At 46.4% G+C, this 57,671-nt stretch carries 52 protein-coding genes (2 of these 52 only partly in view); 28 read left to right on the top strand and 24 right to left on the bottom strand.

Annotation, left to right across the window (positions count from 1 at the left end; all coding sequences use genetic code 11):
- The 10 genes from thiC to ACFFJH_RS09780 all read left to right on the top strand — a co-directional run.
- A protein-coding gene (gene thiC / locus ACFFJH_RS09735) for a phosphomethylpyrimidine synthase ThiC (RefSeq protein WP_390211987.1) crosses the window boundary here: on the top strand, positions 1-1,833 show its 3' portion. Its footprint begins 81 nt before the window's first position; the window shows 1,833 of its 1,914 coding nt (coding positions 82-1,914); its start codon lies beyond the left edge, outside the window; the stop codon is at positions 1,831-1,833.
- A gap of 8 nt (positions 1,834-1,841) precedes the next feature.
- Positions 1,842-2,054 carry a sulfur carrier protein ThiS gene (thiS, locus tag ACFFJH_RS09740; protein WP_390211988.1) on the top strand — a complete coding sequence of 71 codons (213 nt, stop codon included), beginning with the start codon at positions 1,842-1,844 and terminating at the stop codon, positions 2,052-2,054.
- A 5-nt stretch (positions 2,055-2,059) separates the two neighbouring features.
- Positions 2,060-2,431, top strand: coding sequence for an endonuclease domain-containing protein (locus tag ACFFJH_RS09745; protein ID WP_390211989.1), 372 nt, complete (start codon positions 2,060-2,062; stop codon positions 2,429-2,431).
- 163 nt (positions 2,432-2,594) lie between these two features.
- Positions 2,595-3,389 carry a thiazole synthase gene (locus ACFFJH_RS09750; RefSeq protein WP_390211991.1) on the top strand — a complete coding sequence of 265 codons (795 nt, stop codon included), beginning with the start codon at positions 2,595-2,597 and terminating at the stop codon, positions 3,387-3,389.
- 11 nt (positions 3,390-3,400) lie between these two features.
- On the top strand, positions 3,401-4,186 hold the full coding sequence (gene thiD / locus ACFFJH_RS09755) for a bifunctional hydroxymethylpyrimidine kinase/phosphomethylpyrimidine kinase (RefSeq protein WP_390211993.1): 786 nt from the start codon (positions 3,401-3,403) through the stop codon (positions 4,184-4,186).
- A 56-nt stretch (positions 4,187-4,242) separates the two neighbouring features.
- Entirely contained in the window at positions 4,243-4,887 is a 645-nt protein-coding gene (thiE, locus tag ACFFJH_RS09760; RefSeq protein WP_390211996.1) for a thiamine phosphate synthase, read from the top strand.
- Between the two features lie 153 nt (positions 4,888-5,040).
- A complete protein-coding gene (locus tag ACFFJH_RS09765; RefSeq protein ID WP_390211998.1) occupies positions 5,041-5,916 on the top strand; it encodes a response regulator in 876 nt (291 codons plus the stop codon).
- Between the two features lie 407 nt (positions 5,917-6,323).
- Positions 6,324-7,310: a LacI family DNA-binding transcriptional regulator gene (locus tag ACFFJH_RS09770; RefSeq protein ID WP_390211999.1), complete on the top strand. Its 987-nt coding sequence runs from the start codon at positions 6,324-6,326 to the stop codon at positions 7,308-7,310.
- A 29-nt stretch (positions 7,311-7,339) separates the two neighbouring features.
- Positions 7,340-9,730, top strand: coding sequence for a GH92 family glycosyl hydrolase (locus tag ACFFJH_RS09775; RefSeq protein ID WP_390212001.1), 2,391 nt, complete (start codon positions 7,340-7,342; stop codon positions 9,728-9,730).
- A gap of 167 nt (positions 9,731-9,897) precedes the next feature.
- Positions 9,898-11,247 carry an amidohydrolase gene (locus tag ACFFJH_RS09780; RefSeq protein ID WP_390212003.1) on the top strand — a complete coding sequence of 450 codons (1,350 nt, stop codon included), beginning with the start codon at positions 9,898-9,900 and terminating at the stop codon, positions 11,245-11,247.
- Positions 11,248-11,488: 241 nt separating this feature from the next.
- Here ACFFJH_RS09780 and ACFFJH_RS09785 read toward each other — a convergent pair whose 3' ends face one another.
- From ACFFJH_RS09785 to tyrS, 3 genes are read right to left on the bottom strand one after another with little or no spacing between them, the layout of a single operon-like run.
- Positions 11,489-12,142: a histidine phosphatase family protein gene (locus ACFFJH_RS09785; RefSeq protein WP_390212005.1), complete on the bottom strand. Its 654-nt coding sequence runs from the start codon at positions 12,140-12,142 to the stop codon at positions 11,489-11,491.
- Positions 12,143-12,145: 3 nt separating this feature from the next.
- Positions 12,146-12,601, bottom strand: coding sequence for a D-aminoacyl-tRNA deacylase (gene dtd, locus ACFFJH_RS09790; protein WP_390212007.1), 456 nt, complete (start codon positions 12,599-12,601; stop codon positions 12,146-12,148).
- Positions 12,598-13,857 (bottom strand): tyrosine--tRNA ligase, encoded by a 1,260-nt coding sequence (gene tyrS / locus ACFFJH_RS09795; RefSeq protein ID WP_390212009.1) that lies wholly within the window; start codon positions 13,855-13,857, stop codon positions 12,598-12,600. Before tyrS ends, dtd begins: the two co-directional genes overlap by 4 nt.
- A 296-nt stretch (positions 13,858-14,153) precedes the next feature.
- Here tyrS and ACFFJH_RS09800 point away from each other — a divergent pair, with 296 nt between their 5' ends.
- The 10 genes from ACFFJH_RS09800 (at position 14,154) to ruvC (ending at position 25,664) form a co-directional block, all read left to right on the top strand.
- A complete protein-coding gene (locus ACFFJH_RS09800) occupies positions 14,154-15,557 on the top strand; it encodes a M23 family metallopeptidase (RefSeq protein WP_390212010.1) in 1,404 nt (467 codons plus the stop codon).
- Positions 15,558-15,623: 66 nt separating this feature from the next.
- Positions 15,624-16,739 (top strand): anhydro-N-acetylmuramic acid kinase, encoded by a 1,116-nt coding sequence (locus tag ACFFJH_RS09805; protein WP_390212012.1) that lies wholly within the window; start codon positions 15,624-15,626, stop codon positions 16,737-16,739.
- A 61-nt stretch (positions 16,740-16,800) separates the two neighbouring features.
- A complete protein-coding gene (locus ACFFJH_RS09810; protein ID WP_390212014.1) occupies positions 16,801-17,448 on the top strand; it encodes a DsbA family protein in 648 nt (215 codons plus the stop codon).
- An 18-nt stretch (positions 17,449-17,466) separates the two neighbouring features.
- Complete coding sequence (locus tag ACFFJH_RS09815) at positions 17,467-18,369, top strand: aldo/keto reductase (protein WP_390212015.1); 903 nt, start codon at positions 17,467-17,469, stop codon at positions 18,367-18,369.
- A 226-nt stretch (positions 18,370-18,595) separates the two neighbouring features.
- Entirely contained in the window at positions 18,596-20,917 is a 2,322-nt protein-coding gene (locus ACFFJH_RS09820; protein WP_390212017.1) for a putative bifunctional diguanylate cyclase/phosphodiesterase, read from the top strand.
- Positions 20,918-21,029: 112 nt separating this feature from the next.
- On the top strand, positions 21,030-21,548 hold the full coding sequence (locus tag ACFFJH_RS09825) for a peroxiredoxin family protein (RefSeq protein ID WP_390212019.1): 519 nt from the start codon (positions 21,030-21,032) through the stop codon (positions 21,546-21,548).
- Between the two features lie 345 nt (positions 21,549-21,893).
- On the top strand, positions 21,894-22,928 hold the full coding sequence (gene dusB, locus ACFFJH_RS09830; RefSeq protein ID WP_390212021.1) for a tRNA dihydrouridine synthase DusB: 1,035 nt from the start codon (positions 21,894-21,896) through the stop codon (positions 22,926-22,928).
- 128 nt (positions 22,929-23,056) lie between these two features.
- Positions 23,057-23,290, top strand: coding sequence for a helix-turn-helix domain-containing protein (locus tag ACFFJH_RS09835; RefSeq protein ID WP_186892113.1), 234 nt, complete (start codon positions 23,057-23,059; stop codon positions 23,288-23,290).
- 21 nt (positions 23,291-23,311) lie between these two features.
- The gene (gene purH, locus ACFFJH_RS09840; protein ID WP_390212025.1) at positions 23,312-24,877 is read left to right on the top strand and encodes a bifunctional phosphoribosylaminoimidazolecarboxamide formyltransferase/IMP cyclohydrolase; all 1,566 of its coding nucleotides are present in this window, start codon (positions 23,312-23,314) and stop codon (positions 24,875-24,877) included.
- 244 nt (positions 24,878-25,121) lie between these two features.
- On the top strand, positions 25,122-25,664 hold the full coding sequence (gene ruvC, locus ACFFJH_RS09845; RefSeq protein WP_390212027.1) for a crossover junction endodeoxyribonuclease RuvC: 543 nt from the start codon (positions 25,122-25,124) through the stop codon (positions 25,662-25,664).
- An 835-nt stretch (positions 25,665-26,499) separates the two neighbouring features.
- Here ruvC and ACFFJH_RS09850 read toward each other — a convergent pair.
- The 3 genes from ACFFJH_RS09850 to ACFFJH_RS09860 form a co-directional block, all read right to left on the bottom strand.
- Positions 26,500-26,823, bottom strand: a complete 324-nt coding sequence (locus ACFFJH_RS09850; protein ID WP_390212029.1) for a low molecular weight protein tyrosine phosphatase family protein — start codon at positions 26,821-26,823, stop codon at positions 26,500-26,502.
- 63 nt (positions 26,824-26,886) lie between these two features.
- A complete protein-coding gene (locus ACFFJH_RS09855; protein WP_390212031.1) occupies positions 26,887-27,258 on the bottom strand; it encodes a YfeK family protein in 372 nt (123 codons plus the stop codon).
- Between the two features lie 11 nt (positions 27,259-27,269).
- Positions 27,270-27,671 (bottom strand): VOC family protein, encoded by a 402-nt coding sequence (locus tag ACFFJH_RS09860; RefSeq protein ID WP_390212033.1) that lies wholly within the window; start codon positions 27,669-27,671, stop codon positions 27,270-27,272.
- Between the two features lie 273 nt (positions 27,672-27,944).
- Here ACFFJH_RS09860 and ACFFJH_RS09865 point away from each other — a divergent pair, with 273 nt between their 5' ends.
- Positions 27,945-28,478, top strand: a complete 534-nt coding sequence (locus ACFFJH_RS09865; protein ID WP_390212035.1) for a YceI family protein — start codon at positions 27,945-27,947, stop codon at positions 28,476-28,478.
- A 50-nt stretch (positions 28,479-28,528) separates the two neighbouring features.
- Here the strand turns inward: ACFFJH_RS09865 and ACFFJH_RS09870 are convergent, their stop codons facing one another.
- The 4 genes from ACFFJH_RS09870 to ACFFJH_RS09885 form a co-directional block, all read right to left on the bottom strand.
- A complete protein-coding gene (locus tag ACFFJH_RS09870) occupies positions 28,529-28,945 on the bottom strand; it encodes a DUF3052 family protein (protein WP_390212038.1) in 417 nt (138 codons plus the stop codon).
- 178 nt (positions 28,946-29,123) lie between these two features.
- Complete coding sequence (gene rnk, locus ACFFJH_RS09875; protein ID WP_390212416.1) at positions 29,124-29,525, bottom strand: nucleoside diphosphate kinase regulator; 402 nt, start codon at positions 29,523-29,525, stop codon at positions 29,124-29,126.
- Positions 29,526-29,862: 337 nt separating this feature from the next.
- The gene (locus tag ACFFJH_RS09880) at positions 29,863-30,414 is read right to left on the bottom strand and encodes a CNP1-like family protein (protein ID WP_390212041.1); all 552 of its coding nucleotides are present in this window, start codon (positions 30,412-30,414) and stop codon (positions 29,863-29,865) included.
- 2 nt (positions 30,415-30,416) lie between these two features.
- Positions 30,417-31,049, bottom strand: coding sequence for an RNA pyrophosphohydrolase (locus tag ACFFJH_RS09885; RefSeq protein ID WP_390212044.1), 633 nt, complete (start codon positions 31,047-31,049; stop codon positions 30,417-30,419).
- Between the two features lie 494 nt (positions 31,050-31,543).
- Here ACFFJH_RS09885 and ACFFJH_RS09890 point away from each other — a divergent pair, with 494 nt between their 5' ends.
- From ACFFJH_RS09890 to ACFFJH_RS09905, 4 genes are all read left to right on the top strand, one after another.
- Positions 31,544-33,280 (top strand): proline--tRNA ligase, encoded by a 1,737-nt coding sequence (locus tag ACFFJH_RS09890; RefSeq protein ID WP_390212046.1) that lies wholly within the window; start codon positions 31,544-31,546, stop codon positions 33,278-33,280.
- Between the two features lie 8 nt (positions 33,281-33,288).
- Positions 33,289-33,933: a lytic transglycosylase domain-containing protein gene (locus tag ACFFJH_RS09895; RefSeq protein ID WP_390212048.1), complete on the top strand. Its 645-nt coding sequence runs from the start codon at positions 33,289-33,291 to the stop codon at positions 33,931-33,933.
- A 46-nt stretch (positions 33,934-33,979) separates the two neighbouring features.
- Complete coding sequence (locus ACFFJH_RS09900; RefSeq protein ID WP_390212050.1) at positions 33,980-34,321, top strand: cupin domain-containing protein; 342 nt, start codon at positions 33,980-33,982, stop codon at positions 34,319-34,321.
- Between the two features lie 279 nt (positions 34,322-34,600).
- Complete coding sequence (locus tag ACFFJH_RS09905) at positions 34,601-36,946, top strand: TonB-dependent hemoglobin/transferrin/lactoferrin family receptor (RefSeq protein ID WP_390212052.1); 2,346 nt, start codon at positions 34,601-34,603, stop codon at positions 36,944-36,946.
- A 297-nt stretch (positions 36,947-37,243) separates the two neighbouring features.
- On the opposite strand, the gene ACFFJH_RS09910 is transcribed toward ACFFJH_RS09905, so the two are convergent.
- From ACFFJH_RS09910 to ACFFJH_RS09975, 14 genes are all read right to left on the bottom strand, one after another.
- The gene (locus ACFFJH_RS09910) at positions 37,244-37,954 is read right to left on the bottom strand and encodes a hypothetical protein (protein ID WP_390212054.1); all 711 of its coding nucleotides are present in this window, start codon (positions 37,952-37,954) and stop codon (positions 37,244-37,246) included.
- Between the two features lie 4 nt (positions 37,955-37,958).
- Positions 37,959-40,679: a PEP/pyruvate-binding domain-containing protein gene (locus ACFFJH_RS09915; RefSeq protein WP_390212056.1), complete on the bottom strand. Its 2,721-nt coding sequence runs from the start codon at positions 40,677-40,679 to the stop codon at positions 37,959-37,961.
- 256 nt (positions 40,680-40,935) lie between these two features.
- Entirely contained in the window at positions 40,936-41,262 is a 327-nt protein-coding gene (locus ACFFJH_RS09920) for a c-type cytochrome (protein WP_390212058.1), read from the bottom strand.
- Positions 41,263-41,272: 10 nt separating this feature from the next.
- Positions 41,273-43,024 (bottom strand): cytochrome D1 domain-containing protein, encoded by a 1,752-nt coding sequence (locus tag ACFFJH_RS09925; protein ID WP_390212060.1) that lies wholly within the window; start codon positions 43,022-43,024, stop codon positions 41,273-41,275.
- Positions 43,025-43,288: 264 nt separating this feature from the next.
- Entirely contained in the window at positions 43,289-45,148 is a 1,860-nt protein-coding gene (locus tag ACFFJH_RS09930) for a nitric oxide reductase activation protein NorD (protein WP_390212062.1), read from the bottom strand.
- Positions 45,149-45,380: 232 nt separating this feature from the next.
- Positions 45,381-46,397 carry a 4Fe-4S binding protein gene (locus tag ACFFJH_RS09935; RefSeq protein WP_390212064.1) on the bottom strand — a complete coding sequence of 339 codons (1,017 nt, stop codon included), beginning with the start codon at positions 46,395-46,397 and terminating at the stop codon, positions 45,381-45,383.
- 21 nt (positions 46,398-46,418) lie between these two features.
- The gene (locus ACFFJH_RS09940; protein WP_390212066.1) at positions 46,419-46,817 is read right to left on the bottom strand and encodes a magnetosome magnetite crystal formation protein family; all 399 of its coding nucleotides are present in this window, start codon (positions 46,815-46,817) and stop codon (positions 46,419-46,421) included.
- A 6-nt stretch (positions 46,818-46,823) separates the two neighbouring features.
- Positions 46,824-47,657 carry a CbbQ/NirQ/NorQ/GpvN family protein gene (locus ACFFJH_RS09945; protein ID WP_390212068.1) on the bottom strand — a complete coding sequence of 278 codons (834 nt, stop codon included), beginning with the start codon at positions 47,655-47,657 and terminating at the stop codon, positions 46,824-46,826.
- Positions 47,658-47,753: 96 nt separating this feature from the next.
- Positions 47,754-49,139 (bottom strand): cbb3-type cytochrome c oxidase subunit I, encoded by a 1,386-nt coding sequence (locus ACFFJH_RS09950; RefSeq protein WP_390212070.1) that lies wholly within the window; start codon positions 49,137-49,139, stop codon positions 47,754-47,756.
- A 36-nt stretch (positions 49,140-49,175) separates the two neighbouring features.
- Positions 49,176-49,601, bottom strand: coding sequence for a c-type cytochrome (locus ACFFJH_RS09955; RefSeq protein WP_390212073.1), 426 nt, complete (start codon positions 49,599-49,601; stop codon positions 49,176-49,178).
- Between the two features lie 420 nt (positions 49,602-50,021).
- Complete coding sequence (gene rlmF, locus ACFFJH_RS09960; protein WP_390212075.1) at positions 50,022-51,011, bottom strand: 23S rRNA (adenine(1618)-N(6))-methyltransferase RlmF; 990 nt, start codon at positions 51,009-51,011, stop codon at positions 50,022-50,024.
- A gap of 176 nt (positions 51,012-51,187) precedes the next feature.
- Positions 51,188-51,598, bottom strand: coding sequence for an SWIB/MDM2 domain-containing protein (locus ACFFJH_RS09965; protein ID WP_390212077.1), 411 nt, complete (start codon positions 51,596-51,598; stop codon positions 51,188-51,190).
- Positions 51,599-52,362: 764 nt separating this feature from the next.
- The gene (gene ffh, locus ACFFJH_RS09970) at positions 52,363-53,721 is read right to left on the bottom strand and encodes a signal recognition particle protein (protein ID WP_390212080.1); all 1,359 of its coding nucleotides are present in this window, start codon (positions 53,719-53,721) and stop codon (positions 52,363-52,365) included.
- Between the two features lie 257 nt (positions 53,722-53,978).
- Positions 53,979-56,141 carry a S46 family peptidase gene (locus ACFFJH_RS09975; protein WP_390212083.1) on the bottom strand — a complete coding sequence of 721 codons (2,163 nt, stop codon included), beginning with the start codon at positions 56,139-56,141 and terminating at the stop codon, positions 53,979-53,981.
- Positions 56,142-56,527: 386 nt separating this feature from the next.
- Between ACFFJH_RS09975 and ACFFJH_RS09980 the strand changes: the two genes are divergently transcribed.
- The 3 genes in view from ACFFJH_RS09980 to ACFFJH_RS09990 are tightly spaced (at most 6 nt apart) and all read left to right on the top strand, a layout consistent with a single transcriptional unit that may run on beyond the window.
- The gene (locus tag ACFFJH_RS09980) at positions 56,528-57,337 is read left to right on the top strand and encodes a cytochrome C assembly family protein (RefSeq protein WP_390212086.1); all 810 of its coding nucleotides are present in this window, start codon (positions 56,528-56,530) and stop codon (positions 57,335-57,337) included.
- Positions 57,334-57,633, top strand: a complete 300-nt coding sequence (locus tag ACFFJH_RS09985; RefSeq protein ID WP_390212088.1) for a PP0621 family protein — start codon at positions 57,334-57,336, stop codon at positions 57,631-57,633. Before ACFFJH_RS09980 ends, ACFFJH_RS09985 begins: the two co-directional genes overlap by 4 nt.
- Before the next feature lie 6 nt (positions 57,634-57,639).
- Positions 57,640-57,671: the 5' end (the start) of a sensor histidine kinase gene (locus ACFFJH_RS09990; protein WP_390212090.1), read on the top strand. Its footprint extends 1,708 nt past the window's final position; only the first 32 of its 1,740 coding nucleotides appear in the window; the start codon lies at positions 57,640-57,642; its stop codon lies beyond the right edge, outside the window.

The following is a 57,671-nucleotide window of genomic DNA, read 5'->3' on the forward strand; positions in this document are numbered from 1 at the left end:
ATTTATGTGACAGGCAGTCGTCCTGATATCCGCGTTCCTATGCGCGAAATTTCGCAAGCGGATACGCCAGCAATGTTTGGCGCTGAAAAAAATCCACCGATTTACGTTTACGATACCTCAGGTCCTTACACTGATCCTGAGGTGAAAATTGATATTCGTTCGGGCTTAGCTTCGGTGCGCGGTGCGTGGATTGCCGAAAGAAATGATACGGAAGAATTAGCTGGTCCAAGTTCCGCATACGGCATAGAGCGTTTGCATGAAACTAAGTTGCATGAATTGCGTTTCAACCTACAACGCAAACCTCGTCGCGCACTGCAAGGAAAAAATGTCACACAAATGCACTACGCGCGACAAGGTATCGTTACACCAGAGATGGAGTTTGTTGCGATACGCGAAAACATGCGCCGCCAAGAGTATCTGGAGAATTTGAAAAACTCTGGTCCTATGGGTGAGAAGCTGGCGGCAATGATGGGACGTCAGCATCCTGGTCAATCTTTTGGCGCAGCGATTCCAGCGCAGATTACGCCTGAATTTGTACGTGATGAAATCGCGCGCGGTCGCGCAATTATTCCCGCGAATATTAATCATCCCGAAGTCGAACCGATGATTATTGGTCGTAATTTCCTAGTCAAAATCAATGCGAATATCGGCAACTCTGCCGTAACTTCTTCCATCGGTGAAGAAGTTGAAAAAATGACCTGGGCAATCCGTTGGGGTGGCGACAATGTGATGGATCTCTCAACTGGCAAACACATACACGAAACACGTGAATGGATTATCCGTAATTCCCCAGTGCCGATTGGTACCGTGCCTATCTATCAGGCGCTGGAAAAAGTGAACGGTAAAGCCGAAGACCTGACCTGGGAAATTTTCCGCGACACTTTGATCGAACAAGCCGAGCAAGGGGTAGATTATTTTACGATTCATGCGGGTGTTCGCTTGCAGTACGTGCCGATGACAGCGAAGCGTATGACGGGCATCGTTTCTCGTGGCGGCTCAATTATGGCGAAGTGGTGTCTCGCGCATCATAAAGAGAGTTTCTTGTACGAGCATTTCGAAGAGATTTGCGAGATTATGAAAGCGTACGATGTGTCTTTCTCACTCGGTGATGGCTTGCGCCCAGGTTCGATTTACGATGCTAATGATGAAGCACAACTCGGTGAATTAAAAACGTTGGGCGAACTCACACAAATCGCGTGGAAGCACGACGTACAGGTAATGATAGAAGGCCCAGGTCATGTGCCCATGCATTTGATCAAAGAAAATATGGATCTGCAATTAGAGCAATGCCATGAAGCGCCGTTCTATACCTTAGGTCCACTAACCACGGATATCGCGCCCGGTTACGATCACATCACATCAGGTATTGGTGCCGCGCAAATCGGCTGGTATGGCACCGCGATGCTGTGCTACGTCACACCGAAAGAACATTTGGGTTTGCCCAATAAAGTCGATGTCAAAGACGGCATCATTACTTACAAAATTGCCGCCCATGCAGCGGATCTGGCGAAAGGACATCCAGGCGCACAAATTCGTGATAACGCTTTGTCGAAAGCACGTTTTGAATTCCGTTGGGAAGATCAATTCAACATCGGTTTAGACCCTGACAAAGCACGCGAATTTCATGATGAAACCTTGCCGAAAGACTCCGCTAAGGTTGCGCACTTTTGCTCTATGTGCGGGCCACATTTTTGCTCTATGAAGATTACACAAGAAGTGCGTGATTATGCCGCAACCCAAGGCATCAGTGAGATCGAAGCCTTGAAGCAAGGCATGGAAGTCAAAGCGATCGAATTCGTCAAGTCCGGCGCTGAAATCTATAAAAAATCTTAGGTGTGACCATGAAAATTGCGATGGAAATTCAGCTCAATGGCGAACCACGTGTGTTGTCGTCAGCAACGGATTTGCATAGTTTGATTATTGAGCTGCAATTAGGCAATCAAGCCATCGCTGTCGCTGTGAATCGTCAAGTTATACGTCGTGCGCAGTGGCAGCAACATACTCTACAAGCTGGTGATCAGGTGGATGTGGTGCGGGCGATTGGTGGAGGTTAGCTGTTATGCGGAATTTTTCCAATCCGCAAATTGCTGAGAATGCTCGTGGGCTACGCAAGACAATGACTGATGTTGAACGCCTGTTGTGGTTACGTTTGCGCGGCGAACAATTAGGCGTGAAATTGCGATGGCAGCATCCGTTCTTGAATTACATTTTGGATTTTGTGTGTTTGGAGTTGAAGTTGGTTGTTGAGTTAGATGGCTCGCAGCACATGAATGCGCAGACTTATGATGAATATAGGACGAAGTGTTTAAATGATGCGGATTATGTTGTTCTTCGATTTTGGAATAATCAGGTGATTGAAGAGTTAGGTAGCGTGGTGGAAGAGATTTATCGGCAGCTGCAGTTGAGGAAAAAAGAATTTGAGAGACCTTAAGGGAAACCCATCCCCACCCTAGCCCTCCCCTTGAAGGGGAGGGGATGTTAATCGCGCTAAATATTTATTTAGAACCGGAATACTCCTTCCCCTTCAAGGGGAAGGCTGGGATGGGGATGGGTTTCAGTCAGAGGAATGAGAAAAAATTAATCAGGAAAAAACCATGACAACAGAAACAAAATCAGACAGCCTGACTATTGCAGGCAAAAGTTACAGCTCACGCCTCTTAGTCGGCAGTGGAAAATACAAAGACCTAGAACAAACCAAATTCGCCACAGAAGCGAGCGGCGCAGAAATTATTACGGTCGCAATCCGTCGTGTGAACATCGGTCAAGATCCGAACGCACCGAGTCTGCTCGACGTGGTACCGATGTCGAAGTACACCATTTTGCCAAACACAGCAGGTTGCTATAACGCGAAAGACGCAATCTATACTTTGCAGCTTGGTCGAGAATTATTGGGCGGGCACAAGTTGTGTAAGCTGGAAGTCTTGGGTGACGAAAAAACCTTATTCCCGAATATGCCAGAAACTTTAGAAGCTGCCAAAGTGCTGGTGAAAGACGGCTTTGATGTGATGGTGTATTGCAGTGACGATCCTATCCAAGCGCGTATGTTGGAAGACATCGGTTGTGTCGCGGTGATGCCACTTGCTTCCTTGATCGGTTCCGGTATGGGCATCTTAAATCCATGGAATCTGTCTTTGATCATCGAGCAGGCCAAGGTACCTATCATCGTCGATGCGGGCGTTGGTACTGCTTCCGATGCTGCGATTGCGATGGAGCTTGGTTGTGATGGTGTGTTGATGAATACGGCGATTGCTGGCGCTCGTGATCCTATACGCATGGCACGTGCGATGGGATTGGCAGTCGAAGCGGGGCGCGAAGCATTTTTGGCGGGGCGCATTGCGAAAAAATTTGCAGCATCACCGTCTTCTCCGATGGCAGGTCGGATCGCGTGAGAGAGTCTGCGTTGACTGCACAACGTCCTTGCGTGTTGGTGTTTGCGGGTCATGATCCCAGCGGTGGTGCGGGTATTCAAGCGGATATTGAAGCGATCGCTGCGCAGGGTGCGCATGCGTTGACCGTCATTACGAGTTTGACGGTGCAAGATAATAATCAGGTGTATGCCGTGTACCCGGTGGATTCAGAGATTGTGGTGGCGCAAGCACGGAGTTTGATCAAAAATTTTACTGTGAAAGTGCTGAAGTTAGGTATTGCAGGTAGCGCGCAGAACGCACGCGCAATTGCCTCCTTGATTGCTGAATTGCAGGCAAGTAATCCCGATTTAGCCGTGGTGTTAGATCCAGTTTTGAGTAGTGGCCATGGACAGGCTCTGGGTTTGGATGATGCTGTGCTTGCATTGAAACCGTTAGTGGAAGTCGCGACTTTGATTACGCCTAATTTGCCCGAAGTAAAACGATTGGCTCCGCACGGATTAACTGCGACACAGCAAGCAGTTTCTTTGTTGGGGGGGCATTGCCAAAATGTTTTATTGAAAGGTGGGCATGCTAGCGATGAGCACGTTTGCAATCGCTGGTTTCGACAAAGCAAGCAGCTATCAGAAATAAGCTGGAATTGGCCGCGCTTAGAGGGAGAATTTCACGGTAGTGGTTGTACCTTGGCGGCAGCAATCGCTGGGCAATTGGCATGTGGGCATACCATGGAAAAAAGTTTATATGCCGCGCAGCTGTACACCCAGCTGTGCTTGCAAAAGGCTTATTCAATTGCAGCAGGTCAGTTAATTCCGCAGCGTTAAGCCTTAGTTGGAGGGGAGTTGGGGTGATCTGGATAAATTACAGATGAGGAATGTGAATGGAAAATGTCGTGCAAAACGAAATACGTGGATTATATTTGGTCACGCCCAATTGGGACGATACAGATCGTCTGTTAGCGGTGACAGAAAGTGCCTTGCAAGCAGGCGTTAGTCTTCTCCAATATCGACATAAAACCGCATCGAAAGAATTGCGCTTGACGCAAGCCAAAGCACTGCATGAATTATGTCGGCGCTTTCAAGTGCCTTTGATTATTAACGATCATGTGTATTTGTGTCTGGACATTGGTGCCGAGGGTGTGCATGTGGGAGGTACGGATATTTCGGTGGCGCAAGCACGCGCATTAGTCGGTGATCGAAAAATCGTTGGGGCCTCGTGTTATGGCGACTTACGGCTAGCGCATGCGGCTCAAGAACAAGGCGCGAGTTATGTGGCATTTGGTGGATTTTATCCTTCACAAGTTAAGCAATATCCGGTAACTACATCACCTGATATTATTGCTGCCGCAAAGCATGATATTCGCTTGCCTATTGTGGTGATTGGTGGAATGACGGTGGATTTAGCGCGACCTTTAGTACAGGGTGGTGCTGATATGGTGGCGGCAATTAGCAGCGTGTATAACGCCGCTGATCCAGAATATATCTGCAAGGAATTCATTGCCCTATTTCAACAGTCAACTGCCTAGCAAGTGTCTCCTGTTGTGTAAAGAACGCAAAAGCCGAGACTCTAACTAATTCGCTTAGTTTACACAGCTGTTTTGCTTGGTTTTTTCTTATTTTTTGTCTGCTTTATTGTATGATTTGGGCACTGATTGTCAAAATCAAACTCAGGTTACCAGATGACTCAAGCGACTCCCATGGCGCCTGCTGCGAATAGCAGTCGTCGTTTTGTTTTAGAAATGCGCGGTTTTTCAGATGCAGAAAAAAATATGCTGGCATCGACTTTTCGTCTTACAGGTCGGCGTGAAATGTCCTACGTCGAACCTATCGAAGGCGAATCTAGAACTGATATTTATTTAATTAATGCTGACAACCCAGATGCTTTAAACGAATTGCAGAAGGCTGACGTCGGTGGCCCAAATGCGCTGTCACCCGCGGTGGTGATAGGGCGGATACCGGTAGAGACAGCTTGGCCTTTTGTCAGCAAGCCTATCCATTGGATGCGTCTATTTGAAAATCTTGATGCAGAGATGCAGCGCGCTTTGCGTGAAAGAAGTCTGCGTAATTCAAATAATGACGGCTGGGATGGTGCGACCTTACGACGTTCGTCTGATCAAAAGCTAGTCGTACAACAGGAGGTGGTGGAAGCGCCTGCTCGTGAAACCGTATTGGTGGTTGACGATAGTGCCACCGTACGTGCTTTTATGCGGATTAAATTATCGCCGTTTCAGTTCGACGTGGACTTTGCTGAGACGGGCGAGCAGGCCGTGGAAAAAGCTATCGCTAAGGCCGCTGATAAACCCTATAACTGTATTTTTCTCGACATCATGATGCCGGGAATTGATGGTTACGAGGTCTGTAAAAAGATTAAGTCCAACCCTAATACCAAGCAGTCCGCGGTGGTGATGTTGACCAGTAAATCTTCCATTATCGATAAATTGCGTGCTAATTGGTCTGGTTGTGATGCATTTTTAAGTAAGCCAGTGGGTGAAGATGATTTGCTCGCGACGATCGCGAAATTTTTACCTAGTGCGCGGGATAGTGGCAAAATATGAAGATTTTGTTCGTTGTGAGAGTGAACAATTAAGCAGGTAAGCAAGTAAGTAAGCAAATAAGTAGGTAAGTAAAAGTAGCAAGCAAATCAAGCAGTCAACTTAAATCAAGTAAGGAGCACCAGAACTTCGGTTCGTGCTCCTTATTTTTTTGTCCGCAGTCTATTTTGTTTACTAAACCAGATAAACATTGTCATCAATAGCTACATCAATTGACCTTAATTTTAGTCTCAGTTTAATATCAGTTCGTGCTGTATTTTGCTGGCCTGTTGGCTGATTTATTCGATCATTGCTGCGTACTGCCTTGAGTGAGATCGAGTTGCTCAGCCTTTATCTGTGCATGATCTTGTTTATTAAACTCTCTAGAAATTTAAAATTCCCTAGAACGTTCTTGATTTTAGAAACCGCCTATGAGTGTCACTATCCGTGATTTAGCAAAAGCGACTGGCTTGTCCTTGGGCACAATTTCGCGCGCCTTGAAGAATCAAGGTGGTTTGACCGAAGTCACTCGCACTCGCGTATTTGATACGGCGCGTGAAATGGGCTATGACTTGTCCAAATTAAAATCAGGTCGCATACGACGCATCGCTTTTTTGCTGCATCGACAGCACAATACTTTGTCTAGTAGTCCTTTTTTCTCTCCCGTACTTCACGGTGCAGAAGCGGCCTGCAGAGAAGAAGGGATTGCCCTATCTTTTGTCGCAGTTGGCCCGGCTGAGCCGGTCATGGAGCAAATTCGTGTGCATCAGCCTGATGCGATTTTGTGCGCAGGATTTTTCGAACCTGAATTACTGCACGCGATCCGTGCCTCGGGCAAGCCTATGGTGCTAGTTGACATGCAATTGCCTGGCTACACGTCGATCAATCCAGATAATCGATTAGGCGGCTACTTAGCGACGCGCCATTTGATCAAGGTAGGGCGCAAGCGGATTGCGATGTTGAGCGGGCCTAGTGCGCACTACAGCATACAAGAGCGCGTACACGGTTTTCGTAAAGCCTTGTATGACGCCAAGATACTGGCCAATCCGGCTTTGGAAATTGCGATTCCCCATCATGCCAATGAAGAGGCCAGTGTCAAACGAGCCATGCTGAGTTTGCTGGCCATGACGCAGCCACCCGATGCAGTGTTTTGTTACAACGACAGTACCGCACTGACCGCCATGCAAACTTGTTTAGAAGCGGGTCTAAAAGTGCCACATGATATCGCCATTATTGGCTTCGATGATATCAGTGCCGCGCCACGTGCCAATCCTCCTCTGAGTAGCATCCATGTTGATAAAGAAGCTCTAGGTGCAGAAGGCGTAGAAATACTATTACGAAAAACGCAAGATGAAGTGGTGGAAAAAATACTCGCTGTGCAATTGATGGTGCGTGAAAGTAGCACTGATGAGTTGTGATCTTGATTCATAAATAGGAAAAGAAGCTTATGACAATATATTTGCCCGAAGTTAATTTGAACCCTAATTCAACGAGGAAAATTTCCAGTTGGGGATTGGCTGCTAGCTTGTTTGCCGTGCTTATGCTGTCTGGAATTGCCATCAGTGAGACGCATGCTGCTGACAAAAATAGTCCAGCCGCAGCGGTCAATGTGTTCATAGGAACGGGCGGCGATGGCCATACCTTTCCTGGTGCAACAAGGCCGTTTGGCATGGTGCAATTAAGTCCCGATACGCAAGTGCGCCACTTCAAACAGAGCTACCCTTGGGCGGCGGGTTATCGTTATGAAGATGACTCCATACTTGGTTTTTCCCATACGCATTTTTCTGGTACTGGACATTCAGATTTAGGCGATGTCTTGTTGATGCCATACAGTGGTGAGACCAAATTAGAACCTGGCTATCCTGAGCGTACGTATAGCGGATATCGCTCACGTTTTAGCCACAAACAGGAACAAGCGGAACCTGGCTATTATGCGGTGAAATTATTAGATCATGATATTGATGTGGAGTTGACTGCTAGCGAACGCGTGGGGCTGCATCGCTATCGTTTTGCAAAGAATTCAGAAGCAAAATTGATCGTCGATCTGCGTAGCAGTATCTATGATTACAAAACAAAAAATCTGTGGTCTAACTTACGAGTACGCAGTAACACTTTAGTTACTGGAATGCGTGAAACTCGTGGTTGGGCGGCTGGGCGGCAAGTATATTTCGCAATGCAATTTTCCCGACCTTTTGCGAGTAGAGAAATTCATAATCGCGAAGACGCAGTCGAATATCGTGGCTTCGCCGGCCCTGGTGCAGGTGCCAAAGATAAAGTAAAAATTGAAGGTAAAGCGATTGTTGCTGCCTTTGATTTTGGCACGCCTGATGACCAGACCTTGATGGTGAAAGTTGCGATTTCCGCCGTCAGTGAAGAAGGTGCGATTGCCAATTTGAGTGAAATGAAAGATTGGGATTTTGCCGCCGAACGCAGTAAATCCAGTCAAGCATGGAATGAGGCTTTATCAGCGGTCAGCATAGAAGCTAAACCTGAGATGCGCACCATGGCTTACACCGCGCTTTACCACAGCATGATGGGCCCGAGCTTGTTCATGGATATAGATGGACGTTATCGCGGCCCCGATAATCAGGTGCATCAAGCCGATGGCTTTCGTTTTCATTCTACTTTCTCCTTGTGGGATACCTATCGTGCTTTACATCCATTGCTGACTTTAATTCAACCTGAGGCACGTAATGCGGATTTTATAAAATCGTTGATGGCATCTCAGCAATTTAGTCCTGACGGTATTTTGCCAGTGTGGCAGTTTCATGGTTTAGAAACTTGGTGCATGATCGGTTATCACGCAGTGCCGGTGATCGCCGATGCGTATATGAAGGGGATCAAAGGTTTTGACGCCGAAGCCGCTTTGAATGCGATGGTCAAGAGCGCGGAATACGGTCCTTATGGCGGCTTACAGCACTATATGAAATTCGGCTATGTTCCGACCGACCTAGAGCCAGAAGCAGCATCTAAAACGGTAGAGTATGCCTTCGATGATTGGACGATTGCCCGTATGGCAGAGAAAATGGGTAAAGCGGATATCGCGAAGAAATTTTACACACGCGCTCAATATTATCGCAATGTGTTCGATACCCAAACAGGCTTCATCCGTGCCCGTAAATCGAATGGTGAATTCCGTGTTCCTTTCGACCCAACTGTATCAAACTTTGGTAGCGATTATACCGAAGGTAGCGCTTGGCAATATTCTTGGTATATGCCGCACGATAACGCCGGTTTGATCTCTATGTTAGGTGGTGATGCGGCAGCAACGTCCAAGATTGATCAGGTCTTCGATGCGAAAGTCGATGAAAAAGTGTATGCGCATATGGAAGATATTTCGGGACTAATAGGCCACTATGCGCACGGTAACGAGCCCTCACATCATGTCGCGTATCTCTACAATTATTTTGGTGCACCTTGGAAGACGCAACAACGTTTACAGCAAATCGTTGATAGTCAATATCAAGCAAAGCCTGATGGTTTGTCTGGTAATGATGACCTAGGACAAATGTCGGCATGGTTGGCATTTACTAGCTTTGGTTTTTATCCGGTCGCGCCTGGCAGTAATGAATACATCATCGGACGCCCATTTTTGGATAAGACGGTATTGAATTTACCTAATGGAAAAAAATTCACGATACGTGCGGATCATTTGAGTAAGGCCAATCAGTATGTTGCGAGTGTTATGTTGAACGGTAAAACTTTAGAAAAAAATTATTTGACGCATGAGCAGATTACGGCCGGTGGTGAATTGATCTTTACTATGCAAGCACAACCGAATAAGAAGTGGGGAAGCAGTAAAGAAGCACGTCCTTATACACAAACTCAGTATCAGTGAGCTAGCTTGAATTGATATTTTTACTTGAAGTTTAGGAAGGCAAGCGACACTTGCCTTGTTGTGCTGGAGAATATGCGTTATGGTGTTTTGGCTAAGCGAGAGAATTTTGGATTTATTTTCTCGCTTTTTTCTTATGCATATTGCGCATATCTTTCTGGAGATGAACTATGTTAGTAAAAGCCTTGTTAGCAACCAGTATTGCATCTGGCTTTCTTTTATTGAGTGGCGCCGTATGTAGCGACGCGGCGATGGCTGCAGATTCTGAATTAAAATTGGCGATCGCCAAAAACTACAACGCTCAGCTCAAACCTCTATTTGAGTATTTTCATCAAAACCCAGAGCTGTCCTTCATGGAAGTCAACACCTCGGCGCGACTGGCAAAAGAGTTGCGTGCAGCAGGTTTTGAAGTAACCGAAGGCGTTGGTAAAACCGGCGTCGTGGCAATCCTCAAAAACGGCCCCGGCCCTTTGGTGATGATGCGTGCTGACATGGATGGTTTGCCATTGGAAGAAAAATCCGGTCTGCCGTATGCCTCGAAAGTGCAGCAAAAAGATCCCGACGGTAAATTGCAAAACGTCATGCATGCTTGCGGTCACGACGTTCACATCACCAGTCTAGTTGGTACAGCAGTGCAAATGGCAGCGCGTAAAAATCAATGGTCGGGAACTTTGATGCTAGTTGGTCAACCTGCCGAAGAGCGTGTCGGTGGTGCCGCATTGATGATGAAAGACCAAATCTGGAAACGCTTTGGTCAGCCTAAATACGCACTCGCTTTTCACGTCGATTCTGGTTCGGAAGCCGGTAAGATTACTGCTGAAGAAGGCTCACCTTATTCGGGAGTCGATACTGTTGAGATAGTCGTTCATGGCATAGGTACGCATGGTGCTTATCCCCACCTAGGTAAAGATCCTGTGGTGATCGGTGCGCAAATTGTGATGGCGCTGCAAACTATCGTGACACGCGAAGTCGCGCCGCGTGAACCCGCTGTGATTACCGTTGGTTCCTTCCATTCTGGTACCAAATCCAACATCATTTCAGATCAGGCAAAACTACAATTAAGTGTGCGTAGCGAGAGCAAAGAGACACGTGCTTTATTACTTGCCGCGATTAAACGAGTCGCCATCAATACCGGACGGGCAGCCGGCTTACCAGAAAATTTATTACCAGAAGTGACTGAGGTAGATACACCGACACCACCAACACTCAATGATATTCCTTTGACGCAGCGCTTGAAAAAAGTATGGACAGAAAAGCTAGGTAAAGACGCTTTTGCAAGTCCGAAAATGCGCGACGGCATGGGCGCAGAAGACTTTCCATTCTTCGTTAGTGACCCCTACATTCCAAGTGTGTATTTCTCCATAGGCGGTACGCCCAAAGAAGATTTTGAAAATGAGAAAAAAGGCGGTACCGCAGTGCCGGGGCACCACAGTCCGATTTTTAAAATTACACCTGAGCCAGCGGTGCGCGCTGGGGTGGAGGCGACTGTGATTGCTTTGTTGGATTTGATGAAGAAATAGTCTCATCGATTTTGAAGATAAGAGCAGTCATCACATTGAGCTAATTTCGTTCAGTTAAGCGTTGCACCACGTATTGTCATTCCCGCGAAGGCGCGAATCTAGCGTCGTAAAAGCCTAGAGACACTCTTCGCAGGGATGACCTCTCGACTTTTTGAGTTTGACTGAACGGCACTATTCACATAGTAGCGTTTTGAGCAGGTAGCGTAATAGTTGGGATTTGAGTAAGAAATTTTTTGGGAAACTAATTAACTTCATCCAACATCGCATCACCCAAATGTTCAATATCGCCCCAACTGAGCAGTGACAGTCGTCCGTCTTGGTAAGTAAAACGATTAATACTCGCGTTGAAAATCGTAATTGTGCGCTCGGCGTTTAAGGGGAGATTCATCGACGCACGATAAGCGCATTCGAGCACGCCGCCGTGCGCGACAATGGCGATTTTTTGACCCGCGTACTGTTCTGCATAATGCACTACGCAGTTGATGGTTCGCTGCTGAAATTCTCGTATGCTTTCGCCGACATTCTCGCTGCCATCGGCTTTTGGTGGAAAATGAAAATCAGGGTCGCGTAGACGCCAGTGTGCATAGGCTTCGGGATAGATTTCAGGTAACTCGCTATACAACTTGCCTTCAAAATCACCAAAGCAACGTTCGCGCAAATCTGCATCAATGCGCGTTGGTAAGCCTTGTAGTCTAGCGATTTCACCAGCGGTTTGTATGGCGCGTTGTAAGTCGCTGGAGATAATCGCAGCCAGCTTTTCTTGCTGCAATTCTGCGGCTAATGCTTTGGCTTGACGCCGGCCTTCTGCATTGAGTGGAATATCCAAATGCCCTTGCAATTTGCGCACAGCATTCCAGGCAGTTTCACCATGGCGTATTAATAGAATCTCGGTCACGGCTTATTTTTCAGCTTTGGATTTGGTTTGTAACCAAAAGGTCACTGGGCCATCATTGGTGAGTGAGACTTGCATGTCTGCGCCGAACTGTCCCGTCTCGACCACGCTATGTTTACTGCGAGCTTGCGCGACAAAATAATCAAATAGTTGCTTGCCCAATTCAGGTGGCGCGGCGGGTGTGAATGAAGGGCGTGTGCCGGATTGCGTGTCGGCCGCCAAGGTGAATTGCGGCACTAATAGTAAACCGCCTTGCACGTCCGTGACACTGCGATTCATCTTGCCCGCATCATCGGAGAACACGCGATAGCTGAGCAATTTTGTTAATAAATGCTCAGCGTCTTTTTCAGTGTCTTGGCGTTCGGCACAGACCAAGACCATCAGGCCAGCTTGGATAGCGCCTATGGTTGCACCATCGACAACCACACTGGCATGGCGAACTCTCTGTAATAAAGCGATCATGCTGTCAACGTGACTTTGGCAAATTTACGCTTCCCTACTTGCAGTACCACGGTGCCGGCTTGAATTTGCAATTGTTTATCGCTGATCACTGCGCCATCAATACGCACACCGCCTTGATCGACCATACGCATGGCTTCAGAGGTGGAGGCGCACAGATTAGCTTGTTTTAATAATTGTGCGATACCGACGGGAGCTCCACTCAAGCTGATTTCCGCGATGTCATCTGGGATGCCACCTTTAGAGCGATTCACAAAATCCGCTAAAGCATCTTCTGCTGCTTGCTTATTATGGAAACGAGTGACGATTTCTTGCGCGATAGCGACTTTGATGTCGCGCGGATTTTGTCCTTCTGCGACCGATTTCTTATACTGCGCAATTTGTTCCAAAGAGCAGAACGACAGCAAATCATAGTAACGCCACATCATTTCATCTGAAATGCTCATGACTTTGGCAAACATGGTGTTGGCTGGCTCAGTAATCGCGATGTAATTGTTCTTAGACTTGGACATCTTTTCGACGCCATCCAGGCCTTCTAACAATGGCATGGTCAGAATACATTGCGGCTCTTGTCCATAATCTTTTTGCAGTTCGCGTCCGACCAGCAAGTTAAATTTTTGATCGGTACCGCCGAGCTCCAGATCGGAGTGTAATGCGACTGAGTCGTAACCTTGCATTAGTGGGTATAAAAATTCATGTACAGAAATCGGTGTACCGGCTTTAAAGCGTTTAGTGAAATCGTCGCGCTCCATCATGCGTGCGACCGTGTATTTAGACGACAATTGAATTAAACCGCGTGAGCCTAGCGGATCGCACCATTCCGAGTTGTAGCGAATTTCCGTTTTGCTGGCATCTAATACCAAAGAAGCCTGCTTGAAATACGTTTGAGCATTGGCTTCGATTTGTTCGCGTGTTAATGGGGGGCGAGTGGCGTTGCGGCCAGACGGATCACCAATCATAGAAGTGAAATCGCCGATCAGGAAAATGACAGTGTGTCCCAAGTCCTGCAATTGACGCATTTTGTTGAGGACAACGGTGTGGCCTAGATGTAGATCAGGCGCTGTAGGATCAAGTCCTAATTTAATGCGTAAGGGTTTGCCGGCTTTTTCACTACGCGCCAGTTTTTGGGCGAATTCGGATTCAATTAAAAGTTCATCCACACCACGTTTTGTGACGGCTAATGCATGCTGCACTGCATCGGATAGGGGCAAAAGAGTCGTCGCGCCTGGCGCTTTGTCATTGTGTTGTGGCGAAGTCATGATGATATTTAATTAAGTTTGCTAAATAGGTTTACTAATATGTAGGCGAAATGAATGACTAAATAAGTGAGTGAAATCCGATATAAATCAAAAAGTTTTGTAACAGCACTAGCGAAAAAAATGTGCTCCTCGCATAATCGTCAGCTTGCATTATTCGCCATTTGCTTTACAATCAGGCGACTAATTTTCGCCCCACTTCGAGATAATAAAAAAAATAAAAGAAATGGGTTTTCAAACACTCTGTTTGGTGCCAGATTGCAGAATCTGTCAGCGAAACATCAATTTTAACTTATTGCATGCGATTATCCGATAATTTCCGTCATCTAGCTGCAACTACGAAAGTTAAAGCCCAATCAATAGTCAAAGAAAGTATCGCTAACGTGCGTGGTATGCGCGCATCACGTGTGATTTCTTTTTCCGCTTTATTTTTCGCAGTATGCGCAGTCGGCGCGGTAGGTGTAGCACCTTTAGCGCCCGACGCTTCTAATTTACCTGTCAAAACGATCACGCAAGAGTTGGTATTGCCATCTTTAGATGAGCAAATCTCTCAGATCGTCTTGCAACAACAGCATTTCGTTAAAGAAGAAAAAATTCAACGTGGCGACACCTTGGCTTCTTTAATGCAACGTCTTGGTGTTGATGATGTCAATGCGACCAATTTTTTAAAATCTGACCCTACCGCGCGTAATGTATTACAGGCGCGTGCTGGTAAATCGATTCGGGTGAAAACCACGGACGAAGGTACTTTAGAATGGTTGCGCGTGGGTCTGGATGGTGGCGATAAAGGTGGCAAGACTTTGTTGGTATCACGCGATGAGCACAATACTTTTAAGGCCACTGAAATCGTCGAACAATTAGAACGCCGTATAGAAATGCGTTCTGGCGATATTCAATCTTCTTTGTTCGTGGCGACTGATAAAGCCTTGATCCCAGCGCCCGTGGCAGACCAAATCGTGAAGATGTTTGAGACCAATATCGATTTCCGCAAATTGCAGCGCGGTGATTACTTTAACGTGGTGTACGAAACTTTTTGGCAGAACGGTGAGATGGTAAAAACCGGTCGTCTGTTGTCCGGTGAATTTAAAAATTCCGATAAATTATTTCAAGCAGTTTGGTTTGATGAAGGCGCGGGCGAAGGCGGTTATTACAGCTTCGACGGTAAGTCTTTGAAAAAAGCCTTTTTGAAATCTCCGCTGGAATTCTCTCGTGTCTCTTCGGGATTTGCGATGCGTGTTCATCCTATTTCTGGTAAGTGGAAACGTCATACAGGTATCGACTTTGCCGCAGTCAGTGGTACACCGATTCGTGCATCAGCAGATGGCACGATAGAACATGCAGGTCCACAAGGTGGTTACGGCAATATGGTGATCATCAAACATTGGAATGGCTACAGCACCGCCTACGCACATATGAGTCGCTTTGCGCCGGGCTCTCGCAAGGGCACCCGCGTGACGCAAGGTCAAGTGATCGGTTATGTAGGTTCTACTGGATGGTCTACTGGTCCACATTTGCATTATGAGTTCCGAGTCAATAATGAGCCACGTGATCCGAATACGATCAGCGTACAAAGCGCTGCCGCATTGGCTGCTCATGAGTTACCGCGTTTTAAAGTAGTGGCTGCCGAAATGTCGCACCGTTTTGATTTGTTACGTCCGGAACGTAATTCAGCAACTAGCCCCGCACGCATTGCGGCACGCTAAGGATCACATGACACCATTAAAATCAGCCGAACCTAGTTCGGCTTTTTTATTCTTATACTGAGAAATATGGAAAAAAATACTTCCACTTTTATAGGACTGATGTCCGGGACTAGCTTAGATGGTGTTGATGGCGTACTGGTTAATTTTCCCGAGCATGGTGGCGAGGCTTTGCAGTTACTCGCTAGCGCGCATCAAAGTTTTTCGCCTGAGCTTAAACAACAAGCATTGGCTTTGCAACAAGCAGGTACTAATGAAATTGAACGTGAGGCCTTGTTGGCCAACGCCTTGGCGCGTAGCTACGCCGATTGTGTTGCGACATTGTTGGCTGCAACTAATTGCGATGCGCGACAAGTGCGAGCGATAGGCGTTCACGGCCAAACGATAAGGCATAGACCGGACTTGGGATTTACTCGCCAGACAAATAATCCAGCTTTGTTGGCGGAGTTGACGGGCATAGATGTGATTGCAGATTTTCGTAGTCGTGATATTGCGGCAGGTGGGCACGGTGCTCCTTTGGTTCCCGCATTTCATAGAGCGATGTTTGGGCAACCTGGGCGTTGCAGTGTGGTGGTGAATATAGGCGGTATCAGCAATATCAGTATCTTGCATGCAGATGGCCGCACCACAGGTTTTGATACCGGTCCGGGTAATGTATTGATGGATGGGTGGATACACCAGCATCAAGGTCTTGCATATGATGAGGGCGGAAGTTGGGCAGAGCAGGGCCAGATACATACTGCCTTTTTAGCCAGCTTATGCAGTGAAACCTATCTGCAAAAAATACCGCCGAAAAGCACAGGGCGCGATCTATTTCATTTAAGCTGGTTGATGGATAAATTAGTGACATTTCCCGACATCAGTGCAGTCGATGTGCAGGCAAGTTTGTGTGCCTTCACGGCGCAGACCATCGTTGACGCGATTCAACTTTATGCACCGCAATGTGAAGCGGTCTATGTGTGTGGTGGCGGTGCTTACAATGTAAAGCTAATGCGTTCGTTACAAGCCCTGTTGGGTGAGATTCATCTAAGTAGTACTGATAGTCTGGGAATCGCAGCGAATCATGTCGAGGCATTGGCATTTGCTTGGTTAGCACAACGTTTTCAGTTGCGGCTCGCGGGTAATTTGAGTGAGGTAACTGGGGCCGCAGGTGAGCGTATTTTGGGTGCCTTGTATCCAGCTTAACTTAATGGCGATTTCATATTGTGAGATTGCTCCTATTTCTAAATTTTTTATAAGTTATTTTATGAGTAAATTTGTTTATATAGCCGATCCTATGTGTTCATGGTGCTATGGATTTAGTGCAGAGTTAAGACGATTTTTGCAAACGCAGGCAAATGCTGAACTAGACATTATCGTAGGTGGCTTGCGTGCATATAACCGCCAGGTGATGGACGATGGGCAGCGAGAAATGATTTTGGAACACTGGCATAAAGTACAGCAAGTAAGTGGCTTGCCTTTTGATATGACGGGCATGAATCGCACAGGTTTTATTTATGATACTGAGCCGGTATGTCGTGCGGTAGTCACAGCAAAAATTTTGGCTGACGATATGCCATCGTTGGCAATACTCGACGTGTTCCAAGCTCTGCAACATGCCTTTTATGCCGAGGCGCGGGATGTTACCGACGAAAAAGTGTTGGCGAAAATTGCTAGTCAAGCTTTGAATGCATTTGATGACTCAGATAGTTTTGATTCTGAAAGTTTTCACGAAGTGTTGACTGCGCCGCCAACCCGTGACGAGACGCGACAGCATTTTGAACAAGTACAGCGCTGGGGCGTGCGCGGCTATCCGGTATTATTGGCAGTGAAAAATGATGGCTTGCATATGTTGACTTCTGGGTATACCAAGCTTGAAAATTTGCAAGAAGCTTACCAACAACTGCCTACCTAACTATTTGAATCGAGTTATATGAAAAGTCCACGTTTGCAAATCGCGCCCAATGGCCCAGAGTTCTCTCGGATCGTACTTGGTTTATGGCGTCTATCCTCGTGGCAAATGAGTCCCGCACAACGCGTGGCGTTTTTGCAAGCCGCTTTAGACTTAGGTATTACCACCATAGATCAGGCTGATATCTATGGTGACTATACTAGTGAGACTTTGTTGGGTGAAGCATTCGCATATGCGCCGGGCCTAAGTCAGCAATTTCAGATCGTGACCAAATGCGGTATACAGTTTCCAGCGGCGCTGCGTCCAGCGCAAACCTCGCATATTTATAACACAACTGCACAACATATTATTGCGTCTGCGGAGAACTCTTTGCGCAGTATGCAAATCGACGCTATTGATTTATTGTTGATTCATAGGCCTGATCCTCTGATGGACGCAGATGAAATAGCTGAGGCATTTAGCCAATTGCATGCCAGTGGCAAAGTGAAATATTTTGGTGTGTCGAATTTTACTAACGCTCAGTTTGAATTGCTCCATTCTCGTTATCCATTGGTGACCAATCAAGTGGAATGCTCCTTAATGCAAATGGCACCTATCTACGATGGTAGCTTTGATTTATGCCAGCGCTTGCGTATCGCTCCTATGATTTGGTCGGCGCTGGCTGGTGGTGCATTGTTTAGTGATGCAGGTGAAAATGCACAGGCGATTCGAGTCTGTCTCGAGGACATCGCACAACAACTCGATGTCAGTAGTTCTTGCGTGGCGTTGGCGTGGCTGTTGAATCTCCCTAGTCGGCCACTGGTATTGACGGGATCGAGTCGGGTTTCGGTTTTAGAGGAGGCGATACAAGCAGCGCAATTGCGTTTGTCGCGTGAACATTGGTTCGATCTGTGGCGTGCGGCTAAAGGCTTCGATATTCCCTAATATTCGTCAGTATCCTTCAGTTAATTGTTGCTTCAGAATTCCTTGCAGACAAGTTACGCGAATTTGATGAATGTTGCTATGGTAGTTCAACTTATTTGTGAACCTAAGAAAAATACTTTTCAGCAAGGGCGAAACAGCGTATAAAAGAGAACTGGTACTTTATTGCTATTCAATTTATTCCCCCGACTTACTAGTTAATTTACTAGCCGATCAAGGAGCTTAGTAATTGAAGATCGCCCGTTATTATTTACGTCGTTTTTTAAGAGCTCAGCGCCTGCCAACAAAAGACCTGCGGTTGTGGCGCAACGAAATGTTATCGGCGATCTTACTGGTAACCATGTCTCTGGGCGCGCTGACCGCGGTACCCAGTATCTTGCTAGCATTCCGTGATCAATTGTATTCTATTGTACTGATCGATATGCTGGCGATAGCTTGGCTTTTTACCTTATGGCGTGGGCGTGGTTTAAGTTTTGTGGCGCGTAGTTGGAATTTCCTTTTTATTGTCTATCTGGTGGGCGTGTTTTTTTTGTTGAAGGTCGGCCCAGTCAGTCAGATTTATTTGTTAGCGGTTCCGGTACTTACTTCTTTATTACTCGGCTTACGTCCCGCCATCGTGATTTTGGTGGTCAATGCCATCACACTATTGACGATAGGTTTTTTTGCAGATATTGATTTGCAATTTGATCGTTACCATGACCGACCATTTTTGCGTTGGATCATCATTACTTTAAATTTCACTTTTATTAGCTCGGTAATTACGATTACTTGTGGGGTTCTATTGCGCCGTTTAGAGGAATCCTTAAGAAAGCAAATGGAGATTAGCCAATCATTAAAAGGCGAACAAAAGTCTTTACGCAAAGCCAATGAAGAACTCCGGCTCATTTCGGCGGCGGTTGAAAATTTGAATGATATGGTCATGATTACTGACAATGATTTAAGCGACGAAGGACCGCAGTTAGTATTTGTCAATCGAGCATTTGAACGTATCAGTGGGTTTGATAGAAAAGAAGTGTTAGGTAAGAATCTGGATATTTTGTACGGGCAAAATTCAGATCCACATGAGATTGCTCGCATTCATACCGCGATGCATAACCAGCAAGCGCTACGTTCTGAAATTATCAGTTATAGCAAAGCAGGCAAAGAATTTTGGTTGGAAGTCGATATTCAACCGATTAACGACAGCACAGGTGCGTGCAGCAATTATGTCGCGATTGAGCGTGATATTTCTGAACGTAAAAAAGCGGAATTGGATATTTACCGCTTGGCGTTTTTTGACGTATTAACCGGCCTGCCAAACCGGCGTTTGCTGCGAGATCGCATGAGTGTATTACTCGCTAGCGCGCAGCGTACAGGTCATTTTAGTGCGGTCTTATTTATCGATCTAGATCACTTCAAAACGATCAATGACGCGCGCGGCCATGCCACTGGGGACATCTTGCTGGTTGAGGTAGCCAAGCGTTTATCAGGTATCTTGCGCGAGGTGGATACAGTAGCCCGTATCGGTGGTGATGAATTTGTGGTGTTGGTCGATAATCTCGATAGTCATATTGAGTTCGCTGGCAAGTTGGCGTTAACGGTGGCGGATAAAATCCGACTCGCACTCTGTAAAGAGTTTGAAATTGATGGACAGACTTATAGTTCAAGTTGCAGTATCGGTGTCACGCTTTTGCCAAAAGTAGGGCAGTCAGTCGATGACTTGTTGCGCGAATCGGATACCGCAATGTACAGAGCCAAATCAGCGGGGCGCAATCAAATAGCCTTCTTTGAAGGCACCATGCAAACCGAAGTTGAACAGCGTCTTACGCTGGAACATGATCTAGCAAAGGCGCAAGATTTGGGCGAGTTGCACATGGTAATGCAGGCGCAAGTGAATGAGGCCGGGCAAGCGGTAGGGGCCGAGCTATTAATGCGCTGGCACAACAAAGATCGCGGTATGGTTTCTCCTGTCGTATTTATTCCCATGGCCGAAGAATCTGGTTTGATTGTCAGGATGAGGGACTGGGTGATCGCTCAGGCGTGTGAGATTGCTTTGTTATTGCGTCGCCATGCGTGTGATTTTCCCTTATCCGTCAATGTCAGTCCCAAACAATTCCGGCAGGCCGATTTCGTCGATAAGGTGACGGCAATTTTGGCGCATTATGAGCTTGATGGCTCTCACTTGATCTTCGAGGTGACAGAAGGTTTGTTTATTGACGATCTACAAGAAACCATCGCCAGAATGTCTAAATTATCGGCATTAGGGATACGCTTTTCTATTGATGATTTTGGAACTGGTTATTCCAGTTTAAATTATTTGAAGCGCTTACCGCTGTATGAATTGAAAATCGACAAGAGTTTTGTGCAAGATATCCCTGGTGACGCGAATGGTACGGCGATCGTTGGTTCTATATTGTCCATGGCAAAACAATTTGGATTGAAAGTCGTGGCGGAAGGGGTGGAAACGGAAGCACAGGCGCGGTATTTGATTGCTAATGGTTGTGATTCCTTGCAAGGCTTTTTATATTCGCGCCCGCAAACACCTGATGCTTGGTTGGCGGCGCTTTCGTAAAGCCTAGTCGTGTAGTTTGATGCATGCTTGGTATATAACTAACGGGCTGGTGGAGCGCACGCTGCGCCGTATCCACGTATAATTCTCACTTATTTTCTCAGCGCACTTTTTTATGACAACGAATAATTCAAAAAAAATAGTCTGGACTTTATTGCTAGCAATCGTGTTAGGGATAGCCGCATTTTTTGCTTATCAGTCTTTGAATGCTAAACAAGCTGCGCCAACGCTGAGTTTTACTAATTTGAAAGGTGATAAAACTAGTACGCAAAGTTTGCAAGGCAAAGTGTATATGGTGAATTTTTGGGCGACATCTTGTACCACTTGTATTAAAGAGATGCCGCAGATGATCGCTAGCTATGAGAAATTTCGCGCGCAGGGACTGGAGTTTTTTGCGGTAGCGATGAGTTATGATCCGCCGAACTATGTACTCAATTTTACTGAAACCCGTCAATTGCCTTTTCAAGTCGTATTGGATGTTGAGGGTAAAATCGCGCAAGCATTTGGTGACGTCAAGTTAACCCCAACCACCTTTGTGATCGACAAACAAGGCAAGGTCATTAAACGCTATGTCGGTGAACCTTCCTTTGCTGAATTAGATCAATTGTTAGCGCAACTATTGAAGCAAGCTTGATACCAAGCTAGGTACAGGAACTTTATGCTTGGCGTCGCTACAGTTTTGTTTTCAATGTGCTTCGATTTTCCAGCATTGCGCCTATCCTAGCGCAGTAAGTTCAGAGTGTACCTATCCTTCTTCAATTCTTATTTTTACTTTGTTTTAAAATTTTACGGCTATCGCTGGATCGCTACAGTTTGCTATTTAATTGAACAAGATTTCACAAAAAAGTCTATTGAAAACCCACTCTAAATTAAAAAATATTGTTCCGTCTAAGGCGTGATTTTGCTAATTATTTAGGCAGCTTTTCAGGTAGAATAGCGCTTCCTCGAAATTCCTCCGATTCTCCCAAGGTTCTACATCGTGCACATAGGCTCTTATCAGCTGAAGAATAATATTTTTGTCGCGCCCATGGCTGGTGTGACCGATAGGCCATTTCGCCAATTGTGTAAAGACTTGGGTGCGGGTTATGCCGTATCAGAAATGGCTGCATCAAATCCTAAATTATGGGAAACCGAGAAGTCCACGCGTCGTACCAATCACGAAGGTGAGATGGAACCCAAAGCAGTGCAGATCGCGGGAGCTGATCCCAAGATGTTGGCGGAATGCGCAAAATACAATGTCGATAAAGGTGCGCAAATCATCGATATCAATATGGGCTGCCCAGTTAAAAAAGTTTGTAATGCATGGTGCGGTTCTGCTTTGCTACAAGATGAAAAACTCGTCGGTGAGATTTTGGATGCCGTAGTTGCTGCGGTCGATGTGCCGGTGACTTTGAAGTTTCGCACTGGTTGGGATAGAGCGAACAAGAATGCTTTGCAAATTGCGCGTATTGCCGAATCGGCTGGGATTGCGATGTTGACTTTGCACGGACGCACACGTGCCGATGGCTACAAGGGCGATGCAGAATACGAGACCATTGCCGCAGTGAAGGCACAAGCACGTATCCCGGTAGTGGCGAATGGCGATATTACGACACCTGAGAAAGCCAAATACGTGTTGGCAGTCACGGGTGCCGATGCCATCATGATCGGTCGCGCGGCGCAAGGACGGCCGTGGATTTTTAGAGAAATCGATCATTACTTAAAGACGGGCACCTATTTGCCAGCGCCTTTGGTATCGGAAGTTAAAGCATTGTTAGACCGTCATTTGCGCGAGCATTATGCGTTTTATGGCGAGTTTATGGGCGTGCGCACCGCGCGCAAACACATAGGTTGGTATGTGGAAGATTTGGTGGATGGCGAAGGCTTTCGCCAGCAAATGAATAAGTTGGAAACTTGTGAGGAACAATTGGCGGCGGTCAACATGTTTTTTGATAGTCGACCGACAGAACGGTTACAATACCGCCCCTCCGAGATGAATACGAACGGAGAATTAGCGCAAGCCTTAGCTGCTTGAGTTATTTTCCTAATGGTATTTGGTGCGAGTTATGTGCACTATTTTGGTGGTAGTTTTATTTAGTTTAACCCTTGAATTCACAGCAGTTTTATCGTTAGTCGAATTCATTAATAAGAAGAAAATTCAGTATGAGTAAAGAAAGCATTCAAGAAGCCGTTCACAAAAATCTGGAAAAATATTTCCGTGATTTGGGAGAACAACCTGCTTCGAATATTTACGATATGGTGGTGTTGGCGGTTGAAAAGCCGATGTTAGAAATGGTCATGACACGCACCGATAGCAATCAATCTCAGGCTGCAGACATGCTCGGTATTAATCGCAATACTTTGCGCAAAAAATTGCAGCAACACGGTCTTCTTTAATTTTATTTCAATCTCTCTATCATGATCAAACAAGCTCTCCTGTCCGTATCGGACAAAACTGGTGTTCTCGAATTTGCCCGTGAACTTAATGCCATGGGCGTCAAACTATTGTCCACAGGCGGTACTGCGAAACTCTTGGCAGACAATGGTTTGCCAGTGACTGAAGTCGCTGATTACACAGGTTTTCCAGAGATGCTCGATGGTCGTGTCAAGACGTTGCATCCGAAAGTGCACGGCGGTATTTTGGCACGTCGTGATTTTCCTGAACATCAAGCGGCCTTAGAAAAACACGGCATTCCAACGATAGATATGGTGGTTGTCAATCTCTATCCATTCCAAGCTACTGTGGCGAAAGCAGAATGCTCTTTGGAAGACGCGATTGAAAACATTGATATCGGCGGCCCAACCATGTTGCGCTCCTCTGCGAAAAATCATAAAGACGTAGTCGTAATTTGCGATCCTAGTGATTACACAACAGTCTTAGCGGAGATGAAGGCAGGTAATAATGTGGTGTCGTATGACACCAAGTTTATGCTGGCAAAAAAAGTATTTGCGCACACTGCACAATACGATGGCGCGATCACCAATTATTTGACCAGTTTGGGTGAAGATAAAGCGCATACAACACGCAGTGCGTATCCACAAACTTTGAATATGCATTTCGAAAAAGTGCAAGAAATGCGCTACGGTGAAAACCCACATCAATCCGCTTCTTTCTACCGCGATCTGGCGCCAGTCGCAGGTGCATTGGCGAACTATGTGCAATTGCAAGGCAAGGAACTGTCTTACAACAACATCGCCGACGCGGATGCAGCATGGGAATGCGTGAAGTCTTTCGACACAGGCGCGTGCGTGATCGTGAAGCATGCGAATCCATGTGGCGTAGCAATCGGCGCGACCGCGTTGGAAGCCTATAGCAAAGCGTTGCAAACAGACCCAACTTCCGCGTTTGGCGGCATTATTGCGTTTAACACCGTTTGTGATGGTGCAGCAGCAGAAGCAGTCGCAAAACAATTCGTCGAAGTCTTGATTGCGCCTTCATTCACAGCCGAAGCAAAACAAATTTTCGCTGCGAAACAAAACGTACGTTTGCTCGAAATTCCATTGGGCTTAGGCGTGAATCAATACGACGTCAAACGTGTTGGCGGTGGCTTGTTAGTCCAAGCGCCAGATGCGAAAAATGTATTGCCAGCCGATGTACGCGTTGTCAGCAAATTGCAACCGACACCGCAACAAATGGCCGACATGATGTTCGCATGGCGCGTCGCTAAATATGTCAAATCGAATGCGATTGTGTTCTGCGGTAACGGCATGACTTTGGGTGTGGGCGCTGGTCAAATGAGTCGTATTGATTCTGCACGTATTGCGTCGATCAAAGCACAAAATGCGGGTTTAACTTTGCAAGGCTCCGCAGTCGCGTCTGACGCATTCTTCCCGTTCCGCGATGGTCTCGATGTCGTCGTCGATGCTGGCGCAACCTGTGTAATTCATCCTGGTGGTTCTATGCGCGATCAAGAAGTGATCGATGCTGCGGATGAGCGTGGTGTGGTGATGTTGTATACGGGCGTGCGTCACTTCCGTCATTAAATAATACGCCTTGAATCCGAGTCTCGAGCGCATTTCATCGTTGCAAATGCTCGCAATACCGACGTATTGTATTGCTGTGCTTTGCGCCTTGAACTGCATCTCGATACTCGAATTCCAAGCGCATTATTGTTAGCTTATTTTTTTTCTCTAGCCTAAGGCGATTATTCTGTGGGAAGAACTCATACGTGAAAACCCAAGTTCTGCGTATAATTTGCTAACGATCATTTATCAGAAGCAAGCACAAATGAAAATCCTCGGCATCGATCCCGGTTTGCGCACCACAGGTTTCGGTGTCGTCTATAAGCAGGGCAGTAAGCTCACTTACATCGCCTCAGGTACCATCAAAACAGTCGAAGGCACTTTGCCAGAACGTTTGAAAACTATCCTCTCCGGCGTTACAGAAATCATTCAAACCTACCAACCCGATTGCGCCGCAATTGAAAAGGTATTCGTTAACGTCAATCCTCAATCCACACTCTTACTTGGTCAAGCACGTGGCGCAGCGATCTGTGCCTTGGTGCAAGCTGAACTCATTGTTGCTGAATACACCGCGCTGCAAGTAAAGCAAGGCGTGGTTGGTCATGGCAAAGCTAAAAAAGAACAAGTGCAAGACATGGTGCAGCGCTTGTTGTCTTTATCTGGAACGCCTAGTAGTGATGCTGCCGATGCGCTGGGTGTGGCGATTTGTCATGCGCATAGCGGGGATACTTTAAAGACGCTTGGTGCTATTGCGCCTGAGTTGGCTAAGAAGGGGTTGCGGGTTAGGGCGGGGAGGTTGATTGGATAATTTCTGGAATTAACTTTGGACGTTCATTTCATTGTTCGCAGGTCGGGTGTGGCACGACGGCCGCTCACTTTCTTTGCTTCGCCAAAGAAAGTAAGCAAAGAAAGGCGACCACGCTGCCACTGCCCTTCGGGTTCCCAATTGTGCAAGACAAAAAATGGGAAAGCTTCGAAACTCGCTGCGCTCAAACAACGAAGCTTTCTTTATCCATTTTCTGTCTTGCACAATTGGCAGTGTCAGAAGTGGGTAAAGGTCAAAAAACAAAGTCAAAAGCAACGGCAACTTCAAAACAATCAGAACTAACGGTCGTATATTTTTCTAACATCAGTTGTAGGTCGTTGTTTTTGACTTTGCCCTACCCCCGTTTGAGACGATGTAATTTGTGCGTCACAGAAAATAGATAAGAAAGTGTTGTTGTTTGAGCCAAAGGCGAGTTTCAACACTTTCCCATTTTTTGTGATGCACAAATTATGCTAAAGCGTAGCGTAAGCACCCGAGGGGAGATTGATGGGGTTTCGCAAAGCATGCTTTGCGCCATCGACCTCTAAGCTGCTTGCAAGCAGCGCAGTGGAGACTCTACGGTCGCCTTTTTGGTATCACCTTTTTTGGCGAAGCAAAAAAGGTGATTGGCTGTCGGGCCACACCCGACCTGTGAACGTAAATAACGCGCATCTTCAATTTCAGTGTAAGAATTCAAAACTACTAAAAGTTAATAGGCTGTCGAGTCACACCTGATCTGCGAACGTTGGACTTTCGAGAAAATGAAATGGAGGAAAAAGACCCAGTTGCGACTAACGAAGCATAATTGCGCGCGCGGTATAAAGCCCAAAAATAAAAATCATATCAAAAATTTCCCAACCTTAACCTTCAAAATAGAAATCAACACCGGATCCATAAACTCATAATCATCCGGAATATCCAAACAAATAATTCGCTTATTGCTCAAATAGGGTCTGAACTTTTTCGATAGCTTACTACGATGCGTTTTCTCCATCACGAAGATGATGTTTGCCCAAGCGATTTGTTCAGAAGATAGTGGGGTATTCGCATCGTTACCTAAGCCAGCGGAGTCTGTTTCTACGTCTGGCCATGATGCAAAAATTTGTTCCGCAGTTGGGCTGCGTAGGCGATTTTGGGTGCAGATGAAGAGCGCTCTTTTCATGTGATTTTCTGTGAATTTTTTTCAGTCTATTCTTTACCGGTAAGGCAAACAATTGATGTGAGTTTATTTTCCTGCTCGCAGTGTTTTCAATTGATTGTTAAGCCAATTATTGCTCTCAACGGCGGCTTCGTTACCGCATTTGACTTGATAAGCCTTGCCACTGGTGCTACTGCTCGACGCGGCGAATTTGATGAAATCTTCAGTGGTATTGATCATGCCTTTTTTTTCGAAATACTCTAGTTTTTTGCTTAGATGCGATTGCGCCTCGGCGCTTGTGTACCAAGTGCCATTGCGGTTGAACTGGCAACCCGAAATCTGTAATTTTTTGAGTAGCATATCAATTTCTGCACGAGTTACTTGCGGTGTTTGCGCGGCGACACTATTGACGCAGATGCTAAATAGAACAGCAGAGAAGAAACGACGTTTGAGAGTCATATGAATAGTCTTTAATTTTCTAGGTTGTCAGACATGCGTACTTGAATAACATTACCTTCTGGGTCGTGCCCATCACAGGCTCTAAATCCTCTGGCGCCCCATTCGTGTTCACGAGTTTTGATTGCGCCACCCAATTCGTTTGCTTGTTGGCGGGCTGCGGCTAGGCTCCTAACTGGTAAGCAAAGTTTTGTATAAGCGTCTTCACGTATTTTGGGGATTCCATGGTCAGAAGTGTTATCCGTAAAATCTGTATGCATAGCATGGATAACTAATTCGAATCCTTCAATTTTTAAAACGGCGTAGTCCGCTTCCTCATGTAGCATTTGCATGCTGGCTATGGTGCGATAGAAGCTTGTCATCTTCGGTACATCACTTACGAAAAGTACCATGCAAGTTGTCGGCGAAAGTGTCATTGTATCTCCCTAATTTGTTTGGAGTCGGTACAAAGTGGGTTTGTAGTCGTTTAGGCAGCAGCTTCTGGAATACTCAGGCGCGCGCTTCTCTGTTGCATTTCAAAAATGGAAAAGTGATTTATTCGGGGCAGATTTTTCTTGTGTGTAAAGAATCGCATTACAATGTACAACGCGCTAATCTAAGTTGCCTAATGAGGGTATTGTATGTCATATCAAATCAGCTTTTTTCTAAAATGTATAAGACATAGTGCTTTGGGACTGGTGTTGCTGAGTATGTTCAATTCTTTTGCCTTCGCTGCCGATCGTTATGCCATTGATCCTAGTCATACGTATTCTATTTTTGAATATTCACATTGGGGATTAAGTTTGCAACAAGGTCGCTTCGAAAAAAATAGTGGCTTTATTGAACTAGATTTAGAGAAGAAGACAGGTAGCGTTCAACTTGATATCGACGCAGCGTCGGTAAGTACGGGCAATAGTTTGTTCGACAGCGCTTTACGATCAGGTAATTTTTTTGATGTAGAAGTGTATCCAAAGATCAGTTTTAAATCGACGGCTGTCCAGTTTGATGAGAAGGATAATGTGGTCGCTTTGGAAGGCGATTTGACGATTAAAAATATCACTAAGCGCGTCAAGTTTTCTCTAACGCATTTTCGTTGCCGATTTATGCCTTTGTATTTTAAGACTGCCTGCGGAGCAAATGGCAATGCCAAGATTTTGCGCAGCGACTTTGATGTGGGACGTTATACGCCATTCGTCAGTGATGAAGTAACTTTGTATTTTAGCGTTGAGGCGATTAAGGAATGATGTTTAAGTCGTTTGTTTATATGCCAGCTAACGCGTCATGTTGGTAGAAATCAACGCAGTTCTTTACGAATAACCAGTTTTAAGCCCGACCAGATTTCGCTCACCGCGCATACCTTGATATCGACTAAGCCCAGCGGTAAAGCGATCTCTCGTATCGTATCTTCTGTGATATCGGTGGGTACTTTAGATGCTTTCTTAGGCCACGAAATCCATATCACGCCGTTGGCTTTTATCGTACTTCTTAGTTTGATTAATTCAGCTTGCAGTTGCGTCTTTTCTTTCGTGAAGACATGCACGATATCGGTAGATATGCCCAGCTTTTTCATAAATTGCACACCTTCAGGAATAGGTGCGAGTAACTGCAAATAGTCGTCGGGCGCTTGTATCGTGTATACCTGAGTGTTTTCAGTGATGCCTAATTTCTTGGCTAGTGGCGTGCCTGAATAACCGGAAGTTTGTGCATTCATATTGGCCTCCAACTGCGTTAAATTGACTAAGCTGATATTGAATATGTGACCTTAGACTAGGTCATCTGGATTATTTTTTTGAGTAGAATTTTGCTTTGAGCCGCCCACGAAATTGGGCGACTCGGATGCATCGTTTAGCGGTGACCGTTTAGCACAACTCTAACATTAATAACTGATGTTACAGGTGAAATTGTCCTAGCGCTTCTGGCTGCCTAGTCACTTCCAAGACCCTTAGTTGGGCTTTTTTAGTTCCAGGCACTTCCCAAGAAATCGACTGGTTCACCGACAACCCTAGCAGCGCGCTACCAACTGGTGCGAGGACCGAAATAGTTTTTTCTGACCCCGCATCTTTAGGATAGACCAAGGTCAATTCGAGTTCAGAGTCGGTGCTGTCGTCAATGAAGCGAATGGTCGAATTCATCGTGACGAGGTCGGGCGGCACTTCCCTTGGCTCTAAGACTTTCGCACGTTCGATTTCGCGGCTTAGCAAATCGACGCCTGGTAAGTTTCTATAAATATTTGACTCTAACAATAACTCAAGTCGCGCCTGATCAAGGCTGGACATAATAATCGGTGGCATGACTTCCACATCTATTTCCTTCACAAGATTTAATAATATCAATCGATATAACTGCTTCAACGCTTTTGACGTTTATGAATGAAGCTGAGGCTGACGTTAACATATTAATCGGGTGGGGGCAATCGTAGTTGCTGTGCTTGGAAGGGATAGTCTCGTTAAACTTTCGGCTGGGTAGTGCTGATATCGCTACACATAGTAAAACGCCTACTGCCATATCATGCTAAAACCGAATCAGTATGCGTAATATTAGGGGCGTAAAGCGGGAAACCAATTAAGTCGTTTGCTTGAACTTATTCTGAACTTGGCTTGCGCTTATTTTGAGCCGATCTTCAATTTATTAGAGTTGCTTGAGCGAGCGATTAGCTTTTAGGCGTTGAATGATTTTTTCTACATTGCCAGCGATGCTACCCGTTTCACACACAAAATCCCAAGCCAGCGTGCTATGTTGTTGATTGATACCTTTGTTGCTGATTTCATTCCATTCATTGCGACGGGAAGGAGACCAACTGCCATCGGCGCGGCCAAATGCAAATAAGCGTTTTTCGAACGTGTCGCAACGCAAACCTTCATAGCTGACATTTTTAGCGCCGGATTTGCTGATGGAAACCATGGTGTAACGCAAACTGCCATCGGTCACGATAGCTAGTGATTTGCTATCGATGAAAAAGCTCTGGTTTTCGTTACTGTAAAAGGGCAGCAGATTTTCTTGAGCTGGTGCGCTAGGGAATTGTACTGGGCTATCAACCCAGACTTTTGCTGGTTTCTCAGCGATTTCTTGAGAGGAGACGGAGAAGATAAAACACAAGCTCAATCCCACGCTCAAACCGCAAGCCCGAAAAGCTTGTTGTATAGGACGAGCAGTGAAAAAACGTGGAGTGAGCTGGTGCATGATCAGGTTTCCTTATTCGGTGTCGAGGTGTTTGGACTAGTCGGCAACGGTTGGTCTGAATTGGTACTTGCGGTTAGTTCAACACTCGCCTGCAGGCTACCCGGTTTGGCGTCTTGCGTGCGTCGCGGTCCACGTTGATGGTAAGGCTTACGTTGGCTATCGGGACGATTAATGAAACGTGACAATTCTTGCAGTGCCATTTGATAGACACCACGCTTAAATTCAATCACAGTATCTAGTGGCACCCAATAGTCATGCCAGCGCCATGCGTCGAATTCAGGATGAGTGCTGGCGCGCAAATTTACGTCACAATCGCGACCGACCATGCGCAGCAGGAACCAAATCTGTTTTTGTCCTCGGTAATGGCCACGGATTTCGCGTTTGATAAAGTGATCTGGTACTTCATAGCGTAGCCAGTCACGGGTGCGACCGATGATTTTGACATGCTCGGGGAGCAAGCCAGTTTCTTCTTCGAGTTCGCGGAACATGGCTTGTTCCGGCGATTCGCCGTATTTAATGCCGCCCTGTGGAAATTGCCAAGAATGCTCGCGCACTCGTTTGCCCCACCAGACTTCATTATTGGCGTTCAGCATAATAATGCCTACGTTAGGCCTAAAGCCTTCACGATCCAACATGGTTTAACCCCAATTATTTCTTGGGAAATAATCAATATTCGCTTAGGCGTGTTTTAGCGTTTGGTATTTTGCATTTTACATATTGCTAAAACCATGTCCGCAAAAAAACTCACACGGAAATAAATCGGCGAGATTTTAAGTGTCCTAAGCGAATTGTTAAGTATTCCCAAACGTGGTCAGGGCTCATTCTTTATTCTGAAAGGCGAAGATTTTGACGCTGAAAACCTAGGGATTTCCCGGAAATTCCGTTCAAAATCCTAATTCCAGCGAAAAAAGTGCAATTAAGCCGTCGAAACCACCATCAAAAATGCAAAGAGTGAGCGCATGAGCCAGCATATCCTTTAAAATTGAGTTGATTATAACCTAGGACTTCAACAAAAAAGCTCCTGCGTTGTTGTTTCAAAATTCAGAGCTATCAATTCCAGATTTTGCATCTCAACGCTGGCAACATTTTGATGTCATTCTAAACCTCCATTATTGAAAAGAAACAAGTCATGCGCGCCACACGTTTTTTCATTTCCACTTTAAAAGAAGCTCCTGCTGATGCTGAAATCGTCAGCCACAAATTAATGATGCGTGCCGGGATGATTAAGCGTCTCGGTTCTGGTATTTATAACTACATGCCTATGGGTTTGCGCATCATTCGTAAAGTTGAAAAAATTGTACGTGAAGAGATGGATCGCTCAGGCGCGATTGAAATGTTGATGCCAGTGGTACAGCCCGCTGAGCTGTGGCAAGAAACAGGTCGTTGGCAAAAGTACGGCGCGGAATTGATGCGCGTAAAAGATCGCCATGGTCGTGATTTCATTATTCAGCCAACTTCTGAAGAAGCAATTACCGATGTGGCGCGTCAAGAGATTAAATCTTATCGCCAATTGCCGATTAACTTTTACCATATTCAAACCAAGTTCCGCGACGAACGCCGCCCACGCTTCGGCTTGATGCGTGGTCGCGAATTCACGATGAAAGATGCTTATTCTTTTGATCGTGATTTGGATGGTTTGAAAAAATCTTACCAAACCATGTATGACGCCTACATCCGCATTTTTAATCGCTTCGGCTTGCAATTCCGTGCGGTAGCGGCGGATAACGGCGCGATTGGCGGTACAGGTTCACATGAGTTTCACGTGATTGCGGAAACGGGTGAAGATGCCTTGGTGTATTGCCCAACTTCAGATTACGCCGCGAATATGGAAGCGGCGGAAGCTTTGTCTTTGTTTAGCGAACGTCAGGCAGCGACACAGGCTTTAACAAAAACAGCGACACCAGGTAAAGCTAAATGTGAAGATGTGGCAGAGCTTTTAAATATTCCTTTGCAAAACACGGTTAAGTCTATCGTGTTGACTGTTGAAACCGAAGAAAAAAATAAAGTCACTAAGCAAGTCTGGCTATTGTTAATACGCGGCGACCATGAATTGAATGAGATCAAAGCGAGCAAAGTACCAGGCTTAGCCAACTACCGTTTCGCAAGCGAAGAAGAAATCGTCGAACACTTTGGTACAAAACCCGGTTACCTCGGCCCCGTGAATACCAAGTTGCCAGTTAAAGTGGTGGCGGATCGCACCGTCGCGATGATGGGCGATTTTGTGTGTGGCGCGAACGAAGAAGATTTCCACTTCACTGGTGCTAACTGGGGGCGTGATTTACCTGAGCCTATGGTGGCGGATTTGCGCAATGTGGTTGCTGGCGATCCATCACCAGATGGCAAAGGCGTGTTGGCGATTCAACGCGGTATCGAAGTCGGTCACGTATTCCAACTCGGCACTAGCTATTCGGAATCCATGAAAGCGACGTTCCTCGATGAAAATGGTAAGCCGCAATTATTGCAAATGGGTTGCTACGGGATTGGCATCACTCGCATTTTGGGTGCGGCGATTGAACAAAATTTTGATGACAAAGGCATTATCTGGCCGACTGCGATTGCGCCTTTCGAAGTCGTAATTTGCCCTATGGGTATGGAGAAGAGCCCTGCAGTCAAAGAGCAAGCAGAAAAACTCTATGCCGATTTATTAGCCGCAGGCGTCGATGTGTTGCTGGATGACCGTGATTTGCGTCCAGGCTCCATGTTTGCGGATTGGGAATTAATCGGTGTGCCGCATCGCGTCGTGATCGGTGATCGTGGTCTAAAAGAAGGCAATTTGGAATATAAAGGTCGTCGTGATGCTGAGGCGAGCAATGTTGCGGTAGCAGAGATGTTCAGTTTCTTGACCGCTAAGTTGCAGGCGAAGTAAATCTAAGAATGAAGTTAACAAAAGACGTACTGGCGCGAGTTTGTTCTTTAAAAAGACAAACTCGCGTTTGTTTTCTTACGCTACTAGTGGCCGTGTCGTCGTTGGCCAATGCGGGCAATCAAAAAGAAGAAGCCATCGCCGATTCGGTTCGACTTGCACTTGCTAAAGTCGTGGCGGATCCACGTCCACCCAAACCGACATTCGATAAAATTGAAGATAGGATTAAATACCTGCATTGGTTGGGCGAAATGTCGGATCGTCTCAAGCGTCGTATCCCCGATAAGCAAACTCGCCTCGAATTTCTTGAGACGGTTTGGTATGAGTCTAAACGCGCTGGTTTGGATACGGGAATGGTGCTGGGCTTGATGCAAGTCGAGTCAGGTTTCAAAAAATATGCGGTGTCTATCGTTGGCGCACGCGGCTATATGCAAGTGATGCCATTTTGGTCGCGTGTGATTGGCGATGGTGATCCCAAAAAATTATTCCAAATGCAAACGAATTTACGTTATGGTTGTTCGATTTTACGCATGTACATCGACATGGAAGGCGGTAATTTGTATTTGGCATTGGGGCGCTATAACGGCAGTCGTGGGCGTCCCGAATATCCGAATGCGGTACTAGCGAATTGGAAGAATTGGGAGTTCAAAGGCTAGCGAATTTGAATGCGAGCGTTGCTTATTTTCATCGAGGAGATCTACCATGGCGATTCCCTATCTTCAATCTGGACAGGTCTGTTCGGTGCTGCCAGCAGATGTAGCGACGGATACTTTGCAATCACTGGCCTTATTCAAAGATCCGCATCTCGAAGTGATACGGATGGTCTTACCCGCTGGTAAAACCATACCGCCGCATCATGTCAATGGTCCGATTACCATCCATTGTCTCGCTGGAGAGGTAGCCGTCAAATCGGAGCAACAAACCTATTCACTCGATGCTGGCGATTTGCAATATTTCGCTGGCGGTGTCGAGCATCAATTAGAAGCGATGCAGGCAAGCGTCTTGTTGGTGAGCATCGTCTTAATCCCGTCATCTGCATCCTAAACACGAAGTTTATTAGTCAGTTTTTGCCATCAATATGATTCCTGATGGAATAATTTGTTACTTCCACGATTTGATCTGTATCAAATTTGGTGAAGGTTCTTGCATAGTTTGGCAATAGCGTGCAAATTGATGCATGACTTAAAACCTAAGCCTAGTGCGGCTTCTATGGGTTTTCATAGACTTAACTAGTTCGTTTAGCCTATATACACTTGCAACTAGTGGATTGACCTTGTTTTTCATTTGTCTAGACTGAGCTAAACCTTTTTCGATAGGACAACTATGACCAAGCTTCATTCTTCCGTGGCTTCCGTGACACCTCGCACTGCGCGCTCCGTGCAAAAAATTACTCAAGCAAAATTGATGGCACAGGCTGTTAGTTTCGCCAGCTTATCGGCATGTTTGGTCGCGCCAGCCCAAGCGCAATCAGTCGGCTTAGACAGTAATGCCGGTGCTAGTATCAAACCCGCGCAGATTGTTGTAATCAGTGGCACACGCTATGAGCAGTTTGTCGAAAATTTGCCAATGGCGATCGACGTCATTGACCAAAAAGAAATCGAGCGCTTAGGTATTTCAGATATTCGTGATCTGGCCAAAAATCTAGCCAACGTCGAAGTCAAACGGGCACCAGCACGCTTTACTGTGACTGGTGTCGGTAATTCCACCGGGCGCGATGGTAATGCAGGATTTGCTATCCGTGGTCAGGACGGTAACCGCGTCCTGATGTTGATCGATGGCATGCGGCTACCGCGCAGTTACATTAACGGTAGTAATGCTTTTGGACGTGATTCAATCGCGATGAATTTGATACGCCAAGCGGAAATCGTACGCGGCCCAGCGTCGGTGTTATATGGTTCGGATGGTTTGGCAGGTTTGGTCAATTTCATGACTTTAGAACCGCAAGATTTTTTGCAAGAGAAGAATGCTGCACCTAAAGATTTTGGCGGTAAGTTATTTGCTAACTGGAGTGGTGATGACCATAGCCGTAGCCTTGGGGCTAGTTTGGCCGGTCGTATTAATCCGCAATGGAGTTGGCTGATTAGTGCCAATGCGAGTAAGGCCAAGGGATTGGAAAATATGGGGACAAATGATGTGCCTAATATCGATAGAACGACACCCAATCCACAAGACGATAAAACCCAGTCGGTATTGGCCAAATTAGTGTATCAACCTAGCTCGACACAAAAGCACAGCCTGAGTGTTGAGCATATCGATAAAATTTCTGATTTTGAATTGTTATCGAGCCGCGCCAAGTTGCCAATGACGACGGCGTCCGCGGTCAAAGGCGAAACTGTGCATAAAGAATCGACGCGAGATCGTTTGACCTTAACTGATCGCTATACGCTCAATAATGGCTGGGTCGATCATGTCCAAAGCAATCTCAGCTATCAAGATAGTAGTGCGCAAGACGACGGCGTGACGCACAGGAATACCTTAGCTGATCGCGTGCGTAAAGTATCGTATGCCGAACAAGCGTGGCAGTTTAGCGTGTTAGCAGATAAGTTGTTCAAATCGTCCAGCGATTTAGCACAGCGCCTTAGCTATGGTTTTGATTATTCCAGAATCGACGTTAGTAATTTCTTTGATGGTGTGGATCCCGGCAATGCAGATTTTACGCCACGTAAATATTTTCCTGATACACGTGATTCTAGCCGCGCCGTGTTTGTGCAAGATGAGATCTTTGCTGGCTCATGGATTATCACACCAGGCTTACGCTACGACCATTTTGACTTAGACGTCAAAACACAGGATGGCTTTGCACCACCGGCCAAAACACCAGCGAAATCGCTGTCAGGTTCGGCAGTCGTTCCGAAGTTGGGTGTTCTGTATAAGGTCAATGCGGATTGGAATGCCTATGCCAATCTGGCTGGCGGTTTCCGCGCCCCAAATGCGCAGCAGATCAATGGAGTATTTGATAGCTCAACCGTGCCGGCAGTGTTATTGGCGAACCCTGACTTAAAGCCTGAGAAAAGCCAAAATGTCGAGTTAGGTGTGCGTGCTTTATTTGAAAAATTCAATCTCGACGTAGCCGTGTTTAGTGGTCGTTATACCGATTTGATTTACGATAAAAAACCCTTAGGTGGCAAAGGCATTGCAGGGGATCCAGCGATTTTTCAAACCGTGAATGTGGATAAGGCCAAAATAGATGGTTTCGAAATCCGTGGGCAAGTTCAATGGGCCGAGTTTGCGGGTGGTCAATGGAGTTCACCATTTTCTTATGGTAAAACACGCGGTACCGATCAAGTCGCGCATACGCCTTTAAGTGTGATTAACCCCAGCAAGTTCTTCGCTGGTCTGCGTTACACCACTGATAGAGTCGATTGGCAATTGAATGCACGTCATCAAGCGGGCAAGGACGAAGCAGATTTGAGTAGTCCTTATTTGCTTAAGCCTGCTGTACCGCCACGTGTGCGTCAATTCTTGGTGCCAAGCGTAACGACTTTGGACATGCAATTGCAATGGACTATGCAAAAGAACTGGCGCCTGAATGTTGGTGTCGATAATCTCACTAATAAAAAATTCTGGAACTGGAGCGATGTGCAAGGTTTAGCCGCGAACTCCGTGGTGGTTGATGCCTATACGCAGCCGGGTCGTTACTATCATGCTTCTTTGGTGGTTGGGTTTTAGAATGTTGTTGAATCGGGCTTGAGATATTTTGGTTAGTTAGCTTGTTAGTTTGTTCTTGTGGTTTGTTGTTGCTGAACTTCCCTCACCCTAACCCGCTCCCGCTTGCGGGAGAGGGGATCTCATGCGAAATTGATGGCCGCTGATTGTTGTCTAATTTAGTAATTAATAATGACGACAGCCTATTTCAAGGAATACACCAAGTTCCCTCTCCCGCAAGCGGGAGAGGGCTAGGGTGAGGGTAGTTCAGCGATGTGCACAGTCTAAGTAACGACGCAAACCTAGCAAAGTGTAAAAGAATCAACGCATCAACTGTTTTCCCGTTTTCATATCAATCAAAATAACCGAGCTAGTCGTATCGGTGTTGTCGGCAGCGGCAGACTTCATCTTTAAATGTAGGACCGAAGTCGCCCCAGTATTTTCTATCTTGCTAAGACATGGATACATAGGTTGCGCAAACTGGTATTCCACAATTTGGCGCCGAATATCGAGATTGATAATTTGAAATTTTCCATGCTGATCCGCACCTGCCACATACGGGCGCTGTGGATCGAGGATGAAACAATCTAAAGCCGTGCTCAGTAAAGTTTTGCGCGGTGCAAACAACTGGGTATCGGCGATGCCTTCTCCCATTTGATAATCATGCACCCAGCCTTGATAGACTGGCTCGGCTTTCGGGTCATAACTGAGTTCCCATAATTCCGCAATATCAGGCAACACCAGAATAAAGCTTTGGCGCCGTTCGTGGTGCAAGATGGTACTGAGTTGAGAAAATTTCCCCTGTTTGTTTTGTAAGCGAAGTACACGTAGAGTTTGTTGTGTGGCGCGATCAAGGATGCGAACTTGGTGTTTTTCTATATCCTCGAATAACTGAAACTGCTTGGTTTCTATGCGCGGTGTTATGTTTTCAAATTGACTGGTTTGCGCCGTCGCTTGCGTCACAAATTGCGCATTGAAAAAAATGCCGAAGTAAGCCGTGAAAAGTAAGCGCAATGTAAATAGTCGTGACATAGTTTTACTGACTTATTTTGCTTGATGTTAAGCGATAGAGGCGCCCAGCTGGGCCGTCAATCATGACCTCATCACCATCCTGTAGTTGTGTTGTAATACCAGGCAAATTGACTATCGTTGGGATGCCTAGTTCGCGTGCCACGATGGCACTATGCGAAAGATAGCCGCCCGTTTCAACGATCATTCCACCCGCTTTTAAAAAGATGGGTAGCCAACTCGGGTCTGTACTGAGCGCAATCGCAATATTACCTCGTTTAAGCTTGGCGATCTGTGCAGGTGATTCGACCAAGCATACTTTGCCACGGTAACTGGCCATGCTGACAGCGATACCTTGCCATTCTTTTGTAGCGTCATTCTGCACCATGTTAGTGCTAGGAAGACAAGGCGACGCATTGGCGGAATCCTTGGCAACCATGCCTTGCGCTGTTTGAAGTACCACATCGCGCATAGGCATCGCATCCCATCGCGCTATCTGTTGTTGGCGATCGGCGATACGATGTTGTATTGCTTTCACAAGATGTTGACTAATATCATTGTTGGACAATAGCTTGTCGATTTCAGCATAGTCCAAATCAAAAACATCTATGCTATCCAGAATGATGTTTGTTTCTTGCAAGCGTCGCCCAGCTTCTAACATTAGGGCACGAGAGCGCTCTAATAGCAGTCCAAAATGGCTGCGTGCAAATTCACGTTGGTTGCATTCCATTTTGGCTTGTTTCTGCATGAATTTGATCATACTAACTTGTCCGAAGTGGCATTGCGCTTTGATGGTTTTCCACGCCCAGGCGATTTGCTCGTGCTGCCGTCTTTGTAAGGCATCTGCATCGACTTCTGCTAAATGGAGTATGGCTAGATGCAGAGTGTCGGGTTGTTCGCGCCAGCTCGGACGGGAAACATAGGATTCGTAATTGCCGCGATGGCCGTAGTGTGCCAAAAACTCAGTATATGCTTGTTGAAAGGCTGGGCTACACCTTTGGATATCGATCTCTGTTAGATTTCCTCGCAGGAAATCGAGTGCGACCTGATCGTTCAGCGCGATTTTTGCGAGGCTGAGTAAGTCGAAGGCTTGTTGTGCGCTGACACTCTTTTCACCTTCACTCATTAATGCGGCGACTAGCGCCTTGGCATCTTGCGGGCAGGCTTTATCTAAAAATTTTTGCAATTGCATGAGCGTGCCGCTGGCACCTTGCATCAGGCAAAGCCCGCGATGCCGCAAGTAGGTATAGCGTGATCGCTGACAAATTTCTTGTAGAAGTGCGGCATTGCTCAGTGTTGATAAATCCTGTTGGCGCCACGCCAAACTCTCTGCCTGAATCGCTTGCGCCTCTTGCATACCGCGCCGTCGATAAGCGGGGAAGCGAGTCAATGCTTTTGCATAATTGCCTGCGACTTTGAGGTAATCTGTCCAAGCTCGTTTTGGAATCAGAATATTGGCTTGATGCCCACCAAAAATGAAATTGACTTCGTCGGGATGAAGATTGAAATGCTGGTAAATTTCCCATTGAATGACAGAGGCATTCAGATAGACATGACCGTCAAATTGCGCAGCACGTTGTATGCCAATCGGAACTTGAACACCAACGATTTGTTGTGCGAGTGTGAGCATTTCGTTGACCGCAACAATCAAGGGATCACGTTCACTGATCTTAATCGCAAAGGGCAAAATTTCCTTGGTATTCCCATTTGTCCACATCGTTGCCTGCTGTTGCAAGTAGGGATAGGTGTATAGCCCGCGCGCACTGATAGGGCGTGCTTGCACCAAATAGAATTGCTGACCGTCGAAGACCCATTCAATATCAAAATAGGGAGCTGAATAGTCCATCGCCTTAGCAGTTTCACAGGCTAATTGAGCGAGGGTGATGGCTTGTGCGTCAGATAAAATCGTGTCAGTTTGACTCGGTTCGTGGGGCTGCGATTGTGTATGCTGTGTGTCAAACATCTGCATCGTGTTGCTATGCGCACAGCGCCGACCAGCAATATGCCAATCCTGATACGACCAATCATGTTGCACGATGATGTCTTCGCCATTGACTTTGCCTGCTACCAGATCATCCGCTAAACCCAATACGCTGCTGATCAATAATCGGTCTTCGCGACCGTCACGCGGATCGCAAGTAAAAATCACACCAGCCGCATGACTCTCGACCATAGGCATAATCACTACCGCCATATTGGCATCGGAATGCGGAAATTGAATCTTATCGCGATAGGCGCAGGCTTGTGGCGTCCACAAGGAAGCGATGACTTCTAAAATGGCGTGCTCTAAAGCGACAAGTCCTAACACATTGAGTTCGCTATGATGAATGCCAGCGAATGAATGTTGTAGCCCATCTTCACCGATCGCAGAAGAGCGTACCGCAAGCATTTGTTGCTGCCAGTTTTGTGCAGCGAGAAATGCTTCTAATGCACTTCGGAATTGGCTGTTAGCGTCATCTTGCGTAGACAACTGGGTAATAGCATGACGAACTGTACGTAAGGCTAATTCTGCCTGCTCTGGCTCATCCTTGAATTGTGTGCAGGCGGCTATCGCCTGGGTCCAGATCGCATCGGGAATCAGTGCACGGCAGTAGGCCGCTGGCATAACAAAGCTGACCGGCACCGGTAAGCCGTAACGTAATAAACGAGCGAGTTGTGATCCTTTACCGCCTAGTTGTGGATATTGTTCTGGCGTGGCTTGACGACAATCGATCAAGCTCGGGTTTATACATTCTTCATTGGTGGTCATGGTCAATATTTTCGATAGCGTGTATTGCCTGTCTGAGATCTCTGCCTATCTGCGAAGTTCATAAGTTCAGCGTTTTTAGCACAGTGCTGTGGCGCATAGTAGGGCGTGTTGAGTACAAAAGTCTATCAGTGAATATGCCTAACAATAAATGGGTGAAAATAAAAAAGCGTACAGATTAATTCTCTGTACGCTTGAATGTGAACTGTGAATATTGGAGTGCAGTGCTGCACTCCAATAAGCGTTCTAGTTATACGGCTTAGTTCAAGGCCAACACGTATTCCACCATCACCTTAATGTCCGCATCGCTGACGGCTTTATTGGGTGACATAGGAATCGGTCCCCAAACACCGCTACCGCCATCTTTCACTTTCTTGGACAACAGGGCGACCGCATCGGCATTGCCTTTATATTTCTTGGCGACGTCTTTGAATGCTGGGCCTATAACTTTTTTATCGACGCCATGACAACTCATGCAGTTGTTTTTCTTAGTCAGATCAGCACCTGATTCCGCCGCTATTGCTGACACCGCAGGCAAAGCGAGCAGTGCGCAACTAGCTAAAATACTTGAGAGAGTGAGTTTCATCGATTTCTCCTTAATACACATCGTGTTGAGTATTGTTGACATTGAATTTACCCGTTGGCGTAATCAATTTTGGATCACGAATGACTTTTTTCAATTTACGAGTTTTGTCGTCAACGATCACAATCGCAGATTCTTTGTCTTTGGCGCTCCAGACGGAGAACCAGACCTCATCACCAGCGACATTGTATTCAGGTTGCACGATACGTTTTGCACCATCGCCTAAGCCAGACCATTCACCGATAGGCAATACTTCAAAGCCTTTACTGAAGTTATTGATGTCATACACGGCAATCGATTGACTGATTTTTGCATCCGGATTTAAAGGCGTATCGATCCACAGATTTTTGGATTTTGGATGGGTTTTGATAAATAAAGAACCACCGCCTTGACCTTTAATCGTATCGACGACTTTCCATGCTTGCGCTTTATGCTTAATTGGATCAGTACCAATCATGGAGATAGTTTCATCACCGAGATGGCTGGTTGCCCATACTGGGCCAAACTTAGGATGCACGAAGTTCGCGCCACGACCTGGATGTGGCGTCTTGCCGACATCAACAATCGCCGCCATCTTGTCTTCTTTGGTATCAACTACCGCGATCTTATTCGAAGCATTGGCAGCGACCAAGAAGTAGCGACCTGTGGAATCAAAACCACCATCATGCAAGAATTTCGCTGCGTCCAAAGTCGTGACTTTGAGATTGTTCAGATCTGAGTAGTTGACCATCATGATCTTGCCAGTTTCTTTGGCATTGATCACGAATTCTGGATGATAGTGTGACGCCACGATAGAAGCGACGCGTGGTTCTGGATGGTATTCATTATCCACCGTCATGCCACGTGTAGAAACAATCTTCAAAGGTTTCAAAGAGTCACCTTCCATCAACACATATTGTGGTGGCCAGTAAGAACCAGCGACCGCAAACTTGTCTTCATAGCCTTTGAACTTGGATGTTTCAACCGAGCGTGCTTCCAAGCCGACTTTGATTTCAGCGACGTTATCTGGTTTCTCCATCCACAAGTCGATCAAGTTCAAACGTGCATCACGACCAATGACGTAGAGATAACGGCCGGACGCAGAGATACGAGAAATATGGACGGCGTAGCCGGTTTTGACGATGTTGATGATTTTCTTGGTGTCGCCGTCGATCAATGCTACTTCACCGGAATCGCGCAAAGTGGTGGAGAAGATATTAGCGATGTTGTAGTTGTTCATCTTCTTGGTTGGACGTTTGGACGGTGGGATGATGTCCTTCCAGGTTGCCAACATTTCTTTCATGCCGAATTCTGGTGGGGTAGGTGGCTCTTGTTGAATATAGCGTGCCATCAAATCCACTTCTTTTTCGCTCAAATCACCTGAGGTTCCCCAGTTTGGCATACCAGCTGGTGAACCATAAGCGATGAAGACTTTGAGGTAGTCTGTACCTTTTTCTAAAGTAATGTCTGGCGTCAGCGCTTTACCTGTCGCGCCTTTACGCAATACACCGTGGCAGCCTGCACAGCGTTGGAAATAAATTTGTTTACCAATCTCAAATTCCGCTTGCGTCATTGGTGGTGCTTTCGGATTGATATTTTGGTGCATGGCTTCGTTGGCTAAAGGGGAGCCGCCTGCTTGATATTTGAGCTCTGCTGCCGCATGAGTTTTTTCATCTTTTTTCTCTTGAGCATAAGCAAAGCCGAAAGTGAGCGGCAAGCATGCAAGTGCGGCAACCAAAGGGCGCAGCATAGGAGTTCTGGTGTTGCTTAAGTTTTTTGACTTCATTTTAGGTCCTCTTTTTTTTGGTGAACTTACGATTACTTAAGATTAAAGCTTGAAACAATGACTCAGTTACGAGGTAACTTATTACAGAGATTGAAGCACTTTTGTGCAGTGCGGATAGCGTCAGACTACGCCCCTGTATTTTGTAAAACATTGATCTTAGTCAAAAAAAAAATTGAATCGAGGAAAGTCTGCGATAGATCAAACGCAAGAGAAAACATCGCCAGAAAAGTATAAGGATTTACGAGATAAAAACAACGCGGACTTTCATGCTTGTGTTAATTGTGCATACAAACGAGGCAACAATTGTGGCAATTCTGCTGCATCTTTAACCACGATATAGCCTTTTGCGCCGAACAGGTGCAGCAGATATTCTTCTGCTTTTTCATCAATCGTCACGCAGAAAGGAATCAGTCCTAACTGACGCGCTGCATGGATGGCAACTCGTGTATCTTCGATGCCATAGCGGCCTTCATATTGGTCGAGATCGTTGGGTTTGCCGTCGGTCAAAATTAAGAGTAGACGACGAGCGTTTTTTTGTTGCTGCAAAATGGCAGAAGCGTGTCGGATCGCCGCGCCCATGCGGGTGTAAAAGCCCGGCTTAATTTCTGCTAGGCGACCACGTATCTGATCACTGTATTTTTCGTCGAATCCTTTGAGTAAGTGAAAGCGCACGTTGTCACGTCGGACTGAAGAAAATCCATACAAAGCGAAACGATCACGGGTGGCGGATAAAGCTTCACATAATAGATATAGGCTGTCGCGTATTACATCAATCACGCGAGCTTGATTATTTACCCAAGTATCGGTGGACATCGATAAATCTGCGAGTAAGAGGCAAGCCATGTCGCGGCTTTGCTGGCGATTGTCTAGATACAGGCCGGGACTTGCGACGGCATGACCGCTGTTGGCACCGCGTCGTTCTGCGCTAAAGCGTACACAAGCATCAATATCGATATCGTCGCCGCTGAGTTGAGCACGCAGACGTTGACGTTCTGGCGTTAAGCTTTGAAACTGTTGGCGCAAGCGCTTGGCGGTTGCACGTAAGTGTTCTGGTAAGGCGATTGCTTTAGCATCGCGTGCTAGCAGCATTTGTATGCGCGCATGCTTCTCTTGAAGTTGTTGTTTTTTGTAGTGCCATTCTGGGTACAGAATGCCGTCGGCTAGCAATAAATCGTCATCGGCTTCGGCAGGCAAATCCAGATCAAAGCGCACCCGACTCGCGGTACTCTTGCCATCGTTGGCAACGCTCATCACATCAAAGTCATTCGCCGCTCTTTGTGCGTCGGGATTATCATCTTCATCTAGCGGGCGATTGACCTTCACATATTCAGCCCAAGAAAATAAACTCTCGGCGCGAAATAGCAGCATGAAGGGGCTAGGGTTGTCGGGCATGTCAGTGCGCTCTGCCATCCGTTTTCGCTGTTCGGTATCAGATTGCACCGCGCTGCCTTGAGCTTGCTCGGGTGTGAGTTTGCTAGCGGGCTTGGTATTATTAATTGCATTCTTGGGGGGCGTATTCAACCACAGTGGAACAGGAACGAAGTTGAATTCTTTACGGCCGACTTTTTTTAATTCAGTATGAACGCTGCCCGGTTGTAACAGCGCTTGACGCAGTAGTAATTCGTTTTCTGCTTCTTGTTTTTTTAACTCACTAGGATCGGGGCGGCGCAGCAAGCTTGCTTCTACCAAACGGTGATAGCGTTCTTGTAAAGAGGGGAAAGCACTCAGCAAAGCCAAGGTCGCGGCTTGATTGCGTTGTAAGTAGGAGGCTTCTGGATCAACATCATGGGCGACTAATGCCAGCAACCATAAGTACAATTCGCGATTGAGTTCGCGTTCTGGGAAGTAATCAATAAAGGCGGGTAGGTGTAGAGTTGTTTCATCTGCCCACGTCAGTTCGGCTTTCTCACCAATCCCCGCGATACGCTCTAGCCAACTACGGCGAGCACCATGTGTCGTGGCGGAACCCGATTGTAGATTCAGCCCAGGATCACCACCGAGTGCGCGGAAAAACGTCGCGGCGATGTTTTTCATCTGCGCTAGCTCAACCCTTGCATCGGGATAGCCTTGATATGCAACGCGGGTGATTAATTTGTCCCACAAGCCGCCTATGTATTCTTCCATTTTGCTACTTTCTCGTTTGAAGCTTCATACCATTTTTAGGTGCGGTGCAAGCCGTGTGGCTCAAGCCAGGTCTTAGTTGTACGGCGGCTTGGCGGCGCGGGTTGCACTCGCCCTACAAATTTAAAACCTTTCAACACAGAGACTCAGAGACATGGAGTAATGGTAAAGAGGAAAAATCAAGGGGCAAGAAGTTTTTTGACTGATGACTAGGTTTCCGCACCTCATACCCTCCTCAAGCTTTTCTCTGTGCCTCCGTGTCTCTGTGTTGAGAGGTTTGGATTTTAATTTGAATCACCCGAGCGGTACTGCCGTTCAATGCGGCTTCTGATTCGGCATAAGCTTGGTTCACCCATTCGAGTAAATTACCTTGCGGATTGTCACTTTGGGTTTGGGTGCAGGCATCGGTACATTGTCCACACTGTACGCAGGCGAACATCATGCGTTTGACGTTGCGCGGATTGAGGCGCATAGGGCAAACGTGATCGCAAGCCGAGTAACAAGTCGAGCAATCCTTAGCTCGTTCACGCTTAAAGCCTATCACCATCGCTTTATCATTACCCATCCACGCCAAGCTTTGAAATAAGCCAAGCGCGCAGGCATAGCGGCAAAATAGATGACGTGCGAACATAAATTCAACGAAGAAGGCAATGCTGCCCGCGATCAGAAAAGTGCTTTGATTGCGGGTCAATGTGCCATGCCAGATATTGCCGTAAATTTCTGCAGGCGGTAGTAAATACGTGAGTAACACCGTGGCCCAAGTAATGGCACAAATGATGGTGAGAGGAATTACGCCTAACCACCAGATCGCGTCGGGTTTGGTTTCGCTACCATCTGGATTGCGTGTGGGCTGGGGTTCTTTTTCCCACAAACTTTGCTTACCTATGGCGCGACGCAAGGTTTGATTGATGGTTTCGACGATAGAAAAATGCGGACATAACCAGCCGCAATAAATCCGTCCCCATTTCCAAGCGACATAAATGACTGCTGCCGCGACCAAAATGAGGGGCAAGATTGCATGGAGAAAAATGGCTTTGGCTGCTTGTCCAGCGGTGTCTTTTCCTGCGACGAAATCGCTCAGACCTAGAGTCCAATCCATGCCGAAGAAGATGAAATGCTTGAGATTAAGATCGAGGCGGAAGATGTCGAAAATCGGAGCAACGACGAACAATAGAAAAAAGCCGAGTTGCGTCAATCGACGCCATTGTTGTACTGGCACGCCCCATAATCCTTGATGTGTTTTCACTTGCATGCTGAAATTCGCCTAGTTCTTTTATCCACGTTTGCTGATAGATTTACCTATCAATGGATAGAAATATAATTTGCCCGATAAGGCCTTGGTCAGTGCAAATACACCGAATAAAATGAAGACCGAGTGCACGCATAAGACGTACAAAATTAAAATGATCCAGGTACTGACTTGATGTAAATCGCCAAACAGTAAGATCCCAGCACTGATCAAAATCAGCATAAAACCAGCGCAGATACTGGCGCGCAATGCTTGTATTAGATGGCATTGCACTAGCGTTGAAGGATTCTGCCGTTGACCTTGATAAAGTAGTAGCAACAATACGAAGGCAATCAATGGCAGCAGCAAAATATTCAATAAGTACAGCGTTGCGGCGGTACTGGCGATTTGAATCTCTTGTGCGGTGGGTTCCAGGATTTTCATCTTTGTCTATTTAGTGCTGCCAAAATGCAGCTTGACTACTTCCATTAAGGCAGTGATGGTGTCGAGATCGTCGCTTAAAGGTTCAACTAGCGCTGCTGCACAGGCCTCGACCACCGGACAACCAGCCGCGATTAAATTTGCTGCATAGACCAATAAACGGGTGGAGGCGGCTTCGTCCAAATCATGTTGTTTGAGTTGGCGGAAACGGCGCGCGATATCGACTAAACGTGTTGCCAGTGATAGATCTATGCCGGCTTCTTTCATCAAAATGCTTTGTTCTAATTCTGCATTGGGATAATCAAATTGGATTGCTAAAAAACGTTGACGGGTCGAAGGTTTGAGATTCTTTAACAAATTTTGATAGCCGGGGTTGTACGATACAACCAGCATAAATTCATCTGGCGCAGTCAGTTCTTCGCCGGTACGTTCGATAGGGAGTATGCGGCGGTCATCCGTCAGCGGATGCAAGACCACCGTAGTGTCTTTGCGCGCTTCGACAATTTCATCCAAATAACAAATACCACCTTGACGTACAGCACGGGTGAGCGGTCCATCCGACCAGATAGTCTCGCCGTCGCCGATTAGATGACGCCCGACTAAATCGGCGGCAGTTAAATCATCATGGCAAGCAACGGTAATTAAGGGACGCGCCAATTTTGCCGCCATGTGCGCGACGAAACGCGTTTTGCCGCAGCCAGTGGGGCCTTTGATTAATAAGGGCAATTGGCGTTGGTAAGCGAGTTCAAATAGTGTGCATTCATTGCCAACAGGCTGATAAAACGGAATCTCGGTTGCTACGGAAGTCGGTGCAAGAAATGCTTGATGACTTAAATCGTTCATGAAAAACCTTCTGAGTACATCGAAATTGGAAATTTAAAACTTCGAACTAAAAACTAAAAACGCCCGACGATGTTCTGTCGGGCGCTGTTCTACTTATTAAGCCTGAGATGAATTCTCGGCTTGGTCTCCACCAACAAAGAAGCTAAAGATATAGAGCGCCAATCCTATCAAGAAGATGACACCGGACGCCAAACGTAACCAGTAGAAAATCATCAGTTGATCTTGGGTCGCCATAAAGCTCAATGGTGAGGTCGCGACACGTTGTAACCAGACTTGTAAGATACCCGCGGCTGTCAGGAACAAAGTAATAAAGACCATCGATACCGTCATCAACCAGAACGACCACATTTCTACTACTTGTGATTTATTGCTATTCGCCTGACGACCGCGCATGAGTGGCATGGTGTAGCTGATCATCGTCATCACCACCATCGCATATGCACCGTAGAACGCCATGTGACCATGTGCTGCGGTGATCTGTGTACCATGTGTATAGTAATTAACCGGTGACAAGGTATGCAAGAAGCCCCATACGCCCGCACCCAAGAACGCCATTACGCCAGTGCCCAAGGCCCACAAGACGGCCGCACGATTTGGATGATCACGACGGCGACGATTGACCATATTGAATGCAAACACGGTCATCATGAAGAATGGAATTGGCTCCATTGCCGAAAACACGCTACCCCACCATTGCCAGTATTCAGGCGTACCGATCCAGAAATAGTGGTGACCAGTACCGATAATGCCGGTGATTAAGGACATCGCAATAATTGAATACAACCATTTTTCAATCACTTCGCGATCAACTCCCGTGACCTTAATCAGGACGAAAGCCAACATCGCGCCGAGGATCAATTCCCATACGCCTTCTACCCAGAGATGGACTACCCACCACCAGTAGAATTTGTCTTTGACCAGATTGCTAGGATTGATGAAGGAGAATAAGAAGAATAATGCTAATCCCCATAAGCCCGCCAACATGACCAAACTAATACTAGTTTTACGTCCACGTAAAACCGTCATCGAAATATTGAATAAGAACACCAGCGCAACGATGACGATACCGACTTTGGTAGGTAAAGGTTGTTCTAAGAATTCTCGTCCCATGGTTTCGAGCAGATCATTGCCAGTCATTTTTGCCAGCGATGCGTAAGGCACCGCCAGATAACCAATGACAGTCAAAGCACCAGCGACTAAAAACACCCAAAACATCAACATCGCGAGTTTGGGACTATGTAGTTCACGTTCTGATTCTTCTGGAATCAGGTAATACGCTGCACCCATAAATCCGAATAACAGCCAGACGATCAGTAAGTTGGTATGCACCATCCTTGCGACGTTAAAAGGAATCAGAGGGAATAAAAAATCGCCTATGATGTACTGCAAGCCCATGATCAGACCAAATAAGATTTGACCAACAAACAGGGCAATTGCCGCGATAAAGTAGGGCTTCGCGACGGCCTGTGATTTGTATTGCATAAAATTCTCCACGAATCGTTGAAAGGTGTCGCGCTCTTAGCCTTCGATATTGGGCGGCCAGTTATTGGTATTGATCTCTGAGCTGTATTTCAGGAACTCGACCAAATCGTTCATTTCTTTTTCATTCAAATTGAACTGTGGCATTTGGCGACGACCTGGAGCACCGGTTGGCTGAGCCGCCATCCAAGCGCGAATAAAATCCGGGCCGCGACGCTTATACACATTGCCCAATTCAGGCGCAAAGTACGCACCTTCGCCTAATAAAGTGTGGCAACCAATACAGTTACGGGTTTCCCAAATTTTCTTACCACGGATGGCAGATTCAGTCAGATTGGCACTGTTATCACGCTTAGGTAGCGTATTCATGGTATCGAAAGTGAGACCAAGAAATAACAGGAAGAAAAATACAGAGCCGCCATAAAAAATATTTCTGGCGGTTGACTTGGTGAACGATGAGCTCATGTCGAGTTAACCCCTAGTGGATGCTAGGACTTACGCAAAACAGACGCTAGCGTCGTTGCCGTCACCTCGTCGTACGATTTGTACTGTCTTCGGTGACGCCCCCCCGACTAAGACATTCGAGGGCAAGCTCTAGCTAGCGCAATTTTGCGTGAGTCCTAAAGTAAATCATAAAAAGCGCAGACCGATGAATGCGATCTGACTACGCTAATTGATGTTGTGGATGTTATTCCCCCACGTCACTGATAGTAAGTGGCTAAGGCTGGGTTTTCCTTGACCGCGGTCAATTTTGGAAAGATGGCAACAGATTGCTTATAGATAATTGAGGGGTTTTCAAGCAAGTTTTGCGGCGCATCAAAATATGTTTGAATTTGTGAAGTGACCTACTTTTTTGAGGGGTATTTCTTGACGCTGAAAAATCGATCAGCGCCAGCGTAATTTTGCCCAAGCGGCTTGCTGGGCTGGGGTGAGAAATGTCCATGCGACGAAACGGCTTTGTTTGCTTCCTTGCTGCATTGTGACGACCTTGTGTTCGACTACTTTGGCTTGTTTAAACTTGGTTTTAATAGCGTCGAGATTGGATGATTTGGATACTAAGCTACTGAACCAAAAACATTGGGTAGAGAATTGACGGCTTTCTTCTATCATTTGCGTGATAAATTGTAGCTCTCCTCCCGGGCACCATAGCTCCGCAGCTTGTCCGCCGAAATTGAGATTTGCGTCCGTTGGTGATGTGGTTTTTCCTAAGTTATGCCATTTCTTCATGGTACCGCTTTGCGCTTCAGTGGCCGAAGTATGAAAGGGTGGATTGCACATAGAAAGATCAAACCATTCGTCTTGTTGCACGATATTGTGAAAAATATGCGCGCTATTTTTCTGCAGACGTAGTTCTATCTTGTTTTGCAAAGCGTGATTTGCCGTGATGATATTTTGTAGATTGGCGAGGGCATCAGGATTAATGTCAGCAGCGACAAAATGCCAGGTGTATTCCTGACTACCGATCAGCGGGTAAATGCCGTTGGCTCCGGTGCCTATATCTAGTACATGTACGCTGTTTTTCTTAGGTGTTTTTCCTTGATTTGCTGCGATTAATAAATCGGCTAAGCCATGAATGTAATCGGCACGTCCTGGTACCGGTGGACATAAATAATCATCGGGAATATCCCATGACTTGATTCCGTATTGAAGTTTGAGCAAAGCGCGGTTTAAGGCTCTGACTGCTTTGGCATCCGCGAAATTGATACTCGCATTGCCGTAAGCATTGGTACTCACAAAATGAGCGAGCGCCGCATCACCAGCATCGCTGTCGGCATCGATTAGCGCTGGGAAATCGTATTGTCCTTGATGTTGGTTGCGCGGATGGAATCCTGCTTGCTTGATTATTTTTTGTGGCTTATGGCTAGGAGCGGACATAGCGATGAATGGCAGAATTTGATGTGGTCGGTAAATGCAGCTGGATTACGTTTGAGATCATAACAAACAAAAACGCCCGCGCGATGCGGGCGTTTTTGTTTGGGTTTGGGAGGTAAGTTCTACATCCCAGAAATTGCCCAAAGCAATATGGAAATCAAATCCAATTAGAAATCTAATTAGGACAGATGACCAGAAATGAGTTTTGTCATTTCAAACATGGAGACTTGTTTCTTGCCACCGAAAACGGCTTTTAATTTGTCATCCGCATTGATATTGCGTTTGTTTGCTTCATCTTGCAGCTTGTGCTTTTTGATGTATTCCCAGATTTTTTTGGTTACTTCAGTACGTGGCATTGGTGCTGCACCGATCACGGCTGCTAATACTGGAGACAAAGTCATAGGTTTCATAAAAGCTGCGTTTGGCTTACGTGGTGCTGCCGCTGGTTTTTTAGCTGCTGCTGGTTTCGCCGCGGCAGGTTTAGCTGCTGCTTTTGCTACTGGTTTTTTTGCTGCTGCAGGTTTCGCTGCTGCTTTTGCGGCAGGCTTAGCTGCTGGTTTTGCTGCTGCTTTTTTTGGTGCTGTTGCCATATTGAGGCTCCTTCACAATTGTCTTGGAAAATGCGCCATTTCACGCAGTGCTTATAGTGGTGCCGATTACAGAGCGATGCAAGTGTTTTTTTTTGCTTTTTGCAAAAAAAGTGTGAGAAATCGTATGTGTCGTGGTTTTCAGAGGGAAAAATGTCGTTTTTCCTGTGCGGACGAGGGATTTGCATGATGTGTGGCGTGGATGGAAAACCTCTCAAGACAGAGGTACAGAGAGACAGAATAAGGGCAGGAGGGGAGATTTTTTTGTGGAGTTGGAGAGGGTGCTGTCGTGGTGTTCACAATTAAAAACCCCTCAACGCCGAGACGCTGAGGCGCAGAGAAACGCAGAGGGGGCTTGTATTTTGCTTCCTCTCTTTTCGATTTTCTCAGCGTCTCTGCGCCTCGGCGTTGAGGGGTTTTTAATTGAACGTGGGTAATTACATTACCTTATGTTGGGCTTCACTTCGTTCAGCGCCAACCTACGATTTTAGATAGCGAGAAGAAGTTGGCTTTGCTTTTAAAAAAACAGAGAAGCGATTTGCCTGCAGAAATTCAATTATAGGGATGCAGCGCTAGGCGCCAAGCACAGCAATACTGGAGTATTGCTAGCATAGCCAACAATGCTAAAGAGTCGGAAGGTAAGAATATAGGTGGCTCTAGAAATTCAATTATGGGGATGCAGTGCAAGGCGCGGCCCGCAGCAATACTCAGGTATTGCGAGGAGGCGCAACGCCGCAATGCGCCCCAGAATTGGATTTATATGACACCTATCGCATCATGCCTTTTAATCCTCGCATCATTTTCATCATGCCACCGCCTTTAAGTTTCTTCATCATGCTTTGCATTTGATCAAATTGCGCCAGCATGCGGTTCACTTCTTGAATCTGAACACCCGCGCCTGCTGCAATGCGACGTTTGCGTGAAGCTTTGATTAGGTCAGGTTTGGCACGTTCTAGTGGCGTCATGGAATTGATAATACCTTCCATACGACGCATTTGTTTTTCCGCGTTGTCCATGTTGGCGCCGCTTGCCGCTTGCTGGAATTGCGCGGGCAATTTATCCATCAGGCTCGACAGGCTACCCATGTTCTTCATTTGCGCTAATTGCATTTTGAAGTCGTTCATGTCGAATTTACCGCCAACTTTGATCTTGTCTGCCAGACCCTTCGCCGCTTCGATGTCCATGCCTTTTTGCGCGGATTCGACTAAGGCGAGGATATCGCCCATGCCGAGAATACGATTCGCCATGCGGGTGGCATCAAAGGCTTCCAGACCATCGAGTTTTTCAGAGACACCGGCAAATTTAATCGGCTTACCTGTCACGTGACGTACAGATAAAGCCGCACCGCCACGTGAATCACCGTCTAGTTTGGTAAGCACTACGCCTGTTAATGGCAATGCATCGTTAAATGCTTTGGCCGTGTTGACAGCATCTTGACCCAACATCGCATCAACGACGAATAGCGTCTCGATCGGTTTGACCGCAGCATGCACGGCGGTGATTTCTTGCATCATGGCTTCGTCAATACCGAGGCGACCTGCGGTATCGATAATTAAGACTTCATGATGATGTTTCTTCGCCCAATCGAGTGCGGCTAAAGCGATATCGACGGGTTTGTCATTAATGGTGGTAGGGAAAAAATCCGCGCCCGCTTGTGCGGTGACGGTTTCTAACTGACCAATCGCCGCTGGACGATACACGTCAGCGGAGACCGTTAAAACTTTTTTCTTTTTCTTTTCGCGTAGATATAAAGCGAGCTTACCGACGGTCGTGGTTTTACCTGCACCTTGCAGGCCAGCCATCAAAATGATCGCTGGTGGTTGTGTGGCGAAGTTGAGTTCGGATGCATTTTCACCCAAGTCCGCACCGATCACCGACGCCAATTCTTTCTGCACCACGCCAACTAGCGCCTGGCCTGGTGTTAAAGAACCGATTACGTCTTCGCCTAGCGCTTTGTCTTTGACGCGGGCGATGAGTTCACGCACCGCAGGCAGGGCAACGTCGGCTTCTAATAAAGCCATACGCACTTCGCGTAGCATGTCGGCGGTATTCGATTCAGTTAAACGCGCTTCACCGCGCATGGTCTTGACGACTTTGGCGAGACGTTGGGTCAGATTGTCGAGCATAGTAAACCTTTTAATGGGTAGCACAGGTGATGCAGATTTGCAGCACCAAGTAAATTTTGCGCAATTGGTTTTTTATAGTTGAGCCAATTTTGATAAGCCCGTATTTTACTCGAAATGAGGGTAATTCCTTAGACGTATACTAGGTTTCAACCCGTGAAAGTCTGAATTCTTGATGTTTGTGTAACTAAAAAAGCCACGTTGAATTGCTTCAACGTGGCTTCTAATTTTTTAAATTTCTTGATTTAGAACTGAGCAGCTTACTCCGCGCCCATTTCTTTCAACAAGTTCTCCGCTTTATCGACGTGCTTCATTTGCCACAACATGTAGCGCAAATCGACTTGGATAGAGCGGCTGGATGCTTTGTTGTAATCCCAATCAGCGATGATGGAATCTAACGTACCGTCAAATGCCAAGCCTATGAATTCGCCTTTGGCATTCAAAGCAGCGGAGCCAGAATTGCCGCCAGTGATATCCAAAGTCGCTAAGTAATTCACAGGGACTGTTTTTAACACAGGGTCAACATACTTACCAAAGTCTTTGGCTTTAATCGCAGCCAATTGGTTCGCTGGCGCGTTGAATTCACCTGTGCCAGTCGCTTTTGCTGCAACGCCTTTGACTGTGGTGAACGCAGTCCAAGTCGTACCGTCAGCGCCGAAAGGACGACTGGCGACTTTACCGAAGGTTACGCGCAAAGTGCTATTGGCATCAGGATAAACCGCTTGGCCTTTGCTCTTCATGTAGGCGATTTTCGCTTTCATGTAGCTGGCATAGGCTTTTTGCATATCGCCTGCAGACTCTAGATCCGCGACTTCGCGTTTCATGCCTTCGTCGAACATAGCGACCGCCGCTTTGATAAAGCTGTCGTTGCTGGCTTTGAAGTCGTCCACGGATTTGTCTAACCATGAAGCGCGGAAGGCTTTATCGCCAAATTGGCTGCCTGCATACATTTGATCCAACAATGCTTTCAATTGGTCTTTGCTCATGCCATCTTTGATGCCCATAGCATTATCGAAATTCGCATTGCGTTCAGCTGCTGGTGCTGCGGCGTATTTCACTAAGCTATTTAATACCAAAGCTTTATCGACTTTTTCATCATAGCTACGTTCAACGCCATCAACGCTGGCTTTGAAGCGCGGTAGGTCACGATTTTGGAAACCAGCACGACGTTCTGCGTCTGGTTTTGCTTTCTCGTGCGCTAGGCGATATAGGGTGCGAGCCGTGCCCAAGAAACGTGGGGAAGAGGATGCTAAGAAGGATTCTTTCTTGGCTGTTGCATCGCGTTTTGCGTAGATGGCTTCTATTTTTTCGATATCCGCAGCGTATTCTGCTTTGGTCTTAGGATTGGAATTGACCCACGCTTTTAAGTCTGCGTGTTCTTTGGATTTACGTTCCAAAATGTCGCTGCCTGCATAGCTATCCAACATACCTTGGCGGTTTTTGTAATAGTTATTGATGTTGGCAACCATGCCTGCGTATTTGAGGTTTGCGTCTTTATTATCCTTGGTTTCATTCGCGATGATCGCCAATGTTTCCGCAGAATTTTTGACAAAATTTGGATATTCGAAATCGAATGTATACGCGATTTCAGAAGGCAGGCGGTGACGGTTAGTACGCCCTGGATAGCCCAGAACCATGACGAAATCGCCTTCTTTTAAACCATCTTTGGCTAATTTCAATACATGTTTTGGTGTGTAAGGTACATTGTCCTTGCTGTATTCAGCAGGTTTGCCGTCTTTGCTGACATACGCACGATAGAAACCGTAATCGCCAGTGTGACGTGGCCACATCCAGTTATCTGTGTCGCCACCGAATTTGCCTACACCTTCCGCTGGAGCATGCACTAAACGTACGTCTTTGATTTCCATTTGTTTGATCAAATAGAACTCTAAACCACCGTAGTAAGATGCTACATTGCAGCGATAACCTACTTCTTTTTCACAAGCGGCGATCATGGTTTTTTGATTTTTTTCGATCGCATCGACGCGCGCTTTACCTGTTAATTTAGCCGCATTGCTATCAATGATTTTGTCGCTAACATTGGTCACTTCAGTAGTGACGAAGATGCGAGAACCTGGACCAGCAGGTAATTCTTCTGCCAAGGTTTTAGCCAAAAAACCATCGGCTAACAGGTTTTTTTGCGGCGTAGAGTTACGCGCCACGCTATCATAAACGCAGTGATGGTTGGTCGCCACCAAGCCTTGTGTGGAAACGAAAGAAGCGGAACAACCGCCCAGACTAACGATGGCACCCATAGGGAACTCTGTCAATTTAGTCAGTGAATTTGGGTCTAATTTAAGACCCGCTGCTTTGAGTTGTTTAGCTACTTGTGGTAACTGTTGTGGCATCCACATACCTTCATCGGCCTGCGCATAGCTGGCGACGAGTGTGAGTGCGGCTAAAGCAAAGAGTGATTTTTTCATTGTAATTCCTGCGAAAAGATAATCTGATTGACCCATTGATGTTTTCTGTCTATGAATGTCAGGAAGTTGCAAATGTCGAGTCCTTCCCTCAGCATTTTTGACATCACATAAACATAGACTAATTTTGAGTGCCTCGCAGTATCCAGAAGCAAATACTCTTAGTCAAGCGATTATGTTGGTGAATAGCGTTAATTGTGTTGCGAAGAGGTGCTTGTTATCATTGTGATCATTAATCTTCGGTTGTGTTCGGTTGTGGGTTTTGTTTGACCACGTATTTAATGTCGATGCATTGGCGCCCCGAAGGAGTAACTCGACTCTACTTTGAGCTAACGCAGTTTCCTTACAAAAGCAAAAAAAGAAATACAGACTTGGTGTAAACTTGGTGTATGTTAACTAATTTCTCTTTAGCGGCAGCACTGCTGTATGTGATCTGCCCATTTATTCCAGCTAGCCGTCACTTATTGGGTTTAAGTGTGACCGCAGTCGCTTGGTGTTTACATGGCTTGGCCTTGGGTTTGAGTGTGTACGAGCCGCATGCCTTGCGCATAGGTTTTGCGGTGATGTGGTCGTCCGCGATTTGGATTTCGGTCTTGGTGTATTTAGTAGAGAACCGCAATTTCTCGTTGGAAGGCTTGCGCTTACTGGTGCTGCCGCAAGCGGCTTTGACTGCGGTGATGCCGCTTTTTTTTCCAGGAAGCTTGATTGATTTGGCGAATAAGCCCGCTATGTTTCCCTGGCATATTGGGATCGCCTTACTGGCCTATGGAACTTTGACGATAGCGGCATTTCATGCTCTGGTGATGTATGTGCAAGATATGCATTTGCATCGTATGCGCGGTCAACAAACGCAAACTTGGTTGGAGAAGGCACTCGATAAACTGCCGGCTTTGTTGAAGATGGAACATATTCTATTTTTGCTGGTGTCGTTGGGCTTTGTGTTCCTTAGCTTGACAGTGTTATCTGGCGTTATTTTTTCTGAACAATTTCTTGGTGTAGCGTTTAAATGGGATCACAAAACGGTCTTGTCTCTTTTGTCTTGGTTATTGTTTGCGATCTTGTTGGCTGGGCGGCAGTGGCGTGGCTGGCGTGGTAAGTCGGTGTTAAGAATGACCTTGTTCGGTTTTTTAAGTTTGTTACTGGCTTATGTCGGTAGCCGTTTTGTATTGGAAGTTTTGTTGCACCGGAGTGCGCTATGAGACTGTTGATGTGGCTGGTATTGGCTGTCCTAGTGTATTTCGCCCTGAGAAAAAATTTCCGCACGCGCCAGAATAAAACACCTTCAGAATCCGCCGCCTCGAATGAATGGGCGGATGCGACTTCCACTTATAGCGCTAACCGTAAAGAAAGTGAAGCGATGCTCAGTTGTGCTCATTGCCAGGTTTACTTTCCTGCATCCGAAGTGGTTGTGCGTAATCAGCAAAATTTCTGTTGTAGTGAACATGCAGAGCAGGCTGATCGAGCTAAAAATGCTACCCACAAGCCGACTAAATAAATGATCATGTCTCCGCATCAGGCGAGCGTAAACACGAC

Origin of the sequence: Affinundibacterium danionis (genome assembly GCF_042432465.1) — a bacterium.
Lineage (GTDB): Bacteria > Pseudomonadota > Gammaproteobacteria > Burkholderiales > Burkholderiaceae_D > Undibacterium > Undibacterium danionis.

Excerpts from the sequence above, each read along its gene's own strand:
- thiS (WP_390211988.1), top strand. The coding sequence starts at position 1,842 with ATGAAAATTGCGATGGAAATTCAGCTCAATGGCGAACCACGTGTGTTG.
- ACFFJH_RS09745 (WP_390211989.1), top strand. The coding sequence starts at position 2,060 with ATGCGGAATTTTTCCAATCCGCAAATTGCTGAGAATGCTCGTGGGCTA.
- ACFFJH_RS09750 (WP_390211991.1), top strand. The coding sequence starts at position 2,595 with ATGACAACAGAAACAAAATCAGACAGCCTGACTATTGCAGGCAAAAGT.
- thiE (WP_390211996.1), top strand. The coding sequence starts at position 4,243 with ATGGAAAATGTCGTGCAAAACGAAATACGTGGATTATATTTGGTCACG.
- ACFFJH_RS09765 (WP_390211998.1), top strand. The coding sequence starts at position 5,041 with ATGACTCAAGCGACTCCCATGGCGCCTGCTGCGAATAGCAGTCGTCGT.
- ACFFJH_RS09770 (WP_390211999.1), top strand. The coding sequence starts at position 6,324 with ATGAGTGTCACTATCCGTGATTTAGCAAAAGCGACTGGCTTGTCCTTG.
- ACFFJH_RS09775 (WP_390212001.1), top strand. The coding sequence starts at position 7,340 with ATGACAATATATTTGCCCGAAGTTAATTTGAACCCTAATTCAACGAGG.
- ACFFJH_RS09780 (WP_390212003.1), top strand. The coding sequence starts at position 9,898 with ATGTTAGTAAAAGCCTTGTTAGCAACCAGTATTGCATCTGGCTTTCTT.
- dtd (WP_390212007.1), bottom strand. The coding sequence starts at position 12,601 with ATGATCGCTTTATTACAGAGAGTTCGCCATGCCAGTGTGGTTGTCGAT.
- tyrS (WP_390212009.1), bottom strand. The coding sequence starts at position 13,857 with ATGACTTCGCCACAACACAATGACAAAGCGCCAGGCGCGACGACTCTT.
- ACFFJH_RS09800 (WP_390212010.1), top strand. The coding sequence starts at position 14,154 with ATGCGATTATCCGATAATTTCCGTCATCTAGCTGCAACTACGAAAGTT.
- ACFFJH_RS09805 (WP_390212012.1), top strand. The coding sequence starts at position 15,624 with ATGGAAAAAAATACTTCCACTTTTATAGGACTGATGTCCGGGACTAGC.
- ACFFJH_RS09810 (WP_390212014.1), top strand. The coding sequence starts at position 16,801 with ATGAGTAAATTTGTTTATATAGCCGATCCTATGTGTTCATGGTGCTAT.
- ACFFJH_RS09815 (WP_390212015.1), top strand. The coding sequence starts at position 17,467 with ATGAAAAGTCCACGTTTGCAAATCGCGCCCAATGGCCCAGAGTTCTCT.
- ACFFJH_RS09825 (WP_390212019.1), top strand. The coding sequence starts at position 21,030 with ATGACAACGAATAATTCAAAAAAAATAGTCTGGACTTTATTGCTAGCA.
- ACFFJH_RS09835 (WP_186892113.1), top strand. The coding sequence starts at position 23,057 with ATGAGTAAAGAAAGCATTCAAGAAGCCGTTCACAAAAATCTGGAAAAA.
- purH (WP_390212025.1), top strand. The coding sequence starts at position 23,312 with ATGATCAAACAAGCTCTCCTGTCCGTATCGGACAAAACTGGTGTTCTC.
- ruvC (WP_390212027.1), top strand. The coding sequence starts at position 25,122 with ATGAAAATCCTCGGCATCGATCCCGGTTTGCGCACCACAGGTTTCGGT.
- ACFFJH_RS09850 (WP_390212029.1), bottom strand. The coding sequence starts at position 26,823 with ATGAAAAGAGCGCTCTTCATCTGCACCCAAAATCGCCTACGCAGCCCA.
- ACFFJH_RS09855 (WP_390212031.1), bottom strand. The coding sequence starts at position 27,258 with ATGACTCTCAAACGTCGTTTCTTCTCTGCTGTTCTATTTAGCATCTGC.
- ACFFJH_RS09860 (WP_390212033.1), bottom strand. The coding sequence starts at position 27,671 with ATGACACTTTCGCCGACAACTTGCATGGTACTTTTCGTAAGTGATGTA.
- ACFFJH_RS09865 (WP_390212035.1), top strand. The coding sequence starts at position 27,945 with ATGTTCAATTCTTTTGCCTTCGCTGCCGATCGTTATGCCATTGATCCT.
- ACFFJH_RS09870 (WP_390212038.1), bottom strand. The coding sequence starts at position 28,945 with ATGAATGCACAAACTTCCGGTTATTCAGGCACGCCACTAGCCAAGAAA.
- rnk (WP_390212416.1), bottom strand. The coding sequence starts at position 29,525 with ATGCCACCGATTATTATGTCCAGCCTTGATCAGGCGCGACTTGAGTTA.
- ACFFJH_RS09880 (WP_390212041.1), bottom strand. The coding sequence starts at position 30,414 with ATGCACCAGCTCACTCCACGTTTTTTCACTGCTCGTCCTATACAACAA.
- ACFFJH_RS09885 (WP_390212044.1), bottom strand. The coding sequence starts at position 31,049 with ATGTTGGATCGTGAAGGCTTTAGGCCTAACGTAGGCATTATTATGCTG.
- ACFFJH_RS09890 (WP_390212046.1), top strand. The coding sequence starts at position 31,544 with ATGCGCGCCACACGTTTTTTCATTTCCACTTTAAAAGAAGCTCCTGCT.
- ACFFJH_RS09895 (WP_390212048.1), top strand. The coding sequence starts at position 33,289 with ATGAAGTTAACAAAAGACGTACTGGCGCGAGTTTGTTCTTTAAAAAGA.
- ACFFJH_RS09900 (WP_390212050.1), top strand. The coding sequence starts at position 33,980 with ATGGCGATTCCCTATCTTCAATCTGGACAGGTCTGTTCGGTGCTGCCA.
- ACFFJH_RS09905 (WP_390212052.1), top strand. The coding sequence starts at position 34,601 with ATGACCAAGCTTCATTCTTCCGTGGCTTCCGTGACACCTCGCACTGCG.
- ACFFJH_RS09910 (WP_390212054.1), bottom strand. The coding sequence starts at position 37,954 with ATGTCACGACTATTTACATTGCGCTTACTTTTCACGGCTTACTTCGGC.
- ACFFJH_RS09915 (WP_390212056.1), bottom strand. The coding sequence starts at position 40,679 with ATGACCACCAATGAAGAATGTATAAACCCGAGCTTGATCGATTGTCGT.
- ACFFJH_RS09920 (WP_390212058.1), bottom strand. The coding sequence starts at position 41,262 with ATGAAACTCACTCTCTCAAGTATTTTAGCTAGTTGCGCACTGCTCGCT.
- ACFFJH_RS09925 (WP_390212060.1), bottom strand. The coding sequence starts at position 43,024 with ATGAAGTCAAAAAACTTAAGCAACACCAGAACTCCTATGCTGCGCCCT.
- ACFFJH_RS09930 (WP_390212062.1), bottom strand. The coding sequence starts at position 45,148 with ATGGAAGAATACATAGGCGGCTTGTGGGACAAATTAATCACCCGCGTT.
- ACFFJH_RS09935 (WP_390212064.1), bottom strand. The coding sequence starts at position 46,397 with ATGCAAGTGAAAACACATCAAGGATTATGGGGCGTGCCAGTACAACAA.
- ACFFJH_RS09940 (WP_390212066.1), bottom strand. The coding sequence starts at position 46,817 with ATGAAAATCCTGGAACCCACCGCACAAGAGATTCAAATCGCCAGTACC.
- ACFFJH_RS09945 (WP_390212068.1), bottom strand. The coding sequence starts at position 47,657 with ATGAACGATTTAAGTCATCAAGCATTTCTTGCACCGACTTCCGTAGCA.
- ACFFJH_RS09950 (WP_390212070.1), bottom strand. The coding sequence starts at position 49,139 with ATGCAATACAAATCACAGGCCGTCGCGAAGCCCTACTTTATCGCGGCA.
- ACFFJH_RS09955 (WP_390212073.1), bottom strand. The coding sequence starts at position 49,601 with ATGAGCTCATCGTTCACCAAGTCAACCGCCAGAAATATTTTTTATGGC.
- rlmF (WP_390212075.1), bottom strand. The coding sequence starts at position 51,011 with ATGTCCGCTCCTAGCCATAAGCCACAAAAAATAATCAAGCAAGCAGGA.
- ACFFJH_RS09965 (WP_390212077.1), bottom strand. The coding sequence starts at position 51,598 with ATGGCAACAGCACCAAAAAAAGCAGCAGCAAAACCAGCAGCTAAGCCT.
- ffh (WP_390212080.1), bottom strand. The coding sequence starts at position 53,721 with ATGCTCGACAATCTGACCCAACGTCTCGCCAAAGTCGTCAAGACCATG.
- ACFFJH_RS09975 (WP_390212083.1), bottom strand. The coding sequence starts at position 56,141 with ATGAAAAAATCACTCTTTGCTTTAGCCGCACTCACACTCGTCGCCAGC.
- ACFFJH_RS09980 (WP_390212086.1), top strand. The coding sequence starts at position 56,528 with ATGTTAACTAATTTCTCTTTAGCGGCAGCACTGCTGTATGTGATCTGC.
- ACFFJH_RS09985 (WP_390212088.1), top strand. The coding sequence starts at position 57,334 with ATGAGACTGTTGATGTGGCTGGTATTGGCTGTCCTAGTGTATTTCGCC.